Annotated in this window: 54 protein-coding genes, 1 other RNA gene and 1 pseudogene (2 of these 56 running past the window's edge); 30 read left to right on the forward strand and 26 right to left on the reverse strand. The window is 42.4% G+C overall.

Annotated elements, in window-relative coordinates:
- The 9 genes from BUC17_RS06910 to BUC17_RS14155 all read left to right on the forward strand — a co-directional run.
- On the forward strand, positions 1–545 hold the 3' portion of the coding sequence (locus BUC17_RS06910; RefSeq protein ID WP_073362870.1) for a glycoside hydrolase family 16 protein. Its footprint begins 283 nt before the window's first position; the window shows 545 of its 828 coding nt (coding positions 284–828); its start codon lies beyond the left edge, outside the window; the stop codon is at positions 543–545.
- Between the two features lie 27 nt (positions 546–572).
- On the forward strand, positions 573–4,049 hold the full coding sequence (locus BUC17_RS06915; RefSeq protein ID WP_073362871.1) for a hypothetical protein: 3,477 nt from the start codon (positions 573–575) through the stop codon (positions 4,047–4,049).
- Positions 4,046–5,299, forward strand: coding sequence for a glycosyl hydrolase family 17 protein (locus BUC17_RS06920; protein WP_073362872.1), 1,254 nt, complete (start codon positions 4,046–4,048; stop codon positions 5,297–5,299). The genes BUC17_RS06915 and BUC17_RS06920 overlap by 4 nt, the downstream gene beginning before the upstream one ends.
- 57 nt (positions 5,300–5,356) lie before the next feature.
- On the forward strand, positions 5,357–6,814 hold the full coding sequence (locus BUC17_RS06925) for a glycoside hydrolase family 30 protein (RefSeq protein WP_073362942.1): 1,458 nt from the start codon (positions 5,357–5,359) through the stop codon (positions 6,812–6,814).
- A 26-nt stretch (positions 6,815–6,840) separates the two neighbouring features.
- Entirely contained in the window at positions 6,841–9,186 is a 2,346-nt protein-coding gene (locus BUC17_RS06930; protein ID WP_073362874.1) for an MFS transporter, read from the forward strand.
- 10 nt (positions 9,187–9,196) lie between these two features.
- The gene (locus BUC17_RS06935; protein ID WP_073362875.1) at positions 9,197–10,138 is read left to right on the forward strand and encodes a glycoside hydrolase family 17 protein; all 942 of its coding nucleotides are present in this window, start codon (positions 9,197–9,199) and stop codon (positions 10,136–10,138) included.
- Positions 10,139–10,165: 27 nt separating this feature from the next.
- Positions 10,166–11,869, forward strand: coding sequence for a family 16 glycosylhydrolase (locus tag BUC17_RS13985; protein WP_143161742.1), 1,704 nt, complete (start codon positions 10,166–10,168; stop codon positions 11,867–11,869).
- A 224-nt stretch (positions 11,870–12,093) separates the two neighbouring features.
- Positions 12,094–12,678, forward strand: coding sequence for an RNA polymerase sigma factor (locus BUC17_RS06945; RefSeq protein ID WP_073362878.1), 585 nt, complete (start codon positions 12,094–12,096; stop codon positions 12,676–12,678).
- Positions 12,679–12,733: 55 nt separating this feature from the next.
- Positions 12,734–12,877 carry a hypothetical protein gene (locus BUC17_RS14155; protein ID WP_200798326.1) on the forward strand — a complete coding sequence of 48 codons (144 nt, stop codon included), beginning with the start codon at positions 12,734–12,736 and terminating at the stop codon, positions 12,875–12,877.
- Between the two features lie 23 nt (positions 12,878–12,900).
- On the opposite strand, the gene BUC17_RS06950 is transcribed toward BUC17_RS14155, so the two are convergent.
- Entirely contained in the window at positions 12,901–13,557 is a 657-nt protein-coding gene (locus tag BUC17_RS06950; RefSeq protein WP_073362880.1) for an endonuclease III domain-containing protein, read from the reverse strand.
- A gap of 55 nt (positions 13,558–13,612) precedes the next feature.
- On the opposite strand from BUC17_RS06950, the gene bcp reads away from it, so the two are divergent.
- A complete protein-coding gene (gene bcp, locus BUC17_RS06955) occupies positions 13,613–14,065 on the forward strand; it encodes a thioredoxin-dependent thiol peroxidase (RefSeq protein ID WP_073362881.1) in 453 nt (150 codons plus the stop codon).
- Positions 14,066–14,100: 35 nt separating this feature from the next.
- On the opposite strand, the gene BUC17_RS06960 is transcribed toward bcp, so the two are convergent.
- Positions 14,101–15,564: a nicotinate-nucleotide adenylyltransferase gene (locus BUC17_RS06960; RefSeq protein ID WP_073362883.1), complete on the reverse strand. Its 1,464-nt coding sequence runs from the start codon at positions 15,562–15,564 to the stop codon at positions 14,101–14,103.
- A 127-nt stretch (positions 15,565–15,691) separates the two neighbouring features.
- Between BUC17_RS06960 and BUC17_RS06965 the strand changes: the two genes are divergently transcribed.
- From BUC17_RS06965 to BUC17_RS06975, 3 genes are read left to right on the forward strand one after another with little or no spacing between them, the layout of a single operon-like run.
- Positions 15,692–16,459 (forward strand): MBL fold metallo-hydrolase, encoded by a 768-nt coding sequence (locus tag BUC17_RS06965; protein WP_073362884.1) that lies wholly within the window; start codon positions 15,692–15,694, stop codon positions 16,457–16,459.
- Between the two features lie 2 nt (positions 16,460–16,461).
- On the forward strand, positions 16,462–16,953 hold the full coding sequence (locus BUC17_RS06970; RefSeq protein ID WP_073362886.1) for a hypothetical protein: 492 nt from the start codon (positions 16,462–16,464) through the stop codon (positions 16,951–16,953).
- A gap of 15 nt (positions 16,954–16,968) precedes the next feature.
- Positions 16,969–17,448 (forward strand): hypothetical protein, encoded by a 480-nt coding sequence (locus BUC17_RS06975; protein WP_073362887.1) that lies wholly within the window; start codon positions 16,969–16,971, stop codon positions 17,446–17,448.
- On the opposite strand, the gene BUC17_RS06980 is transcribed toward BUC17_RS06975, so the two are convergent.
- From BUC17_RS06980 to BUC17_RS07020, 9 genes are all read right to left on the reverse strand, one after another.
- Positions 17,449–18,093: an alpha/beta hydrolase gene (locus tag BUC17_RS06980; RefSeq protein ID WP_073362888.1), complete on the reverse strand. Its 645-nt coding sequence runs from the start codon at positions 18,091–18,093 to the stop codon at positions 17,449–17,451.
- 24 nt (positions 18,094–18,117) lie between these two features.
- On the reverse strand, positions 18,118–20,550 hold the full coding sequence (locus BUC17_RS06985; protein WP_083544788.1) for an outer membrane beta-barrel family protein: 2,433 nt from the start codon (positions 20,548–20,550) through the stop codon (positions 18,118–18,120).
- A 42-nt stretch (positions 20,551–20,592) separates the two neighbouring features.
- Positions 20,593–20,946 (reverse strand): hypothetical protein, encoded by a 354-nt coding sequence (locus BUC17_RS06990; RefSeq protein ID WP_073362889.1) that lies wholly within the window; start codon positions 20,944–20,946, stop codon positions 20,593–20,595.
- Positions 20,947–20,948: 2 nt separating this feature from the next.
- On the reverse strand, positions 20,949–22,202 hold the full coding sequence (locus BUC17_RS06995; protein WP_073362890.1) for a dihydroorotase: 1,254 nt from the start codon (positions 22,200–22,202) through the stop codon (positions 20,949–20,951).
- A gap of 16 nt (positions 22,203–22,218) precedes the next feature.
- Complete coding sequence (locus tag BUC17_RS07000) at positions 22,219–24,153, reverse strand: BatA domain-containing protein (protein ID WP_073362891.1); 1,935 nt, start codon at positions 24,151–24,153, stop codon at positions 22,219–22,221.
- Between the two features lie 75 nt (positions 24,154–24,228).
- Complete coding sequence (locus tag BUC17_RS07005; RefSeq protein WP_073362892.1) at positions 24,229–25,575, reverse strand: DEAD/DEAH box helicase; 1,347 nt, start codon at positions 25,573–25,575, stop codon at positions 24,229–24,231.
- A 330-nt stretch (positions 25,576–25,905) separates the two neighbouring features.
- Positions 25,906–26,964 carry a nucleoid-associated protein gene (locus BUC17_RS07010; RefSeq protein ID WP_073362894.1) on the reverse strand — a complete coding sequence of 353 codons (1,059 nt, stop codon included), beginning with the start codon at positions 26,962–26,964 and terminating at the stop codon, positions 25,906–25,908.
- 61 nt (positions 26,965–27,025) lie between these two features.
- Positions 27,026–27,286, reverse strand: coding sequence for a four helix bundle protein (locus tag BUC17_RS07015; protein WP_449403959.1), 261 nt, complete (start codon positions 27,284–27,286; stop codon positions 27,026–27,028).
- 218 nt (positions 27,287–27,504) lie between these two features.
- Complete coding sequence (locus tag BUC17_RS07020) at positions 27,505–28,044, reverse strand: IS1096 element passenger TnpR family protein (protein ID WP_073362946.1); 540 nt, start codon at positions 28,042–28,044, stop codon at positions 27,505–27,507.
- Between the two features lie 157 nt (positions 28,045–28,201).
- On the opposite strand from BUC17_RS07020, the gene yaaA reads away from it, so the two are divergent.
- Complete coding sequence (gene yaaA / locus BUC17_RS07025; protein WP_073362895.1) at positions 28,202–28,963, forward strand: peroxide stress protein YaaA; 762 nt, start codon at positions 28,202–28,204, stop codon at positions 28,961–28,963.
- Positions 28,964–29,089: 126 nt separating this feature from the next.
- Here the strand turns inward: yaaA and BUC17_RS07030 are convergent, their stop codons facing one another.
- The 5 genes from BUC17_RS07030 to BUC17_RS07050 all read right to left on the reverse strand — a co-directional run bounded on the left by BUC17_RS07030 (position 29,090) and on the right by BUC17_RS07050 (position 32,000).
- Entirely contained in the window at positions 29,090–29,440 is a 351-nt protein-coding gene (locus tag BUC17_RS07030) for a hypothetical protein (protein ID WP_073362897.1), read from the reverse strand.
- Between the two features lie 209 nt (positions 29,441–29,649).
- On the reverse strand, positions 29,650–30,234 hold the full coding sequence (locus tag BUC17_RS07035; RefSeq protein WP_073362899.1) for an anthranilate synthase component II: 585 nt from the start codon (positions 30,232–30,234) through the stop codon (positions 29,650–29,652).
- Between the two features lie 74 nt (positions 30,235–30,308).
- Positions 30,309–30,872, reverse strand: coding sequence for a YceI family protein (locus tag BUC17_RS07040; protein ID WP_073362900.1), 564 nt, complete (start codon positions 30,870–30,872; stop codon positions 30,309–30,311).
- 27 nt (positions 30,873–30,899) lie between these two features.
- Positions 30,900–31,532, reverse strand: coding sequence for an NAD(P)H-dependent oxidoreductase (locus BUC17_RS07045; protein ID WP_073362902.1), 633 nt, complete (start codon positions 31,530–31,532; stop codon positions 30,900–30,902).
- A gap of 6 nt (positions 31,533–31,538) precedes the next feature.
- Complete coding sequence (locus BUC17_RS07050; protein WP_073362903.1) at positions 31,539–32,000, reverse strand: MarR family winged helix-turn-helix transcriptional regulator; 462 nt, start codon at positions 31,998–32,000, stop codon at positions 31,539–31,541.
- 176 nt (positions 32,001–32,176) lie between these two features.
- On the opposite strand from BUC17_RS07050, the gene BUC17_RS07055 reads away from it, so the two are divergent.
- The 11 genes and pseudogenes from BUC17_RS07055 (at position 32,177) to BUC17_RS07105 (ending at position 39,919) form a co-directional block, all read left to right on the forward strand.
- The gene (locus BUC17_RS07055) at positions 32,177–32,662 is read left to right on the forward strand and encodes a peptide-methionine (S)-S-oxide reductase (RefSeq protein WP_073362947.1); all 486 of its coding nucleotides are present in this window, start codon (positions 32,177–32,179) and stop codon (positions 32,660–32,662) included.
- A gap of 100 nt (positions 32,663–32,762) precedes the next feature.
- Complete coding sequence (gene trxA / locus BUC17_RS07060) at positions 32,763–33,089, forward strand: thioredoxin (RefSeq protein ID WP_070562100.1); 327 nt, start codon at positions 32,763–32,765, stop codon at positions 33,087–33,089.
- Positions 33,090–33,110: 21 nt separating this feature from the next.
- Entirely contained in the window at positions 33,111–33,557 is a 447-nt protein-coding gene (gene msrB / locus BUC17_RS07065) for a peptide-methionine (R)-S-oxide reductase MsrB (protein WP_070562098.1), read from the forward strand.
- A 63-nt stretch (positions 33,558–33,620) separates the two neighbouring features.
- The gene (msrA, locus tag BUC17_RS07070; RefSeq protein ID WP_070562096.1) at positions 33,621–34,112 is read left to right on the forward strand and encodes a peptide-methionine (S)-S-oxide reductase MsrA; all 492 of its coding nucleotides are present in this window, start codon (positions 33,621–33,623) and stop codon (positions 34,110–34,112) included.
- Positions 34,113–34,116: 4 nt separating this feature from the next.
- Positions 34,117–34,326, forward strand: coding sequence for a hypothetical protein (locus BUC17_RS07075; protein WP_070562094.1), 210 nt, complete (start codon positions 34,117–34,119; stop codon positions 34,324–34,326).
- 149 nt (positions 34,327–34,475) lie between these two features.
- Positions 34,476–34,964: pseudogene (gene msrA, locus BUC17_RS07080) on the forward strand (peptide-methionine (S)-S-oxide reductase MsrA); the annotation flags it as partial.
- A gap of 46 nt (positions 34,965–35,010) precedes the next feature.
- Entirely contained in the window at positions 35,011–36,006 is a 996-nt protein-coding gene (locus tag BUC17_RS07085) for a type I glyceraldehyde-3-phosphate dehydrogenase (protein ID WP_070562090.1), read from the forward strand.
- Positions 36,007–36,087: 81 nt separating this feature from the next.
- Positions 36,088–36,543 (forward strand): TlpA disulfide reductase family protein, encoded by a 456-nt coding sequence (locus tag BUC17_RS07090; RefSeq protein WP_070562088.1) that lies wholly within the window; start codon positions 36,088–36,090, stop codon positions 36,541–36,543.
- A gap of 44 nt (positions 36,544–36,587) precedes the next feature.
- Entirely contained in the window at positions 36,588–38,069 is a 1,482-nt protein-coding gene (gene cysS, locus BUC17_RS07095) for a cysteine--tRNA ligase (protein WP_073362905.1), read from the forward strand.
- A gap of 93 nt (positions 38,070–38,162) precedes the next feature.
- Positions 38,163–38,984: a helix-turn-helix domain-containing protein gene (locus tag BUC17_RS07100; RefSeq protein ID WP_073362906.1), complete on the forward strand. Its 822-nt coding sequence runs from the start codon at positions 38,163–38,165 to the stop codon at positions 38,982–38,984.
- 620 nt (positions 38,985–39,604) lie between these two features.
- On the forward strand, positions 39,605–39,919 hold the full coding sequence (locus BUC17_RS07105) for a rhodanese-like domain-containing protein (RefSeq protein WP_073362908.1): 315 nt from the start codon (positions 39,605–39,607) through the stop codon (positions 39,917–39,919).
- Here the strand turns inward: BUC17_RS07105 and BUC17_RS07110 are convergent.
- From BUC17_RS07110 to BUC17_RS07120, 3 genes are all read right to left on the reverse strand, one after another.
- A complete protein-coding gene (locus tag BUC17_RS07110) occupies positions 39,906–40,358 on the reverse strand; it encodes a hypothetical protein (protein WP_073362909.1) in 453 nt (150 codons plus the stop codon). The two genes, BUC17_RS07105 and BUC17_RS07110, sit on opposite strands and share 14 nt — an antisense overlap.
- Positions 40,359–40,550: 192 nt before the next feature.
- Positions 40,551–40,948: a transfer-messenger RNA gene (ssrA, locus tag BUC17_RS07115) on the reverse strand.
- A gap of 57 nt (positions 40,949–41,005) precedes the next feature.
- Complete coding sequence (locus BUC17_RS07120) at positions 41,006–42,196, reverse strand: serine hydrolase domain-containing protein (RefSeq protein ID WP_073362911.1); 1,191 nt, start codon at positions 42,194–42,196, stop codon at positions 41,006–41,008.
- Between the two features lie 205 nt (positions 42,197–42,401).
- Between BUC17_RS07120 and BUC17_RS07125 the strand changes: the two genes are divergently transcribed.
- From BUC17_RS07125 to BUC17_RS07135, 3 genes are all read left to right on the forward strand, one after another.
- Entirely contained in the window at positions 42,402–43,604 is a 1,203-nt protein-coding gene (locus BUC17_RS07125; RefSeq protein ID WP_073362912.1) for an NAD(P)-dependent oxidoreductase, read from the forward strand.
- A gap of 79 nt (positions 43,605–43,683) precedes the next feature.
- A complete protein-coding gene (locus BUC17_RS07130) occupies positions 43,684–45,783 on the forward strand; it encodes a glycoside hydrolase family 97 protein (RefSeq protein ID WP_073362914.1) in 2,100 nt (699 codons plus the stop codon).
- A gap of 209 nt (positions 45,784–45,992) precedes the next feature.
- Entirely contained in the window at positions 45,993–47,432 is a 1,440-nt protein-coding gene (locus BUC17_RS07135; protein WP_073362915.1) for an MFS transporter, read from the forward strand.
- A gap of 155 nt (positions 47,433–47,587) precedes the next feature.
- On the opposite strand, the gene creD is transcribed toward BUC17_RS07135, so the two are convergent.
- The 6 genes from creD to BUC17_RS07165 are packed head-to-tail and all read right to left on the reverse strand — an operon-like array spanning position 47,588 to position 50,938.
- Positions 47,588–48,880 (reverse strand): cell envelope integrity protein CreD, encoded by a 1,293-nt coding sequence (creD, locus tag BUC17_RS07140; RefSeq protein WP_394334045.1) that lies wholly within the window; start codon positions 48,878–48,880, stop codon positions 47,588–47,590.
- A gap of 9 nt (positions 48,881–48,889) precedes the next feature.
- The gene (locus BUC17_RS07145; RefSeq protein WP_073362917.1) at positions 48,890–49,195 is read right to left on the reverse strand and encodes a hypothetical protein; all 306 of its coding nucleotides are present in this window, start codon (positions 49,193–49,195) and stop codon (positions 48,890–48,892) included.
- Complete coding sequence (locus BUC17_RS07150) at positions 49,192–49,488, reverse strand: hypothetical protein (protein WP_073362918.1); 297 nt, start codon at positions 49,486–49,488, stop codon at positions 49,192–49,194. The genes BUC17_RS07145 and BUC17_RS07150 overlap by 4 nt, the downstream gene beginning before the upstream one ends.
- Positions 49,485–49,943 carry a hypothetical protein gene (locus BUC17_RS07155; RefSeq protein WP_073362920.1) on the reverse strand — a complete coding sequence of 153 codons (459 nt, stop codon included), beginning with the start codon at positions 49,941–49,943 and terminating at the stop codon, positions 49,485–49,487. The genes BUC17_RS07150 and BUC17_RS07155 overlap by 4 nt, the downstream gene beginning before the upstream one ends.
- Before the next feature lie 46 nt (positions 49,944–49,989).
- Positions 49,990–50,286 carry a winged helix-turn-helix domain-containing protein gene (locus tag BUC17_RS07160; RefSeq protein WP_073362921.1) on the reverse strand — a complete coding sequence of 99 codons (297 nt, stop codon included), beginning with the start codon at positions 50,284–50,286 and terminating at the stop codon, positions 49,990–49,992.
- 19 nt (positions 50,287–50,305) lie between these two features.
- Complete coding sequence (locus BUC17_RS07165; RefSeq protein ID WP_073362923.1) at positions 50,306–50,938, reverse strand: hypothetical protein; 633 nt, start codon at positions 50,936–50,938, stop codon at positions 50,306–50,308.
- A gap of 86 nt (positions 50,939–51,024) precedes the next feature.
- Here BUC17_RS07165 and BUC17_RS07170 point away from each other — a divergent pair, with 86 nt between their 5' ends.
- Entirely contained in the window at positions 51,025–52,395 is a 1,371-nt protein-coding gene (locus tag BUC17_RS07170) for a M28 family peptidase (protein WP_073362951.1), read from the forward strand.
- Positions 52,395–52,745, forward strand: a complete 351-nt coding sequence (locus BUC17_RS07175; RefSeq protein WP_073362925.1) for a DUF1801 domain-containing protein — start codon at positions 52,395–52,397, stop codon at positions 52,743–52,745. The genes BUC17_RS07170 and BUC17_RS07175 overlap by 1 nt, the downstream gene beginning before the upstream one ends.
- Before the next feature lie 203 nt (positions 52,746–52,948).
- Here BUC17_RS07175 and BUC17_RS07180 read toward each other — a convergent pair.
- Positions 52,949–57,671, reverse strand: part of the annotated coding region (locus tag BUC17_RS07180) for a T9SS type B sorting domain-containing protein (protein ID WP_073362926.1) (this coding region is incomplete at its 5' end). Its footprint extends 401 nt past the window's final position; 4,723 of its 5,124 annotated nt are in view.

Below are 57,671 nucleotides of genomic sequence, written 5' to 3' on the forward strand. Positions count from 1 at the left end.
CTTTGAAAGAAAATTATAACGGTTCCCAATACACTTCTGCTCGTATCAAAACCAAAGGCAAATTTGCACAACAATACGGTCGTTTTGAAGCGCGATTGAAAACGCCCTATGGACAAGGTTTATGGCCTGCGTTTTGGATGTTGGGCGATAATTTTGAAACTGTAGGTTGGCCCAATTGTGGTGAAATTGATATCATGGAATTGCGCGGTCAATTGCCCAGTACCATTAACGGTACGATCCACGGTCCTGGTTATTCGGGAGGTAACGCTATCTCTGGAAGCTACACCTTGTTTAACGGTCGTTTTGATACGGGCTACCACATTTTTGCCGCTGAATGGGATGCTCAAAAAATTGACTTTTTTGTAGACGGCTTCTTGTATAAACGCATTGCCAAAAGCGATGTACCCGGCGATTGGGTATTTGATCAAGCTTTCTTTATGATTTTGAACGTTGCTGTAGGTGGAAATTATGTGGGATTACCCAATAACAATACAACAGTTTTCCCACAAAAAATGACTATCGACTACGTACGTGTATACCAATAAAACCATTCGTTGACTGAACATAAAACCATGAATTTTAGTGCCCCTTTTTCTTCAAAGATAGATACGAAAAATCAAAATATTCCTGCCGATATGGAACTCGTAACGCTATACGATCAACAGTTTTTTAAAATTTCGAATGTCGATCACATGCGCCCTTTTTTCATGAGTATGGTGAGCGATGCCAATCATTGGCTGTTTATTGCTAGTAATGGCGGACTCACAGCGGGACGTAAAAATGCATCATATGCTCTGTTCCCGTATTATACTGATGACAAAATAACAGAATCCGTTGATACTACAGGAAGCAAAACTATTTTTCAAATTCAACATGAAGGGAAAATCGTTCTTTGGGAACCTTTCTCAGAGCGATTCAATGAATCCTTCACGCTTACCCGTAACCTCTACAAAAGTTTTTACGGCAATAGTATCGTTTTTGAAGAAATTCACCATGATTTTGAGCTTACCTTTCGTTACCGTTGGCACACCAGTGATGTCTATGGTTTTGTTCGCAGTGCAGAATTAATCAATCATGCCGAACAAGATTACGCCATTCAACTGTTGGACGGGATACAAAATATTATGCCCCATGGCGTAAGTGCTGATTTGCAAAATGCGACCAGTAATTTGGTCGATGCCTACAAACGTAACGAACTCGTTGCCGAAGTAGGATTAGGAATTTATGCCCTCAGTGCTATCATTGTTGACAAAGCCGAACCGAGTGAAGCCTTAAAAGCCAATGTGGTTTGGTCGTTGGGACTCAAAAATCCGAAGTACTTGGTGTCTTCACAGCAAGTGGCTCATTTTAGAAAAAAAATGCCTTTGGAAACAGAATTAGATGTCAAAGGCGAAAAAGGGGCTTACTTCGTTGTTAGCGAAAATTATTTGATTAAAGGGGAAACATTGCAATGGCATATTGTTGCCGACGTGAATTATAACCAAGCCCAAGTGATTGAGCGTATAGAAGCTTTAAAGTCACCCCTGGATTTGGAAGCTAAAGTTATGGCGGATTCCCAGCTTGGGACTCAAAAATTAATTGCACTCAATGCCACCGCCGATGGATTACAATACACGGCTGATGTGCGAAAAGATGCCCGTCATTTTTCCAATGTGCTCTTCAATATCATGCGTGGGGGTATCTTTGACCACAACTACCAAGTGGATAAGGGAGACTTTTTAAACTACCTCAATCATGCCAATCCAGTAATGGCCAACCGTCATAAAGCCGTGTTTGCCGAATGGCCTGAACAATTGGATTACCCATCCCTTCAAGAGAAAATTGCTTTGTTGCACGACGACGATCTTTCGCGGCTTGCGGTAGAATACCTTCCGCTCAAATTTAGCCGCCGTCACGGTGACCCCAGTCGTCCTTGGAATAAGTTCTCCATCAATACACGCAATGAAATTGACGGTTCAAAAATTTTGGATTACGAAGGAAACTGGCGCGATATTTTTCAAAATTGGGAATCGTTGGCCTTTGCCTTCCCTGGTTTTATTGATGGGATGATTACTAAGTTCTTAAATTCCTCTACGTTTGATGGGTATAATCCGTATCGCGTGACCAAAGGGGGTTTTGATTGGGAAACGATCGAACCCGATAATCCGTGGTCCTATATCGGCTATTGGGGTGACCATCAAATCATCTATTTACTTAAATTCTTAGAGTTTAAAGAAAAATACCAACCCAATTCCTTGCAAGAATGGTTCGACAAAGAGCAGTTTGTATACGCAGCTGTTCCTTACCGTATCAAACCCTATGAAGAAATTGTACAAAATCCCAAAGACACCATCACTTTCGATTGGGATTGGGATAAAGAAATCCACCACCGTAAAGCCAAAATCGGTGCCGATGGCGCACTGCTAACCGACAAGCAAGAGGCCATTTATCGGGTTACTTTTATTGAAAAAATTCTCGCCACAGTACTGGCCAAAATGGCCAATTTTATTCCCGAAGGCGGTATTTGGATGAATACGCAACGTCCCGAATGGAATGATGCCAACAATGCCTTAGTGGGCAATGGCGTTTCAATGGTCACGTTGTACTATATGCGACGTTTTCTATCTTTTTTCCAAGAAATTTTAGAAAAAACACCCCAAGACACGATCAAAATTTCGGGAGAAATGGTCGAGTTTTACCATACGTTACGGGAATGTTTGGAACAACGAACCCATTGGTTACAACATCCCATCAACGATGCCCAACGCAAAGAAATGGTGGATTGTTTGGGTAAAGCTGCTTCAGAGTACCGCACACAAATTTATGAAAGCGGATTTTGGGGCAAGAAACGAACCCATTCCATGGCGGGATTGAAGCGATTTGTTGCGCTGGCCTTAGAGTATTTAGAACATTCCATTCAAGCCAATCAACGTCCCGACCAATTGTATCATGCCTACAATTTGATGGAATATACCCCGCAGGGCATCACCCTCGATTATCTTCCAGAAATGTTGGAGGGACAAGTGGCTGCATTGAGTTCGGGTTATTTATCATCAGAACAGGCCATTGACACGCTCCATGCTTTGCGGAACAGTGCTCTTTACCGTCCCGATCAGGATAGTTATGTACTCTATCCCAACAAGGCCTTGCCCAAATTTTTAGAAAAAAATAATATTCCTGCCGCCGAGGTTTTGGCTTCACCCTTATTACAAAAAATGGTGGCACGCAACGATGCGCGTCTAATCAATAAAGACCTGCATGGTAACTATCATTTTAACGGTAATTTCCATAATGCCAATGATGTAGCGGCTATGCTGAAGCAACTCGAGTCCCAACCGGAATATGCTGATGTACTGGCACAAGAGGCTTCAAAGGTGTTGCAACTTTTTGAAAAAGTATTCGTGCACAAAGCCTTTACAGGTCGTTCGGGGACCTTTTACGGCTACGAAGGTTTAGGCTCCATTTACTGGCACATGGTTTCAAAGTTGGTGCTTGCGGTCGCTGAGATTTACGAAAAAGCCCAAGCTCAAAAGGAATCTCAAACCGTAATTGACCGTTTGGCCCACCATTTTCATACGATTAATGCGGGCATTGGTGTCCATAAATCTCCCTCAGTGTATGGAGCATTTCCTACCGACCCTTATTCGCATACCCCCTTCCATCGTGGAGCACAACAACCGGGAATGACAGGTCAGGTGAAAGAAGATATTTTGTCGCGAAATATCGAATTTGGATTGCATATTGAAAACGGTCAATTGCATTTTAACCCTAGTTTATTATCGCGAAAAGCATTTACTACGAAAGAACGAACTGTAGAATTGGTAAATGTTACCGGGGAGCATTACACTATAGTCCTGCCCGAGAACAGTCTAGTATTCACCTATGCGCAAGTTCCCGTAGTATATCAATTGAGCACTGCGTCACAATTATGCGTCACTTTTTCCGATCAATCCGAACAATGGATTGAAGGGACAAGTTTACCAAAGGATCTCTCAGCGAAACTGTTTTTACGAACAGGATCGATTCAAAAAATAACTGTTCCCATTGCCCCCAATCAAGTACAGGAATGAAACGAATAAGTGGTTTTTTGGGATTGCTTTTTTTGCTCTCGTGTGCCTCAAAACCTTTTGAAAATAAACGTATTGCTATGACTGCAGCTGAATTATTAGGAAATCCAAACTATCCCGCACTGTGTTACGGTGGTTATCGTACTACCACACGTGAACAAGTGCCAACAGTTGCCGAAATTAAAGAGGATTTGCGAATATTGGCCGCCATGCAAATCAAAGTCTTGCGTACCTACAACGTGCATTATGCCGAAGCCGAACATCTCTTGCAAGCGATTCGGGAACTCCAAAAAGAGCAGCCCCGTTTTGAAATGTATGTGATGTTGGGCGCTTGGATCGATTGTAAAAATGCCTGGACAGCAGCAGCCCCGATCCATCACGAAGAGAGCGAACGAAATGCCGTTGAAATTAAGGAGGCGGTGCGACTCACGCAAGCCTATCCTGAAATTGTAAAGATTATTGCAGTGGGGAACGAAGCGATGGTGCATTGGGCCTCAGCGTATTATGTTACCCCCAATATCATTTTGAAATGGGTCAATCATTTGCAAGCCCTAAAGAAGGAAGGGAAACTACCCGCTTCGTTGTGGATTACGTCTTCCGATAATTTTGCCTCCTGGGGCGGAGGGGATAGTGCCTATCATAATGCCGATTTGAATGCTTTGATTCATGCCGTCGACTATATTTCGTTGCACACCTATCCCATGCACGACACTCATTACAATCCCGTTTTTTGGGGCGTTACCGAAAAAGAACAAAGCCTGTCACTAACCACGCAAGTTGATTCACTGATGTATAAGTCGGTGCGATATGCCCAAGCGCAATACCAAGCCGTAGTGCGTTATATGCAATCAACGGGAGCTCAAAAACCCGTGCACATTGGTGAAACGGGTTGGGCAACCTACTCCAACGAACAGTACGGAGCTTCGGGTTCGCGCGCTACCGATGAGTATAAATCGGGTAAATATTATCAAGCGATTCGCGAATGGACTACCCGTGAAAAAATAGCTTGTTTTTACTTTGAGGCTTTTGACGAGCATTGGAAAGATGCCCAAAATCCTGGAGGATCAGAAAATCATTTTGGATTGTTTACCCGCGAGGGACAAGCTAAGTATGCACTGTGGCCTTTGGTTGATCAAGGGGTATTCAACGGTTTACAACGCAATGGAAATCCGATTTCAAAAACCTACCAAGGGAAGCTTTCAACGCTAATGCAAGAGGTGAAACTTCCTCAAATCCCTGAAATGCAACGCTAAATGAAGTCTTTTTATGCTACATATCACCGTTGTTTAATCTATTCCATGTACTGTTTTATGGCTACATTACTCAGTTGTTCAGGAAGTCAGAAATTAGCGTGTACCGTTTATGAAACATCGGCGCAAGGAAAGGCTTTGACCCCTGTAGATACATTTGAACCTACCACTTCACCACCGATTACTGTAGTGCTTCAACCCAAAGAACGTTTTCAAACCATTACGGGATTTGGCGGATCGTTTACCGAAGCTGCTGCCTCAGTCCTTCACGGATTGAGTCCGGCCAATCAAAAAATGGTTTTGGAGGCTTATTTTGGTGAGGAAGGAGCCCAGTATTCGTTGACGCGAACGCATATCGCTTCTTGTGATTTTTCAAGACAGAATTACACCTATGCGCCCGTAGCTGGGGATGTTAATTTGACGCAATTTTCGATTGAACCCGATCGCGCCGATTTGATTCCCATGATCAAAGCTGCACAAGCGCTTTCAAAAGAGGGCTTTAAAATTATCGCTTCCCCTTGGACTTCTCCCCCGTGGATGAAAGACAATAAAAGTTATGTTGGGGGCAAATTATTACCCGAATACCAACCGGCCTTCGCCTTGTATTTTTCAAAATATTTAGAGGCCTATCAAGCCGAAGGAATTCCGATTTGGGGGGTGACGGTGATAAATGAACCACACGGTAACGGCAATAACTGGGAAAGTACCTTGTTTTCGCCTGAAGAAATGACCCAATTTGTACAACACCATCTTGGCCCACATTTGGAGCAAAAAGGGTGGGGTAATGTCAATATTTTGGGATACGATCAAAACCGTGCAGGCTTGCCCGAATGGGTCGATGCGATGTTTCGCGATGAGGCTACGTCAAAGTATTTTGCGGGCACTGCCATTCATTGGTATGAAAGTACCTACGATTATTTTCCAAAAGCTTTGCAATATGCGCATCAGAAAGCGCCTTCAAAATATTTAATTGAAACCGAGGGCTGTATCGATTCGGAGGTTCCACATTGGAAAGACGATGCTTGGTATTGGCAAAAAGAAGCCACCGATTGGGGCTGGGATTGGGCCGCACCGCATGAAAAATATTTGCATCCGAAGTATGCACCGGTGCATCGCTATGCTACTGATATTATTGGGTGTTTGAACAACTGGGTTGACGGTTGGATTGATTGGAACATGATTCTCGATCGCCAAGGCGGCCCCAACTGGTTTAAAAACTGGTGTGTAGCGCCCATTATTGCCGATCCTCAAACCGATGAGGTGTACAAAACGCCCTTGTATTATGTGATGGCGCATTTCAGCAAATTCATGCGTCCAGGGGCTGTAAAAATTGGATGCTCGATAACTTCCAATACAGTTATGGCAACGGCAGTTCAAAATCCGGATGGTTCCATTGCTGTGGCCATTTTTAATCCCACAGCCGAAAAACACACCCTAGCCATTCATTTGAATACAAAACAAACAATGATTTCAATTGATAAAGAGGCACTACAAACGATTGTAATCAAACCAAACTAAGGCACTAATTTATAAACAAAACCACTATGTCAACGATTAATTCATCTTCATCAGGAAAAGTACCCATGGGGCAAAAAATTGCCTTTGGACTGGGTATGCTAGCCAATCAAATGTTTCCTGCTATGATTGGTATTTTTACCGTTGTGTTAATTGAAAACATAGGGTTTAGTGGTTTGTTGTTGGGTCTAACGTATTTCATTCCAAAGTTTTATGATGCCTTGTTTGACTTAGTCATGGGCTATGTGAGTGATAATACAAAGTCTAAATGGGGGAGAAGACGGCAATATGTGTTGGCGGGAGCTATAATTTTAGGGATTTCTTTTGCGCTCATGTGGCAATTGTATGCCGAAAACGGGGTAACCTATAATTTCTGGTATTTTTTGATCGTTTCATTAATTTTTTACTCTGGATTGACCATTTTTAGTATTCCCTATGTTGCCATGGGCTATGAAATGAGTGACGATTTTCATGAACGGACCAATATTATGGCCACGTCTCAACTCATAGGGCAATTGGCATGGGTGGTAGCCCCTTGGTTTTGGGTAATCATGGCCGATAAAACATTGTTTCCTTCCAGTGACGTTGCGGTGCGTACCCTCGCCGTTTATGTGGCTATAGGGTGTGCGATTTTGGCAGCAATTCCCGCCCTCTTTATTCCTAGTAAATCAACGCTGAATGAAAATTACAGTCCCATCGATTTTAAAGGTATCCTTGGAAGTTTTGGGGAAATAAAAGAAGGATTAAAGGCATCGATTGAAATTAAACCCTTTCGTAAAATTTGTATTGCAACCTTTTTAATTTTTAATGCTTTTCAAACTACAGCCGGATTTTCCTACTTCATCATTAAATATTATCTGTTTAAAGGTAATGAGAATGGGTTTGGCTTGTGGCCTACTTTATTTGGTTGTGTGGGCGCTGTAATTACAACCCTTGTGGTTATTCCGATAGTTGCTTTCATGTCAAAAAAAATGGGGAAGAAGAAAGCTTTTTTGGTTTCACAAGGAATCTCCGTAATCGGTTATATTTTACTATACCTTTTGTTTGTGCCCGGAAAACCCTATCTCTTTTTGTTTGCCTTACCTTTTTTCTCCTTTGGAATAGGGAGTTTATTTACCTTAATGATGTCCATGACCTCTGATGTAATTGATATTGACGAACTCAATACAGGCAAAAGAAGAGAAGGAACATTGGGTGCTATTTACTGGTGGATGGTAAAATTTGGGACAGCCGTAGCAGGATTGTTGAGTGGATTAATTCTTTCTTTAGTGGCCTTTCAATCCAATGCTGCTACCCAAACCGATGAAACCATGTTTTGGTTGCGTATTTTCTTTGTAGGGATTCCAATTCTAGGCACTTCAGTTGCCATTTGGGTGATGAAAGATTACGATATCGATGAGGTAAAATCACGAGCTGTTCGCGCGATTTTGGATCAACGAAAACAAAAACCAAAAAATTATTCATCGGCCTATCTTTCAGGAAAATTAGTTTCATTGCTCAAAAGCGGTTCTATCAATACCAACGTTGATCAGGAATTGAATCGTAAAAGCGAAGCCGAATTAAGAGCACTTTTTTCAGATACGTTGCATTACGGATTGCATGGATTATGTTTCAGTCCGTATCTAGAAAATCAAAAAGCGGGGGATATTCTCACGGAAGATCAAATACAAAGACGTATCGACATTATTGCCCCGTACACCCACTGGGTACGCTCTTTTTCATGTACCGACGGGAATGAGTTAATTCCTCAACTAGCCCATCAAAAGGGGTTAAAAACCATGGTTGGCGCCTGGATCAGTAACAATAGAGAACGGAACGAAATTGAAATAGAAACGTTAATCAAACTTGGAAAATCGGGTTTGGTTGATATTGCAGCCGTTGGAAATGAGGTATTGCACCGTGAAGAAATTTCAGAGCAAGAATTGATGGGGTACATCCACCGGGTGAAAGAGGCACTCCCCGATATTCCTGTGGGTTGTGTAGATGCCTATTACCAATTTTTAGATCGACCCGACTTAATTTCAAGTTGTGATGTATTGCTTGTGAACTTCTATCCTTTTTGGGAAGGGGCAAATAATGATTATGCTGTTTCCTATTTGCAAAGCATGTTAGCGATGACACAAAAAGTTGCCCAAGGAAAGAAAATTATCATCGCAGAAACCGGTTGGCCTAGTAAAGGGGAGACCGTTAGTGAGGCAATTCCCTCGGAAATCAATGCCATGAAGTACTTTTTAGTCTCTCAAAAATGGGCCAATAAACACAATATTGATGTATTCCATTTTTCTTCTTTTGATGAAATGTGGAAAGTGGAACAAGAGGGCGAAGTAGGAACTGCATGGGGTATTTGGGATAAAAATGAAAAAGTAAAATTCTAAAAACATTTTTATGTCATATAGAGAAGGACACCATTTTTCGTTAAACGAAGGGAACCACGAAGCGAACGCAATACCATCGTTTCAAGACTATAAACCTCTTGACATCAATTTCAATGACGTAGCTCCTATTAAATTGAAATCGATATGGCAGGAGACATTAGCACAAGGAATCTATGGCATTTGCTTCAGTCTTTATGCCGAAGGTCAGCGCCCCGGGGATGCTATAGATGCCGAACAAGTGAATCGACGCATTCAAATCGTAAAACCCTATGTCAAAGCGATTCGCTCTTTCTCAACTATAGAAGGCAACGAACATATTCCACGTATTGCTCATGAAAATGGGATGCAAACTTTAGTTGGGGCATGGTTGGGTTCGGATTTAGAAAAAAATGAGCGCGAGATTGCCTCCTTGATTGCTTTAGCGCATAAAGGGTGTGTGAGCATTGCTGCCGTTGGGAATGAAGTCTTGTATCGAAACGACCTTACTGAAGAACAATTGATCGCCTATATTCTTCGGGTTCGGGAAGCCTTGCCGCCTTCAATACCGGTTGGGTATGTGGATGCCTATTACGAGTTTTCGCATCGACCTGCCCTCACAGAAGTCTGTGATGTGGTATTGGCCAATTGTTATCCTTATTGGGAAGGTTGTCCCATTGAATACGCTCTTTCGCACATGCAAAGTATGTATTATGGTGCCAAAGTGGCAGGGAAAGGGAAACCTGTCATCATTACCGAAACCGGTTGGCCGAGTGCTGGAGGAGCCTTGCGCGGTGCCGTGGCTTCTGCTGAAAATGCGATTCGTTATTTTATTGAAGCACAACATTGGGCCCGTGAAGCGCAAATTCCCATGTATTACTTTTCTTCGTTTGATGAATCTTGGAAAGTAGGGGCAGAAGGCGATGTGGGGGCTTATTGGGGACTTTGGGATGCCCAGGAACAATTAAAATTTTAACCGAACCCCAAAAATATCAAAAATGCTATGAAAAGAAAATTACATTGCCTATTACTGTGGAGCCTTTTGGCTTTGGTTCAAACGGGTTACGCCCAATTGGATGTTATTTATAATGATTTGGTCTGGTCGGATGAATTTGACACCAACGGAGCTGTGAACAGTGCAAAATGGCACCATCAAACACAAATCCCTCCGGGCGGTAATTGGTACAATGGCGAGGTGCAACATTATACCAACCGACTGGATAATTCCTTTGTTTCTAATGGAAATTTACATATCGTGGCCAAGCGGGAAACTTTCACCGATCAAAATGTGACGAAGCTGTTCACCTCTGCGCGACTCAATTCAAAATTTGCCTTCACCTACGGGCGTGTAGATATTCGTGCCAAAGCACCAAACGCGCAAGGAACTTGGCCTGCCTTATGGTTGCTGGGTCGGAATATCAATGAAGACGGTGGTTTTTTTGATGCCGTATATGGCAATACGAGTTGGCCTGCCTGTGGTGAAATTGACATTATGGAGCATGGTATTTTCCCCAATCAACCGCTGAATTATATTGGAGCCGCGATTCACACTCCCTCCTCATTTGGAAATACGATCAACAAAGGGGGGATTCAAGCATCTGATATCGCCCAAAATTACCATGTGTATTCGATGAATTGGTCGCCCAATCAAATTACGTTTTTATTGGATGGCGTGGCTTATTATACCTACAATCCTGCCGTAAAAAACGCGAGTACATGGCCATTTAACGCCGAGCAGTACCTATTGTTAAATATTGCAATGGGAGGCTTTGCAGGAAGTATTCCTTCGAGTTATACACAAACGTCAATGATCATTGATTATGTTCGTGTCTACCAAAATACGGTCCCTGATACGGCAGCGCCGCTCAATTTTACTGCAACTGTAGGGGCTGTGACGAGTTCAACTATCCAATTGTTATTGAATGCAACCGACAATTCTGGAACGGTGTCCTACACGATTACTTATCCTGGGGGAACTCCTCAAACGGTGTTTGGTACGTCGGGACAACAACGTTCGGTGACAATGGCTAACCTCACCCCCAATACGCCTTATACCTTTACCATTACCGCATCGGATGCCAGTGGAAATCAAGCCGCCAACAATCCGCAGCAGGTCAATGTTTCTACTGTGCCCGTTCAAGGATGTGCAGGAACCAGCAATGAAGCGCAACAAGGAACATTTACCACGGGATATAATTATTTGTTTGAAACATTCGGCACCGATGTTCGCATCACTTTTGAACTGTTAGATACCGGACGCGTCGGCTTAGTGGCCTTGTTATGGCGTCAAAGTCCTTTTACCGAATTTCAAATGACCAATACAACGGGACAAACATTCACGTATACGTTAACGGGACAAACGCCAGGCGCAACCATCAATTATGCGGTAAAGTTTGCCTATGCTGGGGGACTTTCGGTTACCCGTTATTTTTCGTATGTGGTGGGGAGCAATTGCGCCTTAGAATTGTCGAGTCCCGACGCATTATCGTTTCAAGTATTGAATCCAGCGTCACACGAATTGCTGCTTCAAGCCTCATTACCCATCGACAAAGTGGCTATTCATGATATGATGGGGCAAGAGGTTTTAACAGCCTACACCGCTACCAATCGCATTCCAATTCAGGCGCTAGCCCCGGGATTGTATTTGGTGACCGTTTATGCAGAAGGGCAGAAGCGTACCCAAAAAGTGGTCATCACCCAACCATAGCAGCGAATTTTATAAAAAATGAATCCCAAAGTAACGTGGTTTCCGCCGCTTTATTTTGGGATTTTTTCGTGCAATATGTTAATTTATCGAAAGAAACTTGCATATTAAAAAAATATTATATTAAATTTGGCTATTACTTAACACCAAAATCTTTTGCCTATAGCGTAAAAAACTACTTTTTAGATTGACAACAGAAACAAAAAAATCACTAAAAAGGGTTCGCTATGGCTACAACTCATCTCTCCGATTCTGTCTTAGTACAGCAATACATTGCAGGCAATGAAAATGCCTTGGCAATGTTAATCAACCGGCATCAATCCAAAATCTATGGATTTATCTATTCCAAGTTACCCGATCGGGATGTAGCAGACGACATCTTTCAAGATACCTTTATCAAGGTAATTAAAACGTTGAAATCGAATGCTTACAACGAGGAAGGGAAGTTTTTACCTTGGGTTATGCGTATTGCTCACAACCTTATTGTAGACCATTTTCGAAAAAATAAGAAAATGCCTGTGGTGCGTGATACGGATGAATTTTCCATCTTTTCGGTCATCAAAGACGATTCCAAAACCATCGAAGGTTTGATGATCAGTCAGGTCATTGAAGAGGATTTACGCCGAATCATCCAAGAATTACCAGCAGACCAAAAAGAGGTACTGGTGATGCGGATTTATCAGGACCTGAGTTTCAACGAAATTGCTGAAATTACAGGGGTAAGTATCAATACCGCGCTAGGAAGAATGCGCTATGCCCTGATGAACTTGCGCAAAGTGATTGAAAAAAATAAAATTATTTTAACCAATTAACAATATTTGACGTACGGTAACGTTATAGATGAGAATAACACGCAAATTAACATCTATGGCAAAACTTTACGCTCAAAAAGCCTTTTCGGGTCCGAAACGGTTGCCCAAAAAAGAAACGGTGCAGTTTTTACTGAATTATTCAAAAGCCTTGAAAATTGTAAAAACCAGCCGAATGAACTTCGAACTGATTACCAATTAAATCCATGATCCCGATAACGTGCATTATCGGGATTTTTTTTGTGCTTCTTTGAGTACCGATTTTCGCCCGATGGTTTTCGTAATTATGTCTTTTTCCAGGTCCCATCCCCGTGCAGGCGAGTACTCCCTTCCATACCAAATAATTTGTAAATGCAAATCATTCCAAGACGCTTCGGGAAATAGTTTTTTGGCATCTCGTTCGGTTTGAACCACACTTTTCCCATTGGATAATCCCCAACGGTACATCAAACGGTGAATATGTGTATCTACTGGAAATGCCGGTACACCAAAGGCTTGACTCATCACCACACTTGCTGTTTTATGTCCCACACCCGGTAAAGCTTCGAGGGCTTCAAAACTTTGGGGCACTTCACCGTTGTATTGGTCGATTAATAGCTGGGATAAGCCGTGTATGGCTTTGGATTTCATCGGAGAAAGTCCGCAGGGTTTAATGATTTCTCGTATCGTTTCAACGGATAACTTTACCATAGCATAGGGATTATCCGCTTTCGCAAAAAGATGTGGCGTAGTTAAATTTACCCGAACATCCGTACATTGAGCGGATAGTAAAACCGCAATTAATAGCGTATAGGGATCTTTATGGTCCAAAGGAATGGGAATGGTAGGGTAAAGGTCTTTTAACGTATTTATAACAAACGTTGCGCGTTCTTTCTGAGTCATTTTTGTACTTTTAAAAGTATAAATTTACGTCAAACGCTAACAAATAAAAAATACGATGACCACTTTAAAAAAAGGCGATGCTGCCCCTTTATTTTCGGGCAAAGATCAAGATGGAAATGTACATACCTTGGCGGATTACAAGGGTAAGAAACTTGTGGTATTCTTTTACCCCAAAGCCAACACACCCGGCTGTACCGCAGAAGCGTGTGACTTGCGGGACAATTATGCCCGTTTTGAAGCCCAAAATTATGCTTTACTCGGCGTAAGTGCTGATTCGGCAAAAGCACAGGCAAGTTTTAAAAATAAGTATGAATTTCCATTTCCATTGTTGGCAGATGAAGATAAATCTGTGATTCAAGCGTTTGGGGTTTGGGGTCCCAAAAAATTTATGGGGAAAGAATACGATGGCATCCACCGCACCACTTTTGTGATCAATGAGGCAGGCGTGATTGATGACGTCATTACCGAGGTAAAAACTAAAGCCCACGCGGCACAAATTTTACCCTAACAAAAAAGCCCCGATTGATTTCGGGGCTTCTTTTTTTATGCTTCTTCCAATACGCGATTGGGGTCGTATCCAAACAAATGATGTTGTTTAATTAAATCTGCTGTCCCTTCAGGCAACATAGCTTCCCAACCCGGCGTACCGTTGGAGATCATTTTCAAGACCTCGCGGGAGAATATTTTTAAATTGCCGCGGTCATAATCGGTTACATCCACTACCTTACCATTGTACGCAAAGAACTTGTACAATTCTTTCATTCGTGGGTGAACTTTTAAGTTTTGTGACGTGATAATTTCTCCATTTTCCTCCATCGGGTAAAGGTATACTTTGAGATCACGGTAGAATAATTTACCAAAGGCTTCCAAAATCCCACCACTCAAATGGCGGTAGTATTTTTCATCAAAAATATCAATCAAATTGTTCACACCCATGGCCAATCCCATACGGGCTTTGGTGTAGCTGGAGAAGTACTCCACCACGCGATAGTACTCTTGGAAATTGGATATCATAACCGTTTGCCCTAGTTTACAGAGCAATTCGGCACGGTCCATAAAGTCGCGTTCGTCAATTTCCCCTTCCGAGCGAAGGTTAGAAAGCGTAATTTCAAAAACGACAAAGGTGTTTTCTTTTTCAACTTTGTTTTCCTGGTAGAACATTTCCAACGATTTCTCGTACATGTCCATATTTACTTTGGTCACGGGTCGGAAACTTCCGCGTATCGCTAAGATGTTTTTCTTGTATAAAACTGCAGCGGGAAGTATGTTTTTTCCATCAGGGCCAAACATTACCGCATCGGTCATGCCGTTACGAACCAATTGCAAACTGATCAATCGATTGTCAACATTGGCAAAGCGCGGGCCCGAAAAGTTGATGGTGTCGATTTCCAACTGGTCTTTGTCCAAATGATCGTAGAGGTAGCGTAACAGTTTCTTAGGGTCGTTGTATTTGTAGAACGCCCCATAAATCAAATTCACCCCCAATATACCCAACGTTTCTTGTTGCAAACGAGCATCATTTTCTTTAAAACGGATGTGAAGGGTGATTTCATTGTAATCCTCATCGGGTTCAACTTGGTATTTGATACCCACCCAACCGTGGCCTTTGAACTGTTTTGCAAAATCAATTGTCGCTACCGTATTGGCGTAACTGAAAAACATTTTATTGGGATGCTTATCCCGCTTCAAACGCTCTTCAATTAAGCGAACTTCATGATTCAACATTTTTTTCAAACGGCTCTCGGTCACATAGCGCCCATCGTCTTCGTTGCCGTAAATCGCATCGCTGAAGTCTTTATCATACGCCGACATCGCCTTGGCAATGGTACCCGACGATCCTCCCGCACGGAAAAAATGACGCACGGTTTCTTGACCAGCTCCAATTTCAGCAAAGGTTCCGTAAATATTTTCGTTCAGGTTAATCCGTAAGGCCTTATCCTTTGTTGTCGGAATCTGTGTAATGACACGATCACCTTTTAACTTGATGTTTAATTCGTTATTCGCCATAATTCTTGTATGCCTCGCAAAGTTAATAAAACGATTGCGGTATGTAAAGGGAATTAATCCTAATTTTGTATTAAATTACGCCTGATTACCGCGGGGTATTTCTCGCTTACCACAAAAATCGTGCTACATGAAAATTCATTTTCTAGGAACCGGTACTTCACAGGGTATTCCCGTCATCGGAAGTGACCATCCCGTTTGCTTAAGTCAAGACTCTCGCGACAAGCGACTACGGGTTTCTATTTGGGTGGAAGTTGAGGGGCAATCCCTCGTAGTCGATTGTGGACCCGATTTTCGGCAGCAAATGCTATCGTCAGGATGTACCCGCATTGATGGCTTGCTTTTTACCCATGAGCACGCCGATCATACTGCGGGTTTGGATGACATTCGCCCGTTTAATTTTCAATACGGTCCGATGCCTGTTTATGCCGAATCTCGCGTTATTGCCAATTTGAGGCAACGCTATGGCTATATTTTTGCAACTGAAAATCGCTATCCAGGAGCCCCCGCGGTACACGTGCATCCCATTGAGGCTGACGCGCCTTTTTCTATCGGTGGGGTTACGATTCAGCCTATACGGGTTTGGCATGGCGATTTACCAGTTTTGGGATTTCGGATAGGTGATTTCGCGTATTTGACCGACGTTAAAACCATTGAAACAGCCGAATTGGATAAGCTGAAAGGGCTGAAAGTATTGGTGGTGAATGCCTTACGGGAAGCGCCTCATGATACGCATTTCAATTTGCAGGAAGCATTAGATTTTGTAAATTTGGTACAACCAGAGCAAGCCTATTTAACGCATATTAGTCACCACATGGGCTTTCACGCAGAACGGGAAAAAACGCTCCCATCTACGGTTTTTTTGGCGTACGATAACCTAGTTTTAACACTCGAATAATCATGGCACGACAACTTTATCTTTATTTATTTATCATCGCTGCACTTTTGGCTTCGTTTACTTATGTGTATTACAGCAAGCAGGTTCAAATGCAACAAAAGAAAGCAACGGCTGACTTAAAGGCGAAAAGCGATAGTATTGCACAACTTTCGCAACAGTTGGCCAATGCCGATTCCTTTTCGTTGCAAAAAAACGAGTATGCGCAAAACTATTTTGCCAATTTTGATGTAAAAAAGTTAGAACCTTCCATCAAGGAACAGTTATTGAGTTTCAACGACAAACCGGAGGGGAATCCGTATACGGGACAAGAGAAATTAGGGGAACAAAAATTCATTATTAATTCCATGAAAGTCCTCAACCACCGCTGGATTATTGCCAATTATAGCGATGGAACGTATTGGGGTGATGTGATGATCAAATATTTTGTCGATGATAAAGGAAAAGCTACCTTCCAAACCATGGACAGCTACATTTATCCCAAAGAGGAATACTAACGTTTAATTTTCAGCATGAAAACATCTTTTTTTTCACTCCTGCTATTGTTGCTTGTCGGTGCTTGCAAACCCCAATCGGAGGAGGCAACCGCAGCGCAAGGGCAAGTCAAGGATTCTACCATTACGGGTTCAGATAAAGACGAAAACGGTTGTTTAGCTTCAGCGGGATATACGTGGTCGAAACTAAACAAAGAATGTGTCCGGATGTTCACGGGATTGCAATTAAATCCCGTAGATCAAGCCAATACGGAAGATGAAACTCTAGCGGCTTATGTTTTGTTTAGCGAAGACCGTAAGCAAGCGGAAGTCTTTTTACCCAACCAAGAATCCATGGTGCTTACGCGTGCTAGCGAGGGCAGTCCATGGGTGAAAAACGACTACCAATTGGTCGCCTGGAAAGGGTTTATCTTTAAAAAAGGGGAAACGACTTTGTATGCAGGTGATGGTGAAATCGGGCAAAAGGTGACGGGTAGTGCCGATCCAGAAGCCGAGTAATTAACGCGTAGTTTCTAGCCAGTTTCTAAAATCAAAAAAGTTTTGTGGTGACACCCCATGCCCTACAGGATACTCTTTGTAGGTAACTGAAATCCCCAAATCCTCCAATTGCGGCACTGCTTTTCGGGCCCAATCGACAGGAATTACCTGATCCACACTGCCATGAGAAGCAAAGACTTGTAAAGTGTCTAACGCTTTGCCTTCAAATCCTTCCACAGCAATGTCTCGGTTAAAATACCCACTCATCCCTACAACACGTTGTACTTTTTCGGGATACGATACCGCTACAGCATAACTCAAAATACACCCTTGACTAAATCCGATGAGGGTTACCTGTTTTGGATCAATAGGGTATTTCTGAAGAAGTTCATCAATACAATCAGCGATTCGATCCCGCGATTGACGGGCTTGTACTACATCTGAAAATTTATTTTCATCGGCGTCAAAATTTATGGCATACCATGCATAACTTCCGTACATGAGATCATACGGCGCTCGAACAGAAATCACATAATAATCGTTTGGCAGTTCAGTGGCAAACGAAAATAAATCCTGTTCGTTGCTTCCGTAGCCGTGAAGTAAAATCAAAACGGGATGACCGGATTGAATCGTTTGAGGTTCTCTAACAAGGTAGTGTAAGTTCATAGCTATTGTTTGCGCGCAAAGATACTAATTCCCAATACGATTTTTCTCGTCTTCTACTCCGGTATTGCGGTTTTGTGCTCTTTTCACTTGGTCATTTCCAAAATTATACGTGAGGTTAAAACGAAGCTGGCGGCTGTCACTTCCCCCACGGCCGTTGATGATAACGTTGGCAAACTCGGTTCGACCCGACCACGGTGAGGTAAATAATACGTCGGAAACGGCCACACGTACATTTAATTTATCTTTCAAAAACTTTTTTTGCAACGCAATGTCAAGGGATCCCAAGCTTGCTGTACGATAGGTTCCACCCCATACCGAAGGCGAATTAAACCATCCTGAAATTTCCAAATTGATTTTTTTAGGAAGCGTAATATTATTTTGCCCATAAATGTTCAAAGTTTCCTGCGTTAAGCCCACAAAAGAGGGATCCGTGGGAATGTAGCGGCTGCGAAAGGCATTGACACTCATATACACATTCCACCAATTGTTGACCTTAAATGGGTACGAAATTCCCAAGTTTATCGTTTCCTGATTGGCCACATTTTTGGTAGTCATGCGACTTTTATTCAGTCCCACTGCTTCGGTTACTTGTGCAAAGAAATCAGAGACATAACTGTAGCTCAACGAAGTGTTCAGTTTGTATTTGTAAGTGTGGGAAGCTTTAACATTATGCACGTATTGGGGTTGCAAAAAAGGATTCCCTTTGCTAACCGATAATTCATCAATTTGATATTCAAACGGATTTAAAGCGTTGTAACTAGGGCGTTCGATACGGCGACTGTACGTAAGTGCCCACGAATTGCTTTCGTTTTGCGCAAACGTGATTCCTCCACTGGGGAAAAAATCGGTATATTTTCGTTTTACCCGCGCATCGTTGTTTTGCTGTAAACTGCTCAATTCACCATCGGAATGTGTGTTTTCAACGCGGAGTCCCAATTGAAAATTGAACTTCTTCACCATACGGTTATAATTCACATACACCGCATTTACATTTTCTTTATAGGTAAAGCGATTACTCAAAGTGGTATTGAAAACGGGTTGTCCTGCGGGATAATTAAAAACATCAAAGGTGTTTTCTGTGGATACTAACGAAGTCTTCATTCCCAGTCCCAATTTTCCTTTACCCAATCGCTGTTCATAATCGGATTTAAATGCGGCAATATCAATGATAACAGGAGTGTATTGGCTGTTGATGATGGCACTTAATACGGTTATTTCGGTGGGGTCCAAATAAAAGTTGGGTAAAAAAGTATCGCGATCTGAGTTGTACCGCCCAACATCCAAATCGGTGGTTAACGAAACCCCTGTGGTATCTTGAAATCGGTAATTTACGTTGGCATACAAGTTATAATTTTTGTTATGCGCCTTGTTTTGCGCTACCAAAACGCTATCGATAACATTGGAAGTTTGCGGGCGAATAGGAGTTCGAGATCGGCCATCTCCATAGGCATTATTAAAGTTCCCCGTGAGAACAAGGCCAAATGAATGACGACGATTGTGGGTGTAATCAAGTCCCATTTTCACGTTGTTGGCATTGGTCATGTAATCCGTTTTCGTATCGGAATTAAAAATCCGACCGTTTTGTTGGCGTTCAAACTCCATAAAGTTGTAACTCTTTCCAAATCGGTTGCTATAGTTGAGGTAGGTGTTAAATTTTTTACTGCGGTTGTTTAAAGATATCGAATTCACCGACGTACCAAAGCGCCCAATATTGTACCCCGAAGTGACCGTACCGTTCGTCCCAAAGTTTTTATTTTTTTTCAATTTGATATTGACAATACCTGCATTTCCGGCAGCATCGTATTTGGAAGACGGTTGGGTAATGATCTCAATCGATTCAATATCTGTGGATTGGATCGTTTTTAAAAAATTGGTCATATCGGCGCCACTCAAAAACGATTGTTTTCCATCGATGTAAAAAAGAACACCACTTTTGCCTTCAACCACAACATTATCGTTGTTGTCGACTACAACACCCGGTGCTTTGCGCAACAATTCAAAACCAGTATTCCCTGTTGCATTAATCGTATTTTCGACATTGAAAACCGTTTTATCGGCCAAGACTTGAACCAGTGGTTTTTCTTTTTTGATGACGACTTCGTTCAACTGAACAGCGCTTTCTTTCAGACGGATGGGTTCCAAAATTAATTCGCTTTCCGTGATAAGCAGTCCTTTGAGAATTTGGTCTTCAAACCCTACAGAGGAGACCTTTAAAGTATATGTTCCAGGACGCAATCGCGAAATGGTAAAGGCGCCTTCGGCATCGGTTAAAACGGCTTTGACTAGTTTGTTGTCGGTATCAAATAGAGCGACAGAGGCGGCATAAAGGGCTGTTTCTTTCTCCGAACGAACTCTTCCTTTGACATTTCCGGTTTGCGCTTGAGCACGAAAACCATAACTAAAAAGACTGAAGAGGACAAAAAGAAATGGGGTAATCGTAAAGGGTTTTGCTTTCATGAGGTTTCTGATTACCTCATTTGTCCTAAAAACGTCAGATTGTTACAACCGTTTCAACCATTTTTGAAAAAAAGATCCCAACAAAGGAATGGGACGGGTATACCCCATAACTGCTGTGAACATGCCGTAAAAGGTAAGGATACTTATAAAAATCCAAAAGGGAAAAGCGATGTTGAAACTCGTTTCAGGGGGTAATTGTGAACGGTTGAAATAACTACTCATCGTGAGTCCAATCAACAGAAATGTTGCTGTGAGTCCCAACCCTTGGCGCAAATGAAACGAAGTATAGGGATTTTTTTTGTCGGCATTGATGGATAATGCGATAAGCGGGCCAATGATGAGCACATAACTCAAGATAGCCATTGATTTGCCTTCTTTGATGGTTGTTGTGTCCATAATTAATTGATTATAAGATGTTTTTCACGGGCGATACCCAGTACTTTTCCACGGGTGGGTTGACCGAGTAAAGCAGCATTTTTGGAGGTTGAGCGAATTTGATCTGCGGTAAACGTTCCCGTTTCTGCTGTGGTAAATAGCGTAAGATTCACAGCAGCACCTGGCGCAATTACCGCCGGAGGTAGTCCAAAAATCGCTCGACCCGCAGTCAGTTTTTCTATAATCAAATCCATCGGAAGAACAGCTGCGAGCGCACCCCACGCCGATTCTAATCCGATTGACCCATCAAGGGCTAAGTCAAATTCTACTTTTTTACCTTCAATAGCTACCGGATGATGGTCTGTCGTGATACAGTCGATGGTATTATCGCGTAGCCCTTCCCACAACGCTTCTCGATCCTGTGCCGTGCGTAGGGGAGGGGAAAGTTTATAGCGGGTGTCAAACGATTCCAAAACGGCATCGGTAAGAACTAAATGCGCGACAGCCACACTACAAGTAACATTTAATCCCCGTGCTTTAGCCTCACGAACAAGTGCCACCGATTTGGCCGTCGAAAGGGTAGGGATATGTATAGCACCGCCGGTATATTCCAATAAAAATAAATTGCGGGCCACCTGTAATTCTTCTGCCAAACCTGGAATTCCCTTAAGTCCGAGTCGTGTTGCAGTACTACCTTCATTAACCACCCCATTTCCGCGGAGGTTTTCGTCTTCACTATAGGCAAGCACCCGACCCTTGAAATCCTGTACATATTGAAGTGCAATCTTGAACAGATTGGCATTTTTCATACTTTTTTTATAATCTCCAAAAGCTATGGCTCCCGCTTGTTGCATATCGTACAGTTCGGCCAATGCTTGTCCAGCACTACCCATTGTGAGTGCCCCAATCGGGTGAATGGCAGTTGCCTGTCCCAAGGCTTTTTGATGCAACAAATGAATAACGGCGGCATTGTCGGCTACAGGGAGCGTGTGCGGTTGTACCATGATTTCAGTAAATCCTGAGCTAGCTGCAGTGTGCAAACCATTGGCGATGGTTTCAGCGGCTTCATATCCGGGTTCACCCAAAACGACCGAGGTGTCAAACCAACCCGGCGATACAAAGGCATTGGGCAGTTCGATGACCTGAGCGTCTTGCGGGAGCGCCAGATTTTCGCCTACAGCCTGAATCAAACCTTCTTCAAGGTGAATATCGACACATTGGTTGTGGTGCGCCCCTTTGGGGTCTACAATTGTTACCGATTTAAGTACCGTAGTCATAGTTGTTGTGTGTTGTTTATCGCATTATTTTTTGAATGGCAATTTCGATTAGCAAGAAAAGTAAGGCTAAAAGAATACACCATTTCCATATCACAGTATCGCTTCGATCCGCTTGTAAGGTATCAAACAATTGGTCGGTAGCTGTTATTTCCTCCCATTCCGCCATCCAATTGGAGGGCACCGCTTGTAGGTCGCTTTCTGTTCGAGGGTAGTTGAAACTCAATTGATCGACAGCTTCTTTTTTGCGTAAAAGCGTGTAATTGCCTGCTTGTTGCGGTTGGGTCGAAAAAGTAAGTTTCACCTGATTGTAAAGTCTTTGCTGTTCGGGAATGACTTCGGTTTCCCCTTTTTGTAAGGATACAATTTCATCGGCACCGAGCGAAACCGCAGCAATGTAGGGGCGACTGCTTCCAATGGTAGAGGCTTTGACTCCTGTATTTTGACTATTGAAGGCCATGTTGTATAGCGTGGGCACAATCAAGTACGGTGAGTTTTTAAAGTTACCCCATTCCTGACGAAGGGGCGCAGCAAAACAATAAATCGTTCCCCCCCCACGGGTTACGGCACTCAAAAAAGGCCGCTGATCATTGCATTCCAAAACGGTTGGAAAAGAGGTTTGTACCGAGTAGCCCGCTTTGGAGGTTGGGTATTGAAAATTCTCCGTTTTCTTTTCAAAAACTCCCGCATACAAGGGGTGATTAAAATTGATTTTGGTCACCAATCGATCGGTCACTTTCCAATCTTGATACACATATCCGCCACCGAGGGCATTGAGTAAGGCGTTGTACGAACTAACATTGGTCTCGGGGGCAGGAATAAGAATCAGATTTCCACCCTGTGCAACAAAAGCTTTTAAGGTAGTTTGCAGTGATGCAGGTAAAGTTGCAATTTCGTTGAGAACAATGGCGTCTTGTTTTTCTAGAAGCGCATAGGGTAAGGTCGCTAGGGTTGTGGCCGTGAATTCAAATTCGTCTGGGGTATAAATTTTAGTTAGAAAAGCTGCGGGCGCCGTTTCGCTAATACTCATGACCCTACTTTTTTCGGGTTTTGAGAGTGAAAAATAATAGGTGTTATCGTACTCCAAACTGTTGTCGTTGAGCGAGACATACCCGTTAAACTCGGTTTTTGGAAGCGTAAATTTCAGGGTTTGACGTGGTTCATTGAAGGTAACTAAAGTTTTGGCTACCAATTTTTTACCGTCGTACAAGGCCACCGGTATCGCTTCGGAAGTGGCTCCATACGAGCGCACTGCCACTTCGATTTCATAAAATTGATCGAGTGTTTGATCGAGGTAGACACTGTCAATGGCGATGTTTTGCGTTTTTTCAGCTTGTACCGGAATGTAATACCCTTTTTCGTCATTGTTCAAAACTCCCAAGGCTTCGGCACGGGTACCCACACCGTCGGAGATTACTACGATATCTTTGCGAAAAGCAGAACGGTGGGCGCGAACTTGGGCAATCAATCGTTCCGGTTCAAAAGGTGTAGCGCTGTAGGAAAGGTTTTGCAGTTCTCGTTGAATCGACTTGATATCGGTATTCCAAAAACTCTCAGTGTTGGTGAGGAGCGAAAAGTTGGCACTCTCAGGGGCTTCCGCCAAAATGTCTTGCACGGCACGTTTGAGCAATTCCCCTTTTTTGCCTTTGGCTTGCATGGAAAACGAATTGTCTAAAATAATGTAGAGTTCGTTTTTTGCATTTTTTGCTTCTTTGGCTTCCCAAAAAGGTTGCGCAAAGGCAAGGATTAAAAAAGTAAGCAGTAATAGGCGGGTGGCAAGAAGTAAGTATTTTTTGAGGGTCGAACTTTTTCGGGTTTGTACAACTAATTCTTTGAGGAATCGAACGTTAGTAAAGTATTGCGTTTTAAATCGCCGCAATTGAAACAAATGCACCAAAATCGGGAGCACCAAAAGGGAGAGAAAATAGAGAACTTCCGGGTGTTTAAATTGCATTGTCGGACTTACGTTTGTGGTTTCAAAAATAACAAAAATAACCGATGTAAGAAGCCTTTAACGGGAATTTAGCGCTTATCCTTTTTTGCGTTTTTCATTCCTTTTACGCTCAACAGCTCGGTTGCGTGGGGCTGTTTTTCGCGGTTTACGTTTGCCGGGTCCTCCTAAATTTACTTTCTTGTTTTTATCTTTTTTCTCTTGAAAAGCAGTGCCTCCTTCGAGTTTGGGTCGTTTGAGAAGAAACTTGATTTTCTTTTTGTCTTTTTCAAATTCCAACAGTCGGTTGACCACTTCAATTTCCTCGGGAAAGGGAAGAAGTGTGAGTTCTTTTTCCATGAGCATTTCTGCTTCAAGTTGGATTTCCTCTTCACGCGGACTGATGAAACTAATCGCAATACCCGATTTGTCGGCCCGTCCCGTTCGTCCGATACGGTGGATGTATTGTTCGGGACTTTCGGTCATTTCAAAATTGATGACGTGGGTAATGTCGGATATGTCCAATCCCCGCGCCATTACATCGGTAGTGACCAACCCACGAAGCTCGCCTTTTTGAAAAGAAGCCATGGTGTTCAGTCGGTAGTTTTGCGATTTATTGGAATGGATAAAGCCCAATTGTTCAGGGAAATCGGGTTCCAACGCTTGCGCAATCAAGTCAACGGACTTTTTGTTGTTGGCAAAAATTAGTATGCGTTCCATCGAAGGGTCGCTGTGCAACAACTGTTTGAGCAGATTTAGTTTGGTCAAAAAGTTGGGCACTCGGTAAACATATTGTTCAATTTTTTCTAAGGGGGTTCCCGAGGGGGCCAAACTAACTTCTTCGGGGAAATCAAAATACTCGTCCAACATGGCATCTACTTCATCGGTCATGGTCGCTGAAAAGAGAATGTTTTGGCGTTTTTGACGCATCATCGAAAGGATGGCTGTTACTTGAGCACGGAAACCTAAGTTTAGAATTTCATCAAATTCATCGATAATGAGTTTTTGTAACGTATCAAATCGCACTACATTGTCTAGGGCCAAATCCATAATACGTCCCGGAGTACCTATCAAAATATCTACGCCCTCATAAACAGCTTTCTTTTGGGTGTTGATGTTTACGCCTCCATAAACGCCAAGCGTGCGAATGGACATGTACTGGGTAAGTTGGGTCACCACCTCGGTAATTTGTACCACAAGTTCGCGGGTAGGAACAAGGATCACGACACGAGGGGTTTCAGAAGCCATAAATTTCCACGGTTTCAAAACAGGTAGGAGGTAGGCCAATGTTTTTCCCGTCCCGGTTTGCGCAATTCCGATGACATCCCTTCCCGAACTAATCACCGGAAACGCTCGTTGCTGTATGGGAGTAGGTTGGGTAAGTCCCATTTCGTCAATCGCTTTTTGGAGCGCTTTGGGCAATTGCAACGTTTCGAAAGTGGTCATGGTAGATGAATTTCGGGCAAAGGTATGAAAAAGAAGGCAGTCGTCAGTCAACAGTTGTCAGTCATCAGTCATCAGTCATCAGTTGTCAGTCAACAGTCAACAGTCAACAGTCGTCAGTCGTCAGTCGTCAGTCAACAGTCGTCAGTCAACAGTCGTCAGTCAACAGTCAACAGTCAACAGTCATCAGTCGTAAGTCATTAGTCGTCAGTCAACAGTCGTCAGTCGTAAGTCACTAGTCACTAATTCCTATTCACTAATCACTAACCCCTCAAGAACAAAAAAGCCCAACAAATCATCGATCTATTGGGCATAATATTGAAAAAAAATGGATTAACTTTTTTGTTCTTTGTTGAAATATACCAAGTAGTAATACATTTGGCGTTCTTCGTCCCAGCCTTTTTCTACAAACTTTTCGGCACTGTCGGGGTTGACAAAATCCAATTTGATTTGGATGTTAGTGTCCAAATTGATCACATTTTTTATCGAACGTCTTGCGTCAGAAACCGCGGCATTGGCAATCGGAAAGGAAGTCACGTCTTCAATGCTATACTTCTCTCCACGATCGGCTTTGAAACTCTTGAATTCGGGAATTAAATCGGGGTTTTCAATGACCTCATTCAAGAACTTGGTCTCCTCAAATGTATCGTTTTTGGCAAAGTGATTGACAGCACGATTCATGAACAGCACCTCTTCTTTTTTATCCTCGGCAGGGAAAACCACTTCTTTGGCGAACTCTTGACAAAACTTCAAATATTTTTTTGTCATGTAATTTTCATCTTGAAAGGCATCGACCGATAAAAAGTGTTCCAGCCAGTACCGCGCGTCATAGCGGTTGCTATCCACCGTGAGGATTTTGTATCCCTCCTCTTTTTTATAGTTAAAAATTAAGCAACCCTTGTCCAATTTATTGAGATTAATCCCTTCCTGAAGGATCATTTCCAAATTACTACCGCGTTCTTCAAATTGTAAGAAATCAGTCCGTAATTCGCTTTTAAACACCCCTAGAGCATCCACAGTTTGATTGTCGATGGAAATGTTGGTCAAATAAGTCACATACACTTCCCCATTCTTGATGTGTGGATGATTCGACTGTTCAAAAAGGTGCCGCGTAATTTTTTTGGACACTTCATGCACACTGCTAGGGTTGGTAAACACTTCGGTGGCTAAATTGAACATTTCGTTGTATTCCAAATCGACATCATGCGCAAACTGGAAGTAATTCTCCTCTTTTTCCCGAAAAGGGCGAAAAAAGAACTCTTTGAGCAAAGGCACAATTTCATCGGTTAAACTGTAGGTAGACTCCGATAAGAATATATTTTCATTTCGACTTTTGTTGCCTACACGGTGAATAGATAAGGAGTCGATTTGGGTGTTAAATAGATTGAGCATAGTTATTAGCTTCTGAGATGCTGAGCCACTAGGCTTCTGAGACTGGTGAACACAGCATTAATTATACATTTATTTTTTTGGTGAACGATACCAACATTACTTCAATTTCTGTACTGAAATTCCAAAGTCGTTGGAACTGTTGTTGATTGATATATTCAATATTTTTTGCAATTTCGAGTTGGGTTTGAAATTCGAAAAGCGAACCCATAGCAATTCGTAAAAAACGAATAAAATCTTTATTACTATTTCGAGCCTTACCTTCAGCAATGTTACACGGAATTGATAGTGCCGACCTTCGCATTTGATCGGTTAAGCAATACAGCTACGTTTTAGGAAATTCAAGGGTAATCTCATAAGTTGTTGTCACTAAATTCATGGCTTTTTGCCAAACAATTAAATTTCGATACGTGTTCATGGCTCATATTTTTGCCAAGATACAACAACTTAAGGTGAACTTTCCGAATGTAACCATTTGTGATCGGTTAAGCTTTATTGTCGGAAAAACAGCTCAGTTACTCAGAAACTCAGCGGCTCAGTAGCTTAATTCCAATTTTCCTCAAACCCATAATCCTCAAAATGATCATCACCCCCAAACATGTCCATGTCCTCCTCATCCAATTCGTCCTCAAAATCATTATACGATTCATAATCCCCATCGGCTTCAAATTGCTTTTCCAAGGCCTCTGCAGGCATTTCTCCGTGTGAAAACAGCAATTCAGGATAAGTAGCACCAGGCACAGGCTCTTCTATCGCAGCCAATTCGACCAAAAACGTCCACATGCTGATAAAGTCATAAACATAAATGATTTTGGTCTGTTCCTCGTGCAGGAGGTCTTGCAACTGGAAGTCGGCCATCGTTCGCATTTCGCCGGGAGTGTCACCGGTATCAAACATTGGAATCTCGTCCTCTTGGTTCCACGTATCGTCGCAGGTATAAAACGAGGCAACCTCTGTCCCATCAAAACCAAAAGCGTTGACTAAAGCATTGTGTAAATCCTCAAGAGTTGCATTGTCTTCGATAGCGATATCGCGAAAAATATCGTCTTCAGCGTCCAAGATAGCTCGGAATTTATAGATCATCATACGGGTATTTTTTTGAGCGTTCAAAGATAAATTTAATTTTAGAAAATGGGTTCCAAAAAGGGCAATTGTTGATAAGATTTTGAGTGCAAAGGAAAGGGCATTGTTGGACGTCCGCGGGAAAGTCCTTATTTTTGGAAGGCTAAAAAATACAGCTATGAAAATGGTAATTTCACCGGCTAAATCGCTCGATTTTGAGCGGCCGGTTCCTTTTACGCAACATACAACTTTTGATTTTGCGAAAGAATCTGCGGTGATTGACAAGGTTTTAAAGAAACTCAAACCGCAAGATTTGCAATCGCTTATGGAGATTTCTCCCGCCTTGGCCACTTTAAATTGGGAACGGAATCAAGGACGTGACGTCAACGCGATGACAGCCTCCAATGCACGTCAGGCGCTGTACGCTTTTGATGGCGACGTTTACATAGGATTGGATGCGTATACGTTGACAGAAGCGCAAGTGCACCAAGCACAAGAGCAACTCCGGATTTTATCGGGTTTATATGGACTTTTAAAACCCCTCGATTTGATGCAGCCTTACCGCTTGGAGATGGGAACAAAATTGCCTGTGGGAAGCGCAAAGGACCTCTATGCCTTTTGGAAACCCAAATTAACTAAAGCCCTAAATGCTTCGATGGAGGAAGGGGAGTTGCTGCTTAATTTGGCCAGTACGGAATATTTTTCTGCCTTGGACGCTAAGCAGTTAAAAGCTCAAATTATTACACCCGAATTCAAAGATTATAAGGACGGTAAGTTGAAAATGATTAGTTTCTTTGCCAAAAAAGCCCGTGGGTTAATGGTGCGTTATGTTCTAGATACTCAGGCTCAAACCCTAGAAGCCTTGCAGGGCTTTCATTATGAGGGTTATGCTTACGACCCGTCGCTGAGTACAGACAAGAAATTGGTCTTTACCCGTTAAAATATAAAAACCTCCGGGGACTACGCGGAGGTTTTCTGATTTAGAGTGCAAAAAAACGGTATGACTTACGTGTTTTTTTATAAAACAAGTCACCGAGATTTTACCCTACCTAATTTTTTGTTTTTTTTACAAATACAAGTATTCCTCGTAATCACGACGGTTTTCTTGGGCCGCTTTTTTGTGATCGCGTGCCAATTGTTTCATCGCATCAACCCCTTTACGTGCACATTGTTTGATCTCTCTGAGGTGATAGGCGAGTTGTTCCAATCGTGTACGTTCTTGCGCATCGAGTTTATTCGCCAAATCCAAAAGCAAGGCTTCCCATTCTTTTTCTTGTTTTTGGTGTGCTTCAAATTCGCTATTTAGCTCCTCCAACAATTCTGCAATCTCCCGAGAAATATCGGTGTGTAGGGCCTCCGTCTTGCGTTGGAGTTCTTGAATTTCTTTTTTACGCTTTTGGTTGTCTAATAGTCCCATAACTGAATGATTTTGTATAATCCCTTGATTATTAAATAAATGTATAAAACCTGAGCGAAATGTAAAAATAATGTTAATAACTTCCTACACGAAACGACATTCGCTTGAGGATTTACAGTTCAAAAACGTGCTTTTTTTGGGTATAAGAAAAATCTATATTGAATTTTTAAAGAATTGTAATTCAATAATTAAAGTGTATTTTACTAAAGTTATAATTTAAAATAATATCGCGCCAGCCAATGTTGTAAAATTGTTTTTCCCATGGGCGTTAAAATGCTCTCCGGATGGTATTGAACTCCGTAAACAGGCAAGTCCGTATGCCGAATAGACATAGGGTGACCCTCAGGGGTTTGCGCGGTTACTATCAAAGTTTCGGGAAGTGAAGCCGGGTCGATAATCCACGAATGATAACGTCCAACGGTGAGTTGCTGCGGAAGATTTTGGTAGAGTACATCCGTTGGATCGGAGATGTCAATAACAGTTGCAACGCCATGGTGTACAGTGTTTAAATTCTGTAGTTTGGCCCCGAATACTTCACCAATAGCTTGCATACCAAGACAGATGCCTAAAATGGCTTTTTCGCGGGCATAACGGGCAATTACCGCGTTTAAAATTCCTGCTTCATGGGGTAGTCCAGGACCGGGAGAAAGTACAATATGATCAAAGGCCGCGACTTCCTCGAGTGTGATTTCATCGTTGCGATACACCACAACAGGAGCTCCAAGAGCTTCGATGTAATGCCGTAAATTGTAAGTAAAACTGTCGTAGTTGTCTAGGAGTAATATGGGCTTCATGGCTTCAAAGATAGGGAGAAAAATAAAAAAGCCCCAGCAGGAACTGAGGCTTAAAATTCGTATTTGATTTGGAATTAGAACTGGATAGTTACCGTTAAATCAAATTCGTCGTTGATGGTTTTGTCACCCAAGTTGTCAAAGAAACTACCTGAACCGTATTTGATACCGTATTTTGTACGGTCGATTTTAAAGCTTGTAGTGGCGGTTGAACCGTTTACTTTCAATTCAAAAGTTACAGGAGCTGTTACATCTTTAATGGTCAAGTCAGCTGTCACCACATAAGTGCCGTTTCCTTTGTCAACCAATTTTTTGAAAACCAATTTTGACGTAGGGTATTTCTCTGTTCCGAAGAAGTCGTCAGCTTTCAAGTGACCATTTAATTTACCTTGGTATTCTCCTTGTAAATCAGTAGTATTGATAGAATTCATGTCTACTACAAATGAACCTCCTGTTAATTTTTTTCCTTTGAAAATTAAGGTACCTCCTTTGAAGTCTACGACGCCATTGTGTTGGCCGGTAACTTTTTTACCAACCCATTCGATTTTACTTTTTGCAACATCGATTTTTTTGTTTTGCGCTGATGCGATGGTAGCGGTGGCTACGAATAAAGCTACTGCAATTGTTCTCAATTTTTTCATGATTGTAAATATTAAATTAGTGTTGAATTAAAGGGTTTCAAATAATTGGGATTCGCTTTTACGAACTTTTGGGGCGTGCTGTGTAGCATCGTCATGGTGACGGTATCCAATGGCACAAACCACAGCTGCGTTGAGGTTGCGTTCGTTTAAGCCTAAGATTTGGTTGTACTGTTGTGCATCAAAACCTTCCATTGGGGTTGTGTCAATTTTGAGCTCAGCCGCCGCATTCATCAAATTACTTAAGGCAATATACGTTTGTTTGGCTGTCCAAACGTTGCGCGCTTCTTCAGGAATAGCATTGATGGTGTTTTTCATGAAATCCATGTATCCTTGTACATCGCTCAAGGCAATACCACGGGTTTGTACCATATTCTCAAAATACGCATCGATTTGCTCGTTTCCAAGGTTTAATTCATTGGCAAACACTACCAAATGCGAGGCATCTACAATTTGAGATTGTCCCCATGAGGCAGGTTGCAATTGGGCACGAAGCTCCGGATTTTCTACAAAAATTACTTTGTACGGTTGTAAACCATACGAAGAAGCAGATAAGTTGATCGCATCTTTCAAGGTGGCAATGTCGGCGTCACTCACTTTGCGCGTTGCATCGTATTTTTTGGTGGCATAACGCCAACGGGCATTTTGATTAAATTCACTCATAGCAAATTACATTTTAAGGGTTCTAAATTTTTCTAATAAATCGTTGAGTTGGATGATTTCCTCCTGGTTCAAGTTTTGGGCAAAAAGTTGCTCGTGTGCCAACACTATCGGTTCCAATTCTTCAAGCAAGGCCAACCCTTTGTCAGTGATTAACACCTCCATTTTTCGGCGGTTGTTGGGACAAACATTACGCGTTACCAAACCTTTTAAAAGCAATTTATCAATCAAACGCGTGGTATTGCTGTTTTTGGTAATCATGCGCTCTTGAATCACACACATGTTCGCCGGATTCCCTTTTTGTCCCCTTAAAATGCGCAAGACATTGTATTGCTCACCCGAGAGTTCGAAAGGCTTTAGCGTTTCATAAAATTTTTCAGCGACCACATTTTGGGTATACATCAAATTTAAGATGACCCGTTTGGCATCATCCAAAGAAACATTCGATTTTATAATCTCTTCAATCTTCATAATTGTAATTACAAAATTTGTAGGTACAAATGTATGATTATTTTAAATACTTGTATATACAAATATGTGTTATTTTTTTGTTAATCTTTTAAGATGGGATTTTGGCACAGGAGGTAAAATGCACTATTTTTGAAAAAAAAGACGCTAGCTCAGATAATAATTTGTTAATAAGAAATATGAAAAAAATAGGTTTTGGTGGAGGCTGTCATTGGTGTACAGAAGCCATATTTCAGGCTTTAAATGGCGTTGAGTCTGTGGAGCAGGGCTGGATCTCCTCATTGAACCCCTATGATACATTTTCAGAAGCCGTTATTGTCCATTTTAATGAAGGCATCACACTGGATGTGTTAATTGAAGTGCATCTGCTGACGCATAGTAGCGCAAGCGCACACAGTATGCGTTACAAGTATCGTTCGGAAGTGTATTATATTGATCCCAATGATAAAGACACTATCGAAATAATAATCAATAAACTGTCAAAGGAAAATGACACCAAATATATTACACAGACACTGCCCTTGGCAGACTTCAGATTGAATTCGGAGCGTTTCCTCAATTATTATAAAAAAGACAAACAGAAACCTTTCTGCCAAACCAATATAAATCCTAAACTAGCTGCAATACGCAAAACATTCGGTCATCATATTCGAAATGATTTTTAAGATGGGAAGAATTGCCAAAATATCGGGTGATAACGGTAAGAGAAAGGGTATTGCCGTATATTAACTTTGTGGAGTTAGATAACAATTAAAGTTTTTAGTTATGAGAAAAATAGAAAGTAAACAGGAATTTGAAGAAACAATTCAAAAAGAAGCAAGCGTAGTTGTAGATTTTTACGCCGACTGGTGTGGTCCTTGCCAGACGCTATTACCCACATTGGATGACCTGTCCAAAGACTTTGAGGGGAAGGTCAAAATAGTTAAAGTTAATGTTGATAATCAACAGGAACTTGCCCAGCGTTTTGGTGTGCGTAGCATCCCCACATTGATCTTTTTCAAGAACCAAAAAGCTGTGGAGACCATAGTAGGTCTTCGAACCAAGGATGAACTTCAAAAGAAGATATCCGCGTTGGAAATAGGAAATAAATAGTAACATTCAAAATAAATAGTTATGTTAAACTGGAATGATATCATCAAGTTCGTAAACAAAGGTAATCCTGTTCCGACTCGCAGGGTGGAAAAAACAGACGAGGAATGGAAAGAACTGTTAAGCCCCGATTCGTATTTTGTTACCAGGGGGAAGGGTACTGAGCGAGCACATAGTTCGGATATGTGCGGCTTATTTGAACCGGGTAAATATGAATGTATCAGTTGTGGAACACCTTTGTTTGATGCAACTGAAAAATTTAACAGCACTTCTGGCTGGCCTTCTTTCACTCAGCCCATAGCTGTTGAAAATATTGCCTACCATAAGGATGGTGGTTATGGTATGATAAGAGTGGAAACGACCTGCAATGTCTGTGATGCGCATTTGGGCCATGTTTTTCCGGATGGTCCTGCACCAAGTGGTCTTAGATACTGTATCAATGCCGTGGCGCTTAAGAAAGTAGAGGGCTGAGATCTCTCAAGCATTTCAGATCAAAAATTTTAAAGAACTTAAATAAAATAAAAGCTATAAGTAATGGAAAATTTGAAAAAAGCATATTTGGCGGGTGGATGTTTCTGGGGCATGGAAGATCTTTTCAGAGCACGTCCTGGCGTAATTAATACCGAAGTCGGGTACTTAGGGGGACAGAACGATAATCCCACCTACGAGTATCATCCCGGCCATGCAGAGGGTGTTGAAATTACCTATGATCCAAGCAAGACAACTTATAGGGAGTTATTGGATTATTTTTTCAGGGTACATGATCCCAGCACGGTAGATAGGCAGGGCAATGACAGGGGCAAAAGTTACCGCTCGGCACTATTCATTCAGAACGATGAAGAAGGAAATGATGCCGTGGAAATGATCAAATTAGTTGATGATTCGCAACGCTGGCCTGGAAAGGTAGTAACGACATTGGAGCCGTTCACAAAATTTTGGCCTGCCGAAGACTACCATCAAGATTATCTGGTCAAAAATCCGAATGGCTACACCTGCCACTTTGAGCGCTTTGGAACTTTTTTGTAAAGCAATGAACAAAGTAACGGCAGAAATTTACCAGCTGCATCCCGATCGGTATATATTGGTCTCTGGACAGGAGGAAGGCGCACCTACATGCCCTTATGAAAATGTCCAACAATGGGTTGGCTATGATACCTTAACCAAAGAATATATTCGGTTTACAAAGTCGGTATACAAAAAGCTTGTTGAAGAAATGGAAAATAAAAAAATAAAGATATGAATATAGTAGTTTTCTTATCGACCGCACTCGGCTTCTTCGCCATGACAGGTTGTAGCAACAGTATGAGTAACAAAGCCGAGCATAATAAGGGCTTGGAAGAAAAAGTAAGCATTACTGAAATGACAGGCAATAGCGATAGCACGGACGTTATCTATTTTGCCGGAGGATGTTTCTGGGGAACAGAGCATTTTTTTAAACAGGTAGATGGTGTTATCGCTACCGAAGTAGGCTTTGCCAATGGCCGTACCGACAATCCGACATATGAGGATGTAGTACAGAAAAATACGGGCTACGCTGAAACCGTAAAGGTTACATACGATGCTGAAAAATTGGATTTGAATCTGTTACTTGATTTGTATTTCCTTGCTATTGATCCTACGAGCGTAAATAAACAGGGTAATGATATCGGTGATCAGTACCGTACGGGCATTTATTACACCTCAGGCCAGCAGTTACCACTTATAAACCAACGGATAAATAAAGAGGCGGCAAAACATATCAGAGCTATAGCAGTTGAAGTAACCCCCATAAAGAAATATTATAAAGCCGAGGATTACCATCAAGACTACCTGGATAAGAATCCGGGAGGATACTGCCATATTAATCCGGCACTTTTTAAAGTGGCGAAGGAAGCTAATAAGGCAACCAATAAATGATAATATCATCAAAAAACTATAAAAAATCATGAAAAAAGTAGCAATCAACGGATTTGGTCGCATAGGAAGGGCAGCATTAAAACTGATTTTTGAAACCGATGACCTTGAAGTCGTCGCCATAAACGATTTGATGTCGGTAGAAAATGCAGCATATCTGCTTAAATACGACAGTAACTATGGTAAGTATGCTAAAGATGTTAAATTTGAAGGAGACAGCTTATTTGTGGGGGATAAAGAAATCAAGTATTCCAGTCTACGCAACATTTTAGAGTTACCATGGAAAGCACTCAATGTAGACGTTGTTATTGAAAGTACCGGCATATTTACCAACAGTGCCGATGCTGAAGGGCATATTCTGGCTGGTGCTAAAGCAGCTGTAATTTCAGGTCCTACAAAAGACACTCCAACAGTTGTTTATGGCGTAAATACTACAGATGATAAGACATTGGTCTTTTCTTGTGCAAGTTGTACGACCAATAACATCAGCCCTGTAATAGAAATTTTGGGAAGAAGGTTAGGTATAAAAAAAGCAATTCTTAATACCATACATGGATATACTGCTTCACAAAGCCTTGTCGATGCGCCTTCGAAAAAAGAGCCACGCATGGGTAGAGCGGCCGGCTTGAATCTGGCACCGGCTGCTACGGGAGCAGCCATAGCGACTACTAAAGTATTACCTCAGTACGCCGGAAAGTTCGACGGCGTTGCCATTAGAGTTCCCGTCCCTGTTGGCTCCATTTCGGATATTACTTTTATTGCTGAGAGACCTACCACGGTTGAGGAAATCAATCAGATTCTGTCAGAAGAAGCGACCACAGAACGGTATAAAAAAGTGATCGCTGTAACAAATGAACCCCTTGTATCAACTGATATCATAGGAAGTGCTTTCGCTTCTACCGTAGATTTAGAAATGACAAGGGTTGTTGATGGAGACCTAGTGAAAATAATGGCTTGGTATGACAATGAATGGGGATTTACCAATCAGATGATCAGACAGATTCAATCAATATGGCAACCTGAATAAACTGATTTAAGCGCACATGCTTACGTCGATTAACTGCATTCCCCTTCTGAAAAGGATAGGGGAATTTTGATATTTATTGTTATGGAAATTTTGAACAACCAAATCCAACCCTGGCATTTGGAAAGTATCGGACAGAAAGATCTTCCACATTACGATAGCTTCAAAGGAAAACCCTTATTGATCTTGTTTTTCTATTTAGGCTGTCCGGGATGTGTAGGAAGAGCTATCCCATTTGCCAATAAAATGGCGTATGAACACGGGGACAAGATGAACGTATTAGGGATTCATAGCAATTTTGAAGGTCCCGAATATACCAATGATGAAATTATTGAAAATTTAAAGTCATTGCATGTTAGGTTTCCGGTTTTTAGGGATGCCGGTATGGCCACCACTTTTCACGATTACCAAGCCGGGGGGACACCTCACTGGGTTTTGGTAGATAAAAACGGTAAGGTAGTCCGTTCCATATTTGGTTCGGATCCCAATCGAGCATTATTATGGTTAGATTACGCAATTATTGAAGAGTTGGAAAAGTGAATTAGAATTTACCTTCAAAACATTGCAACTTTTGAATATTCAATATGACTATATATAAAGATCATCCACTGAAAATATATAACTCACTTTCGAACGAAAAAGAAATATTCACACCGATTCAAGATGGTCACGTTGGGATGTATGTCTGCGGTCCGACGGTGTACAGTAATGTACATCTTGGTAATGTAAGGACATTCCTCTCGTTCGATATCATCTATCGCTATCTTCTGCATTTAGGCTATAAAGTCCGTTATGTGCGTAATATCACTGATGTAGGACACCTGGTTGATGATGCAGATAGCGGTGAAGATAAAATTGCAAAAAGAGCGCGTTTGGAACAACTTGAACCAATGGAAATTGTTCAACGCTATACCGTTGATTTCCATGATATCTTCCAAAAATTCAACCTTTTGCCGCCAAGCATTGAACCAACGGCGACCGGTCACATGATTGAGCAAATCAATGTCATACAGAACATCATAGATAAGGGCTATGCCTACGAATCGAATGGATCGGTATATTTCGACGTGGCAAAGTATAGTGAGGATTACGATTATGGTGTGCTCAGCCATCGGGACCTGATACACACGCTTGATAACTCCAGACCACTTGACGGCCAGTCTGACAAACGGAATGAACAGGATTTTGCGCTATGGAAGCGTGCTGATCCACACCATATAATGCGCTGGCCTTCGCCGTGGAGCGATGGTTTTCCGGGATGGCATACGGAGTGCACCACAATGAGCACAAAATACCTTGGGCAAAGATTTGACATCCACGGTGGAGGTATGGATCTGAAATTTCCACATCATGAATGTGAAATAGCTCAGGGAGAAGCCTCCACGGGCCATGCACCGGTTAACTACTGGCTGCATGCCAATATGTTAACGCTGAATGGAAAGAAAATGTCCAAATCTAGTGGAAATAATATTCTGCCAGATGAGATTTTGGCTGGCGACAATCCTGTTCTTAGCAAAGCGTTTTCAGCTTCGGTGACGCGTTTTTTTATGTTACAAACGCATTATCGAAGTATTATGGATTTTTCGAATGAGGCGATCCTGGCTGCTGAAAAAGGATACGACCGCCTGATGAAAGCGATAAATAGCTTATCGAAGCTTGAGCCTGGAAATAGATCGACACTCGACATCGCTGGTTGGGAAGCCAAATGTTATGAGGCGTTGGATGACGATTTTAATACGCCGATACTTATCTCACACCTTTTTGAAGGCGTTACGTATATTAATCAACTGAAAGACAAGACTGCCATACTTTCAGCAACCGATCTGGAACATTTCAATAAAGGTATTTCAACCTTTGTTTTTGACGTACTAGGATTGGAAATGAGATCGGGTGTGTATGACAGCTACGCTGAAAAACTCGACGGGACAATCAAATTACTAATTGAAATTAGGAATAAGGTGCGAGCAGATAGAAACTTTACTTTGTCAGATCAGATACGCAACCGACTCGCTGAGTTAGCTATCAAATTGAATGATTCAAAGGAAGAAACAACTTTTAACTATTGATCTGATTTAAAGATTCGCTTTAAATTAAATTGTGTTTTGAGATTATATGTATTTTTGATAATAATATAGAAGTACTTTAAATTGAATATTAATATGATCTATCAAGGAAAGCAGAACGAATACTTTGAGTTGGAGTATGTAGATTGTGACAATTTCAGAAGCTTTAGGCCGATTGTATCTGGGGCTCTGCAGCTACTGTGGTTTCAATCTGACGGAAACAAATTGATCATCGATGGCATTCACCAAACTTTTAATAACAACCAGATTGTTAGTCTCTCTCAATACCATCATGTGCAATATGAGCAGATTAACGCTATGAAAATGCTTCGGTTCAATTCAGAATTCTATTGCATAATTAACCATGATAGCGAAGTCGGCTGTAAAGGTGTATTGTATTATACACCTGCAAAAATACCGGTTGTTTCGGTTCAGGAGCCGCAATTTGCGATAATGAATGATGCCTGGAACCTAACCGATATGGAATTAGAAATGAAAGACGAATTGCAGCTTGAAATGCTGCAAATTGTCCTCAAGCGCATCCTGATACTGTGCACAAGAATATACAAAATGCAAGGTACCTTGTCTTTCATCGAGGATAGTCAGCATAATTTAATAAGGGAATTCAATTTTCTGGTTGAACAAAACTTTAAGGAGCAGCATAGCGTCTCTTACTATGCAGGTTTATTACACAAATCACCAAAGACCATTACCAATACCTTTAAGAAGATTGATGAAAAATCACCACTTCAGCTTATCCATGACCGTATTCTGTTAGAGGCTAAAAACTTGCTGCATTATACAAAACGGGATATTTCTGAAATAGCGTACGAACTCGGATTTGAAAACGTGCAGGTATTCAGCCGATTTTTCAAGAGACTCTCAGGTATTTCTCCTACCGAATTTCGACTCAAATAAAAGAAGAGAATTTAGGCGGATTAGGCTTAAAAACATAGCAATTAAAAACGTAGACCTCTTTAAGGGCAGATCTTGAACAGTAGGGTAAATCGATCTTAATAGGTTTCGATTTAATTATTGTGCGACCTGATTGACTGAGTTTTTAATGTCTTGAAAAAAACTCTAACTCAGTAAGGCTGTCATTATGGATATAAAACAGCACCATAGCTTTATGCTCAGTGTTCCTGGTACATGGATAGGTCAAACTACCAGCCTTTGCTTAAGCCATATATCTAAAGCATTCTGTATCTCTCTGTTTGGGTACATATTCTATATACACCTTGCCATGTCTTATACTAAAGCAGGGCTCATACTATTGGGATTACGGTAATGCGCAATTGTAGGAGCACACAAATGAGCAACCTCCGCAATAACTTTGTAAGTCGAAATAAAGGGTAAAGAGCCAATGTACTCTACCCTTTATTTTTTATATTTGCAATATTGATTTACAAGGTAATCAAATGAAAAAGAATGTAATAAGCACCATTACTAAATCGTTACCGATAGAGTTTTCCTCTCTTGTAAACTACTCTTTATTAGTCACTTTGTGCTATATTAATCTTTTTAAAACAAAAAAGATCATGCAACATTTGTCTCAAGAAGCGTGGGCAGCGCAATTAGCTGCAGATGAAAATGCCGTAATTTTAGATGTTCGAACCGAAGAAGAATGGGAAGACGGAATTATTCCGGGTGCACTATTGAACGATATATATAAAGGACAAGGATTTATTTACCGTTTGGAAGAATTGGATAAATCCAAAAATTATTACGTGTACTGTAAGGCAGGTGGGCGAAGTGCCCAGGCCTGCCAAATTATGAAGCAATTGGGGTTTGAACACACCTACAACTTGGAAGGTGGTTTTATGAATTGGCAAGGCGAAGTTACTCAGCCATAACCTTGTTTTTTCGTTTAGCATTCACTGTTTTGTGGTGAATAGAGGCATAGAATTCCTTAATGCATTTGCGGTGGAATTGTGTGGCCTTTACTTCATGTATTGCTTTGTTTTTTTCCAAAATCACCAATCGGTAGGAATGGAATTTATGTACTAATGAGTACGATGTCATAATACTCCCTATAGCTAAGGTTGACCAAAAAAGCATTGCGTCGTTGATCATGTATAAAAAATAAGCCACAGCTAAGAATAATATACCTGCAGCAAACAAAAGTAAATTTACAGAGAAAATACGCTTTTTAAACAGATTAACGGTTGAGATAGATTCTAAATCAATCGATTCTTGTTGGGTTCCATTGATTAAAATTACTTGGTTAGGAGTAATCAAACCAAATTTTTTGCTAAAATGGACAAACTGATTGTTGTTTTTTAAGGTAGTCATGGCTCTCGTATTTAAAACCATTTACGAAAGCTTGTGTTGTTTGGATTTTAATTTTTAACTATTATCTGTGTGTTTTTTTTTATGTTTATGATAAATAAAATTTATTCTTTTTGTAGTGCGCACCTTTTCATAGGGATTAAAAACCGAAAATATATTTAAAGAATAAGCCTGCATGAATTTGCAGGCTTTTTTTTGTGGAGACGCCGAGAATCGAACTCGGGTCCAAACAAGCAATCGAATAGCTTTCTACACGTTTAGTTCTTGATTGGATTTTCGTCAAAGAGCAAGGCCAAGAACAGCCACTCTTTGCTTAGCTTAATCAGTGTCAGAAAGGATTTAAAGCATTACCTTTCCTAGGTTTACTTTTACGGTTCACCTTAACCAACCGCCATAAACCAAGGCTTTTGAGGTGAATCTAGCTTCTCGTCCTTGACGAGACTAGGCAAATCGTACTAAACTTCGGATTAAGCAGCTAAAGCGTAATTATTTTCGCCGTTTATAAGTGTGTACCTTTGGATTAGCGAGCAAAAAGTACAATGCTCGACGTGCTTACTATTTAATTCCACTCGCTGTCAAAACCAGTCGTCCCCTGGAATTTTCCCTAATAAGGAGGGCAAATGTAGGTAAAATCAATGAAATCAAAAAACTTATTCCCCATTGGAAACCGTGTCACCCAAAGCAAAGGGATAATCCCCAAATAAGGCGGAAAGGTTTTTTAATTGATAGGTTTTTTTGGTGTATTTATTCGATAAGGCAATGATTACCGTATTTTCATGGCGCAAAGTGATATAACTCGATGTGTTACCGTGCCACCAACCGTTGTGATAATACAATTTTTTACCGTTTTTCCACTCGCGCAATCGGATACCCAATCCGTAATTTTTCTCGCCTTTGGATTCATAACTGTAGCCTTTGTACACTTGATTCAACAAGTCTTTGCTGAGAAAGTCGGGCGAATTTCGGGCCAAATCAAATTTTAATAAATCCCTTGGCGTTGAATAAATATTTTTATCACCGTACACTGCATCCAAAAAGTCAAAACCGTATTTCACGTAATTGTACTTATAAGAAGGAGTCGCTTTATCTTTGGGACTATCTTCATCAAAAACATAGGTATTGGTCATGCCTAATGGATCAAAAATAATTTCCTTCATGGCATCGCAGTATTTTTTACCGGTCACTTTTTCGATGACCAACGCTAACATGGCGTAATTGGTGTTGTTGTAGCTAAAATGTGTGTCCGTTTTGGTTTCCAACGGGATTTTCTTGGTCATAATGACATTTAATAAATCCTGGTTAGTCAACGTTTTTTTGCGGCCCCAAATTTTTGCATCATCACAGAAGTAATTGTATTTCTTCATCCCACTGCGGTGATTCAAAAGGGTGCGAACCGTCACTTCAGTGTATGGAAATCCGGGAAAAAGCGTGGTTAGTTTTTGATCCAATTCCAATTTTTTTGCATCAATCAATTTTAAAATGGCAGAAGCCGTCAATACTTTTGAAACCGAAGCAATGTGGAGTGGGGTGTTTTCTGAATTGAGAAGATTATGTTCTTTGTCGGCATAGCCTTCATAGCGTTCATAGATGATTTCCCCATTTTTAGCCACTAAAAAACAAATGTTTTCAAAGTTGTTGTTGAAGAACTTTTTAATGTATTTTTCAATTTCATTCTTCTTGGCATTCTTATACGATTCTTCCAATTTAGGTAATGAATCTTGGGGAGGAAGCATGGCGTATTCAGGGCCATTATACTCTTTTTTCTGTCCGCCCGATTTGTGGCAACCCACAAACATGAGTGCGGTAATGAGCGTTATATAGAAGTAATTATTTCGGGTCATGGGTTAGTCGTAAAAAAACAAATATAGAAAGTCAGTTCCCTATTTTTTTACCCAAAAAATTGAAAAAATAACAAAATTATTAACAGCGTATCCCAAGCATCTGACCCTGAGGTGACAACCGTGTGGTGAATTTCGACCAAAAGTTTTGAAATCGATTTCGTTACCCGTACTTTTGGGCGCATTCAATTTAAAATAGGCAATAGCTATGGTATTTGGTATCGTAAAAGAACGTAAGTCTCCTCCCGATCGTCGCGTGGTTTTTACCCCCGAAGAATTGGTCCGATTGCAACAAGCCCATCCCGAGGTTCGTATCAAAGTGGAATCTTCCGACATCCGCGTGTTTCCCGACGAAGCTTACCGCACGTTGGGACTCGAAGTGACCACCGATATGCAGGACTGCGAGGTACTTTTCGGCGTAAAAGAAATTCCCGTGGACGCCTTATTGCCCGGGAAAAAGTATTTCTTTTTTTCGCATACGATCAAAAAACAACCCTACAACCGTGCTTTGTTGCAAGCTATTTTAGCCAAAAAAATCGAACTCTATGACCACGAAACGATTGTGGATGCCCAAAACAAACGGCTCATCGGATTTGGACGTTATGCGGGTATCGTGGGCGCCTACAACGGGTTTAGAGGATTTGGCATCAAATACGAATTGTTCACCCTTCCCAAAGCCGAAACACTACAAAGCAAAGACGATCTTATTGCACGGTTGAAGCGTATCCTTTTGCCCAATATCAAAATTGTACTGACTGGTAAAGGAAAAGTCGGAATGGGCGCCAAAGAAATTCTGGACGGAATGAAAATGAAATCGGTTTCCGTCGAAGATTTCTTGACCAAAACCTACACCGAACCCGTGTATACACATATCGATGTGATGGATTATAATGTACGTTTAGACGGACAAAACCTGGGTAAAAGTGACTTTTATGCCCATCCCGAAGCCTACACTTCCCATTTTGAGCGGTTTACCAAAGTCGCCGATGTATTTATGGCAGGTCATTTTCACGCCAACGGTTCCCCCGATATACTCACCCAAGCCATGCTGCAAGCCCCCGATTGCAAACTCAAAGTGGTTGCTGATATTTCGTGTGATGTAAACGGACCCATTGCGTGTACTACCCGCGCGACAACCATCGCCGACCCGTTTATGGGCTATTTGCCTAGAGAACATCGCGAAGTGCCCTACACGCATCCCGGCGCCATTATGGTGATGTCGGTGGATAACCTGCCTTGTGAATTGCCTAAAGATGCCAGCGAAGGATTTGGGGAAATGTTTATGGAACACGTGGTTCCCGCCTTTTTTAACGGCGATAAAGACGGAATTCTTCAACGCGCCAAGATGACCGAAAACGGACAGTTGACACCGCGATTTGCTTACCTGCAAGACTATGTAGACGGCCATTAAAAAATACAATCCTGAGTTTTCACTCGGGATTTTTTATTTCCCTCGGTTATGGTATCTTTAGCCTTTTAAATGCATTCGTATGAAACGTTTCTTTGGATGGCTTGGCTTTTTCGTCCTAGCCGCAACTTCTGCGCAAACCGTAACCGCTCCTGGAGGCAATCTGTCGCTAACTTTTCAATTAACCGACAAAGGACAACCGGCCTATAGTGTTCGGTTTAAAACCCAAGATGTCGTACTTCCCTCTACCTTAGGGATGCGCATCAAGGATTTACCTGCCTTGACCGAAGGCTTTGAAGTCCTGAAAACCGAGTCCAACGTTGTCAACGAACCTTGGACACCCGTTTTGGGAGAAACCGCCGAAATTCCCAACCACTACACCCAACTCACGGTCGCCCTTCGCCAAGCGGCTACAGGTCGTTTGCTCACCCTTATTTTTAAGGTATACGACGAAGGTGTCGCATTCCGCTACGAATTTCCCAAACAGCCCCAACTCAATTATTTTATCATAGAAGACGAGTTGACGCAATTTAATTTGAATGGCAATCATAAAACATTCTGGATTCCCGGCGACTACGACAGTCAAGAATATGCTTATAACGAAACCTTTTTTGCCGATATCGATGGGGCAAAAATCGATATGAACAACGGCATTGGATTAAAAACCATCCGCAGCAACCAACGCGTACAGTCGCCCTTGATGATGAAAACAGCTCAAGGTCTTTACCTCAATATTTTTGAAGCCGCTGTGGTCAATTACCCAGTGATGCATTTGGAGGTGCAGCCCAAAACCTACCGTTTAACGTCGCATCTCGTACCCAATGCCTTGGGCGACAAAGCCTATTTGCAAACCCCAGCCGTAACGCCTTGGCGCACGATTTTTGTTCACGATGATGCCCGAAAAATTGTATCCTCACGCATGATTCTCAGTTTGAATGAACCCTGTAAAATCAGCGATGTCTCGTATATCAAACCCATGAAGTATGTGGGCGTTTGGTGGGAAATGCATGTAGGAAAATCAACCTGGGATTACGCCGGGTCACAAAATGCACAAAACGCCGCCGATGGATCCCTAAAACCCTCAGGACGCCATGGGGCTACGACCGAAAATGTAAAACGCTATATCGACTTTGCCGCCCAACACGGATTTGATGGCGTTTTGGTCGAAGGTTGGAATACCGGCTGGGAAGATTGGTTTGGCAATTGGAAAGAGGATGTGTTTGATTTTGTGACGCCCTATCCCGATTTTGACCTCAAAGCGGTAAATGCTTATGCCCAAGCCAAGGGCGTCAAAATGATTATGCATCATGAAACCTCGGGTTCGGTAGCCAATTACGAGCGCCACCTTGACCGTGCGTTTCAGTTGATGAAAGATTACGGATACCCCGCTGTAAAATCGGGCTATGTGGGACGCATTATTCCACGGGGCGAGTTTCACGACGGCCAAACCATGGTCAACCACTATAATTTTGTGGCCCGACGCGCGGCCGATTTCAAACTCATGATCAATTCGCACGAGAGTTCACGCCCCACGGGCTATCATCGAACATACCCCAACTACATCGCGGCTGAAGCGGCACGTGGCAACGAATTCAACGCTTGGAGTGTGGGGAATCCGCCCATGCACGAAACGATTTTGCCTTTTACCCGTTTGTTGGGGGGACCAATGGATTATACGCCTGGGATTTTTGAAATCAAAATGAGTTACTACGATAAATCCAAATCAGAGCAAGTCCACACCACGCTTGCCAAGCAACTCGCCTTGTATGTTACCTTGTATTCTCCGTTGCAAATGGCTGCCGATTTGCCCGAAAACTACGAGCGCCACCTCGATGCGTTTCAGTTTATCAAAGACGTGGCTGTCGATTGGCAGGACTCGAAGTATTTGGAGGCCGAGCCAGGCGATTATCTCACCGTAGCGCGTAAAGAGAAAAAGGGAGAACGCTGGTTTTTGGGGGCGATTACCGACGAAAACGCGCGTACAACGACCCTCAAATTGGATTTCTTAACCCCCGGTAAAAAATACAAAGCCATCCTCTACCAAGATGCCAAAGAGGCCGACTGGAAAACCAATCCAAAAGCGTATGAAATCAAAACGATGACGGTAACCGCCAAGTCCAAATTAACCTTGCGCTTGGCACCCGGCGGGGGTACTGCTGTGAGTTTTGAACCTCTTCCGTAAGATTCAGGAGCTTTTTCCGGCTATTCACTGCAAGCCGCGCTCGTTCCGGCTTTTTGACGACCAAAGTCCTTGAGCTCCTAAAGTCGCTACGGCCGTTGGGTCAAAATTAGCCCTCACCACGCGCGGGCTTTCCGTTGCTATCCGGGCTAGGGGAGTTGCTTTTCATAATAATTCAATATCTTTAAAACCTAAACCAAAAAACAAACCTTATGCGTAGTCCTTCTACTCAAACCAATTGGGCGCAGTTTGTGCCCCTCGCTAGTGTCTTCTTTTTCTGGGGATTCGTGGCGGCGAGTAACGATATTCTAATTCCTGTTTTCAAGAATGCTTTTACGCTCGAAAATTGGCAAAGTCAGCTGGTCTCGGTTGCCTTTTACATTGCTTATACCGTAGGATCGGTTGTTTACCTCTTGATTTCGTATGTTACCGGAGGGGATGTAATCAACCGCATTGGGTACAAAAACGCGTTAGCCTTGGGGTTAACCATCTCGGCGCTCGGCACCTTATTGTTTTATCCTGCCGCCAATACGAAGTCGTTTCCTTTAATGCTTACGGGCTTGTTTGTGGTGGCTTTCGGATTTTCTTTGCAGCAAACCGTTGCCAATCCGTTGGCCATTGCCTTGGGACCGTTACATACGGGGTCGCAGCGGTTAACCTTGGCCGGGGGAATCAACAATTTGGGGACGACTATCGGACCCTTATTGGTGAGTTTTGCCATATTTGGGGCGCCTTCAGCCCAAAAAGCAGCCATGGACATTGAAAGTGTAAAGATTCCCTATTTGGTATTGGGCGCTGCCTTTTTGGTGGTCGCGTTGTTGTTAAAATTATCAAGTATTCCCGATCGACCCGCCGCTGTCGTGGAAGAAGAAATTACAGTGAGTAACACAGTTCGTAATTCGGCCTTGCACTATCCGCAATTGGTGCTCGGGATGATTGCAATATTTGTGTATGTAGGTGTTGAAGTCTCCACGGCGAGTAATTTGCCCGCTTATATGGAAAAGGATTTGGGCTTTAAAACACAAGATATTGCCCCCTATATTTCGTTGTACTGGGCGAGTTTAATGATTGGCCGTTGGACGGGGGCCGTAGAGGCTTTTACGGAGAATATGAATCTGCGTCAGGTGTTGCGTTTTATAGCGCCCTATTTGGCTTTTGGGGTCTTTTTAGGGGTCAACCGATTGATGAATCACGATTTAACACCCTTCTATATTTACGGTGCTGTAATTGTTGTTTTAATTGTAGCCGATATCGCAAGTAAAGGAAATCCGGCGCGGATGTTGTTTATTTTCTCTGTGCTTGGGATTACCGCTTTGGCTATTGGAATGGCTACCCGCGGCATGGTTTCGGTGTACGCCTTTACTTCGGTGGGATTGTTTTGCAGTACCTTGTGGCCTTGTATTTTTACCCTAGCTATCAGCGGACTGGGCAAACATACCTCGCAAGGCAGTAGCTTTTTGATCATGATGATTATGGGCGGTGGCTTGGTGAGTTTGTTGCAAGGGTATATGGCCGATGTAGTTTCTATTCATGCCAGTTATATCGTAGGGGTTGGATGTTTTGCCTACTTAGCGTTCTATGCTTGGCAAGTGACCCGTATTTTGAAAAAGCAAGGCATTGCCTTTGACACCACGGTGAGCAGCGGTCATTAATAGGTATTCATTATACAACATAAAACTCCGAAGGAACTGGGTTCTTTCGGAGTTTTGTCGTTTCTACACTAGCCCTGATAGGAGCAAGCTACCCCGCCGTACGAAGGGAGGCGTGTAGCGCGGATAGCAGGACTACGGTGGTGGTTAGCAGGGGGTTACTTGCTCCAATCGATTTTTCGCGAGAAGAACATGACGGCTGCGAGGATGGCAAATAGACCGACACTTCCTACCAACAGGGCGTAATCTTCGAGTTGAATGATCACAAAAAGGAAGGCGTAAATGAGCGATAAGGCACCCCCGATGAGTAAGGGGAATTTTCGGTTTTGTAGAATCGAGTAGGCGTAGAGCGTTATCATACTCACGATGGCGGTGCCGGCAATGGCGTAGGCTAGGGTGAAACTGCTGTGTTCGGTGATCGAGATGAGCAAGGCATAAAAGAGGACCAATGCAATGCCAATCATGCTGTATTGAAAGATGTGGATGTTGATTTTACTGAGTGTTTGAATAAGGAAAAAGACCAAAAAGGTGAGACCGATGACCAGGAATCCGTATTTAGAAGCCCGTTCGTTTTGTTGGTATTCGTCGACAGGTGTGATGAGATCGACTTTGTAGGCGTATTTGCTTAAGTCGGGCAAGGGACCAAATTGTTGTTGGTTGAACGGACGGTTGAAGTGTTGCACCTGCCACGTAGCTTGAAATCCGTTGGGGCTAGCGTTTTGAGTGCTGGGCAAAAAGTATCCCGAGAAACTGGGTGAATGCCAGTCGCTGTGGAGGGTAGCCTTTGTGGATTTGCCTACGGGAACAAAGCTGATGGCGTGACTTCCGTTGTAATTCAATTCCATTTTGAAGGTTTTTCCTGCGAGTTGCGTTGCTGGAAAACGTCCGCTTTCGAGCGTTGCGATAGTGTCGTTGGGTTTGCTGCTTGCCACGGGTTCAAAGGCAATTTTTTGTCCGTTGACGTTCACTTTGACTTCACTGTTGATGCTGTTGATGTTGGTAGTTTGGAAGACGATTTGTGTTTCTTCCCAATGGATGTTCTCGGCGGGAATGGAAAGCGCCGAAAAATCGGGGGTGGCAAACTGTCCTTCAAAGGTGATGGCAGCCGAAAAGACATTAGCTTTGTAAATACTCCGTTTGAGGGTACGCGCCATTTTTACCTCGCTAGCGGTAGTGAGCTTATCGGGAAAAAAGTAAGCCGTTTGCAGTTGTTTTGTGGTGTTGTCGTAGTACGGTACTTTGAGCATGGGGCCGTAGCAAAAGACTTCGCCTCCCCATTTGGAGGTGGTTTCGGTAATCACTTCTTGTTTTCGTTGGCTGCGTTCGGTGATGAGGTCTTGCACAAAGAAAAGCGGGATGAGAAGTACGAGCGTAAGGAATCCGACCATCATCATTTTGGCGGTATTCGATTGAAAAAAGGTTTTCATTTCGTGATCTTGCTGTTCCATAATTGACATGTTTTATAAAGAATTAATAATGATTTTTAGGTAGACAAAAGCGATGGGAATATTGGCCAATACGAGGAGTATTTTAACGCCGTAATAGTCCCTGTGGTTGTGTAAACGCGCGCATTGGTAGAGCAAGTTGCCAAGCACGATAAGGTTGGTTGCGAGGGCCAACAGCACATAGTAAAAGCCGGCCAAGAGCACATATTCATGTCTTGTGGTTAAAAAAGCCAACAGTAAAAGCGTTCCGATTACAAAGGAAGCGATGGCAATTTGCGTGGAGCGCTGTCCGGTAGCGCTTTGGTATTGTTTTCGAGTCATCGGGCGTGTGTTTGAATGAGCGTGTAAAGCAAGAGGTAACAGGCTACTACAGGGATATTGAGCACTAACACGCCAAAATCTTTAAGATGCTGTATACGATTTTCGGGGGCGTATACTGCCTCGTGAATAAGAGCGATGAAGGCCATACCATGAATAAGTAGGGCAAAAAGCGTGTAAAAAAATCCGAGGAAGACCACCACTTCATGACGGGTGATTACATAGGCATAACAAAGGAGGGTTTCGCCACAAAAGGTGACTAAGGCGATTTTTTGGTATAGGTTATAGGCTTTCATGGCTGAATGTTGAACGTTTTTCGAAAGTCGGCAATAGGATAGGGAAGGAGTGGGAGAAAGTTGAGGTCATAAAACCGATGCGCTTGTTTTCCTCTGCGGAAGGATTGGTAAAAGTGCCCCCATTGAAACGGGTAAAACACTACTCCTGTACCAACCACTAAATAAACAAAGGGACTTCGTTTTCCATTGCCTAGTAGGTAAAATTGCATGGTGATTTCATCGCATACGGTTCCACCTGTTTGGGTAAGTACATGATAAATATCGTGCTCTTCGAGGGTGGGTTGTATTTCAAAATGATGCCGACATAAGAAACAACCTAGATGAAATCCTAGACTTTCTTCGGGCATGCGTAAAAGTTCTTGTAGCGTGAGATTCCACGCTTCCTTTCGTTTAAAAATCCACTGGTAGGGGATTCGTACGGTGCGGTACATCCATTCAATAAATAATTCTCTCATAATAAAAGTACTTTGAATTACAAAGTATAAGTATAAAAAAATAGGGTTACGACTTTTGTATTAATTTTTCCAGGGCTTCGATATGGTTCTTGAAGGCAGTTTTTCCCGCCGTTGTGGCCAAATAGCGGGTATTAGGTTTTTTACCGATAAATTGTTTTTCTACTTGGATGTAGGCTTCAGTTTCTAAAGCTTTGATATGCGAAGCTAGGTTGCCATCGGTCACGCCGAGCAGTTCTTTCAACGTGGTAAAGTCCACACGATCATTCACCATGAGAACCGACATGATACCCAGTCGAATGCGATGGTCAAAGGCTTTGTTGATATTTTCAAGTAGGGATTTCACAGCTGCGGTAAAATTACGATTAATTTCGGTCGTATTTCACATACATCATGGCCCCGTAGAGGACGTGGCAAACGCCAAATCCAAGAGCCCAAAAGAGCAAATCGGAATCCTTGAAATACGCCGCCATCAGTCCCAACACGATTTGCGTAAGGCCCAGATACCGCACATCTCGGAAGGTGAATTTTGATGCATTGACACAGCCCATGCCGTAAAACAAAAGCATTATGGGAGCAATCAATTCGTAATACCCTTTAAAGAGAAGAATAAGTACTAGGAGCCCACCGGTTACCAAAGGAATACTGAAATTAATGAGGAGTCGTCGGGACGATGCATTCCAGAGCGTTTCTCCCATTTTTTTAGCTTTTTTTGCACTTAGCACTATTCCCGTAACGATTGAAGCCAATACAATTACGGTGGCTAATCCCATCAATTGTAACGACAATGCATCCAGAGGGAAGCCGATTACGCCGCGAGATTCCGAATAATCCTCTACTTCATAAGCCTGCAATAGGTGATCCGCATACCCGGCACCGGCTAAAGCATACAATCCCGCCAACACTCCCGATAAACCACTCAACGATAAAGTCTGTGAGGATTTGGACATCATTTCTTTGATCTCCTTTAAGTCTTTTAAATAATCATTCGTCTCCATAAAAGTACTTTGAGTTACAAAGTAAATGTATATTTATTTTTTAGACAAACTTTTTTTGGTTTATTTTTGAGAAAAATACAATGCTCATGAAATACGGACTTTCCCTGACTCTTTTACTCGCTTTTCAATCGTTGTTTGCGCAATCGGATGCGCAGATGCTCGACCGAATTCACCGTTCAGCGCTCACGCAAGGGCAGTGTTATCCTTGGTTGGAGCATTTGTCCAATTCGATTGGTGCGCGCTTATCAGGTTCGGATGGAGCTGCCAAAGGAGTGGCGTATACCAAAGCACAATTGGAGCAGTTGGGGCTTGATCGCGTCTATTTGCAGGAGGTGATGGTACCCAAATGGGAGCGAGGGGAGAAGGAAGTTGCCTATGTCCAATTTGGAAAAGAGCGTTTAGACTTATCCATTTGTGCCTTAGGGATGTCGGTGGCTACCCCCAAGAACGGTTTAGAAGCCGAGATTATTGAAGTTAAATCGCTGGACGAATTGAAAGCTTTGGGAGCAGAGAACGTTCGCGGGAAACTCGTTTTTTTCAACCGTCCCATGGATCCTGAGCATGTTGAAACCTTCCGCGCTTATGGGGGTTGTGTGGATCAACGTTCTTCTGGGGCTCGTGAAGCAGGTAAGTTGGGTGCCGTTGGCGTATTGGTACGTTCAATGAATTTACGTATTGACGATCTTCCCCATACGGGAATGACCAATTATGGGGATACGCCCGAGTCACAGCGTATTCCAGCGGCCGCAGTGAGTACTTTAGATGCAAATGCCTTGAGCGAAGTCTTAAAATCCCATCCTAATGCTAAAATTTATTTTCGACAAACTTGCCGCTATTTAGGGGAAGTGCTCTCCTATAATGTAGTTGGGGAGATTAAAGGAACAACTTTTCCGGATAAAATTATTTTGGTGGGTGGGCATTTGGACTCGTGGGACTTGGGCGATGGTTCGCATGATGATGGTGCTGGCTGTGTACAAAGTATGGAAGTATTGGCACTGTTTAAGCGACTTGGATACCGTCCGAAGCACACTATTCGAGCGGTTTTATTTATGAATGAAGAAAATGGGGTAAAAGGAGGGCTGCAATATGAAGCCGAATCCAAACGGTTGGGCGAGCAACATATTTTTGCTTTGGAGAGTGATGCTGGAGGATTTGCGCCTCGCGGGTTTTCGTTTGAAATTGATGCTGCCAATATGGAGCAAGTGCAACAATGGAAACCTTTGTTTGAACCGTACCTCTTACATTTATTTCGTCAAGGGCATTCAGGAGTTGATATCGGTCCCCTGCAATCCCCAAAGATTGTCAAAGCGGGACTGCAACCCGATTCGCAACGCTATTTTGACCACCATCATGCGGCCAACGATACCTTTGATGCCGTGAACAAACGGGAGTTGGAATTAGGAGCTGCTGCGATGGCTTCTTTGGTGTATTTGTTTGATCAATACGGCATTCGCTAATGCAACCCGCTCATGATTATGTGATGCGTCAACCCGAACCTTTTCGGGCCCTTTTGATGCATTGTATGGCGACCATTGAAGCGGTTGTTCCTGCAGTAGAATTGCGTTATCGCTATGCTATTCCTTTTTACTATTACCATGATAAACCGTTTTGTTATCTCAATGCAAGACACAAAAAAGGCTATGTTGATCTCGGATTTTATAGAGGTTATCAACTGAGAACACATCAAGAGATTTTGGTAAGTACCGATCGTACGATGGTTAAATCACTTCAATTTACAACCATTGAATCTCTAAATCAAACGGTATTAGAAGCGCTTCTTTTAGAGGCTAAGGCATTGTATGAATAGGTCGTGTATCTTTGGAACACCTTTTACTTTTATAAATAGAATATAGGTTTTATGCTTTGCATTACTTTTATTTTCTCGTTACATTTTATTCTGGATTTTAGCGTTTAGCTGCAACATCCTTGGTTATCCCTGTCGATAAATAATGGCATAAAAAAAAGGAGATTCAAATCGAATCTCCTTTTTGTTTTAGGGTGTAAAGTGACTTATTTTACTTCACGATTTACATAGACCCATCCTGTTTTGGTTGGTACACCATCACGCTCAATGACGTAATAGTAGGTACCATCAGGAAGTTCATTATCATTATCCGACTGACCACTCCATTGGTTGGTATAGTTGGAACGCGAGTACACTTTTGTACCGTAACGGTTGTAAATACTTAATTGTTTTACATTCAATCCGGTTAGGTCAAAGCTGTCATTCAAACCATCCCCGTTAGGTGAAATACCTCTTGGGATAGCACAAGTGACTTCATTGGCGGTAAACGATTGCGTAGTTGTACAAGTGGATGTTCCGTTTCCTACGGTTACGGTTACCGTATAGGTTCCAGAAGCTGTTACATTTAAGGTAGCACCTGTTCCTACAGTAGCTCCTGAAGCATTGGTCCATGTATAGGTAGCACTTCCAAAATTACCAGAAACAACTTCCAACACATAAACGCTGCCTTCACATCCACCTTCAATTGTAAAGGATGGAGCAGGAGTAATGGTGATGTCAAAACTTTCTTGGTCAGTACAACTTCCATTTTGAGCAAAAACATAAAGCGTAGTACTCGCATTAACTACAGCACCAGCATTCAACTGTGTACCTGTTCCATTTTGACCGGTAAAGTAGTTTCCTACGGTCAAGGCTGGAAGAGTATACGAATCACAAGCAAACACGTCGTTGATCGGTAATACATCAGGCGTTGCTACAACAGTAACTGTAATTGAAGCAGTGGTAGCACATTGTCCAGCATCGGGTGTAAACGTTGATGTAAATGAACCCGCAGTTGTAGTGGTTATCGTTGCCGGATTCCAAGTTCCGTTCACTCCATTCGTAGATTGAGTGGGTAGCGTAATTGAGGCACTTCCAGAACATACGGGTGCAATAGCGGCAAAAGTTGGCACTGTGGGCGCGGTGATGGTAACCGTCAACGTTGTACTTACAGCACACTGCCCTGCATTGGGTGTAAAGGTAACTGTTTGAGAACCGACAGCCGATGTGTCAATCGCAGCTGACCATGTTCCAGAAATTCCATTATCGGAGGTAGTTGGTAACGTTGGTGCGGAACTATTTTGACACAAAGGAGCAATAGCCGTAAATGTAGGAACAATCGAAGGTGCTATAATCGAAACTTGGAGTGTCGTTGGCACTGCACATTGCGCTGCATTGGGTGTAAAGGTATAGGTAAATGTACCGACCACACTAGTATCAATGGTAGCTGGATTCCAAGTACCAGTGATTCCATTAGCATCTGCGGCAGGAAGTGTCCCAGGGGTTAAACCTTGACATATTGGTGCAATGGGTTCAAATGAAGGAATTACAGAAGGCGCATTGATTACTACATCCAACGTGGTGCCATTAGCACATTGCCCAGGATTTGGTGTAAAGGTGTAGGTAAATGTCCCCACCACAGCTGTACTGATTGTTGCAGGGTTCCAAGTACCAGCAATTCCGTTCAAGGATGTTGTGGGTAACGTTGGAGCAGCTAAATCTTGACAAATCGCAGGGATTGGGTCAAAAGTTGGTGTTGTAGCTGGTGGAGTAATCGTCACCTGAATGGTTACAGGGGTCGAACAGTTACCTGATGATGGTGTAAACACATAATCAAATGTACCTGCAACCGTAGTGTCAATAGTTGCTGGATTCCAAGTTCCCGCCACATTGTTAGTTGAAGTGGCTGGTAAAGTTGGTGCTGTTTGTCCTTGACATGCGGTAATCGGATCAAAAGTAGGTGTAATCGGTGTTGAGATTAAGATGGACACCGTAACTGGATTTCCACATTGCCCTGCATTGGGTGTAAAGACATAGTCTGTACTTCCCAGTGTTGAAGTATCAATAGTGGCAGGATTCCAAGTTCCTTCAATATTGTTTAATGAAGTTGTTGGAAGTACCGGTGCTGTTGCTCCTTGACAGATGCTATTAATAGGTGCAAAGGTAGGGTCAACAGGCTGCGTAATCGTAATCGTGAAACTACGCTCGCTAGTACAGTTAGGTGTAGTTCCTGAAGCCGCATATACATACATGGTTTGTGAGGCCGAAATGACATCACCGGCATTGTATGCTGTTCCTGTTCCACCAGGTTCAGAGAAATAATTACCTACCGTAAGTGTGGGTAAGGTATAATCACCACACTGCGTTACGTTTGCAATGAAAGGAATTACAGGTGTGGGTTGAATGGTAATAGTAGTTGTAGTAGTAAAAGGATCACAACCTCCCGATGCCGGAACGGTGTAGGATACGGTATAGGTACCAGGTGTACTTGCTCCGGGGATTATATTACCATTGATAGCATTAATATTTAGACCCGCTGGTGAAGCTGAGAAATTTCCACCAGGTGTACCTGTAATTGTTGCAACAACAGGGTCAAAAGTAGAATTACAATAGGCAGGTGCTGGATACGAAATCGTAGCATCAGCAGGTGCGGTGATAATTACTGTTCTTGAAGTTGTAATAAAAGGAATAGTATTACAAGTACCTCCAATAGTTGTAGCCGTTGTAGCTGTTACCACATAGGCTCCTGGAGCACTAGCCGATAAATCGATGGTACCTGTTACAGGATCAATTACTAATCCCGTTGGAGTAGCAGTGTAGGTTCCAGCTGTAGCGCCTGGCGCTAAAACAGGAGTTGGATCTGCATCGTTTTGACAATAGAATGTTGAACTATAATTGAAAATATTAATTGGGAAACAAGCCGTAGTACCTCCATTCGTATTCGTTTGTGTAAACGTCACCGTTCCAGGCTGATTGGAGAAGTTAGTAATCATAATTACATACACCTCACACAATTGTGCATTTGGAATACACATAATCTCTTGAGGTGCTGCTGAATAACTACAAGCGTGTAAGTTTCCATTACAACCTTGAGCGGGTGTAAGCGCAGGTAACTGACCTGCCAATGGATTTGCAGGTACTCCGATACAAGCTGAATTTAAATCAGTAAAGGGTCCCCATGCCACATAATCCACATCACGTCCAACACCATTGTTATCTACTTGAGTAATCAAATAGCTTAATGGTCCTGCTTGATTTACTTGTAAGAAGAAGAAAGCAGGGTTTGGAGATGTAAATAAACATCCAATCTGTCCTAAACTTGGTACATTGGTTGAGTTAGCATACGTAATAGTTTGACCCGTACAGAAAGCAGGTGCTTCAGTACATGGTAACGTACCAATACACAAGTCAAAAGTGACATATTGAGGGTTGGCAGAGGCCGAATAAATACGAATGTAATAGGTAGTTCCTGGCACTAAATCATCAGCACTATTACAGTTTAACTGAGTTAAGTTACCGCAATTATCTCCGGTGAAGATAGCATAGTCCAAATCTGTTCCTGCTGGAAGTACGTTGTTAAAAGAAACAATGTGAGTCGGAGCCGTTGCTGTAAAAGTATACCATACGTCATCGTTGGCGACTCCAGGAGGACAGTTGACAGCTGGCGCAGAGGCAGTAGCTCCAATTAATGTACCAGGCGTTGTTTGAACACAGTTTAAGTTTTGATTTACAACTGCAAAAGAAGCTGCACTACACTCATCGTTTACGGGTAAAGTTCCGAAAGTAAACGGTTGAGACCATGTACTGGTTTCACCTTGTGCATTACAAATCGAACGTACGTAGAACGTGTAAGCAGTTCCTGCAGGTAAGTTGGTAAGGGTGTAAGGATTACTTGTTGTTAAAATACCTATAGAAGTCCCTGATGGAGGTAAGCCACCAAGTGGAACAATGAAAATTTCCCATTGTGTAGCAGTTCCTTGTTCTGTCCAAGCCAATTGCACAGAGTTTTGAGTGGCTTGTTGAATATTCAAACTCACAGGTCTTGGACATGCAGGGGCTTGTTCACAAGTTACATTCGCTACCCATCCTGGCGCATTTACAGAACCATCACTGCGGAAACGGAATGTTAAACAACCACCTACAGTTGAAGCTGTAAATGGACCTGGTAAATTTGCACCGGTTAAGTTACCCCAGTACGAACCAGGTAATCCTCCTGGGACATTTCCTGCTCCATTAGCACTTGCAATTTGAGGAGCGTTGATATCTGGTCCGTCAAATACATATAACCCATCCCAGGTAGCCTCGGTATTGAATTCAGTAAAGGTTACTGTAACTACTTGGTTAGAACCAGTAGGTGGACAAATTATAACTGTGTTATCTGTTCCGTTAGCATAGTTTGCATTCGCACCTCCAAGGTCGGTAAAGATACCACCACATTGCGGAGGGGCAATTTGTGTTGTGATCGTTCTTGGGCCAACCCAGTTACTTAAGTCGCCACTAGGACAAACCGCTTGTACGTACAAGTCATAACAAGTATCAGGTGTTAATCCTGTAAATATATGAGGATTGGTAGTCGTTACCGTAAATCCTGTGGTAGTAGTAGTTGGAACTGGAGAACCACATGGAAGGGCTATCACATTCCAAGTTGTTGCGGTATTTGGGTTTGTCCATGCTAAAGTAGCGCTGTTTGAAGTAACGGCCGATGCTACTAAAGTATTGGGATTTGGACAGATTGGCGGTGGCGCACATACTACGTTGGCTAACCATCCTACATCATTTACTGACCCATCACTACGGAATCGGAACGTCAGACATCCACTAGGATCAGTAGAAGTAAACGAAGGTAAATTCGCTCCTGTCAATGTTCCCCAAAACGAACCGGGTAAACCACCCGGTACATTACCAGCTCCATTCGTACTCGCAATTTGAGGTGAATTTATGGTTGGTCCA

The sequence above is a fragment of the Flavobacterium fontis genome (genome assembly GCF_900129405.1).
GTDB lineage: Bacteria > Bacteroidota > Bacteroidia > Flavobacteriales > Flavobacteriaceae > Flavobacterium > Flavobacterium fontis.

Bases quoted from the DNA above. Each gene is read 5' to 3' on its own strand.
- BUC17_RS06915 (WP_073362871.1), top strand. From the start codon at position 573: ATGAATTTTAGTGCCCCTTTTTCTTCAAAGATAGATACGAAAAATCAA.
- BUC17_RS06920 (WP_073362872.1), top strand. From the start codon at position 4,046: ATGAAACGAATAAGTGGTTTTTTGGGATTGCTTTTTTTGCTCTCGTGT.
- BUC17_RS06925 (WP_073362942.1), top strand. From the start codon at position 5,357: ATGGCTACATTACTCAGTTGTTCAGGAAGTCAGAAATTAGCGTGTACC.
- BUC17_RS06930 (WP_073362874.1), top strand. From the start codon at position 6,841: ATGTCAACGATTAATTCATCTTCATCAGGAAAAGTACCCATGGGGCAA.
- BUC17_RS06935 (WP_073362875.1), top strand. From the start codon at position 9,197: ATGTCATATAGAGAAGGACACCATTTTTCGTTAAACGAAGGGAACCAC.
- BUC17_RS13985 (WP_143161742.1), top strand. From the start codon at position 10,166: ATGAAAAGAAAATTACATTGCCTATTACTGTGGAGCCTTTTGGCTTTG.
- BUC17_RS06945 (WP_073362878.1), top strand. From the start codon at position 12,094: ATGGCTACAACTCATCTCTCCGATTCTGTCTTAGTACAGCAATACATT.
- BUC17_RS14155 (WP_200798326.1), top strand. From the start codon at position 12,734: ATGGCAAAACTTTACGCTCAAAAAGCCTTTTCGGGTCCGAAACGGTTG.
- BUC17_RS06950 (WP_073362880.1), bottom strand. From the start codon at position 13,557: ATGACTCAGAAAGAACGCGCAACGTTTGTTATAAATACGTTAAAAGAC.
- bcp (WP_073362881.1), top strand. From the start codon at position 13,613: ATGACCACTTTAAAAAAAGGCGATGCTGCCCCTTTATTTTCGGGCAAA.
- BUC17_RS06960 (WP_073362883.1), bottom strand. From the start codon at position 15,564: ATGGCGAATAACGAATTAAACATCAAGTTAAAAGGTGATCGTGTCATT.
- BUC17_RS06965 (WP_073362884.1), top strand. From the start codon at position 15,692: ATGAAAATTCATTTTCTAGGAACCGGTACTTCACAGGGTATTCCCGTC.
- BUC17_RS06970 (WP_073362886.1), top strand. From the start codon at position 16,462: ATGGCACGACAACTTTATCTTTATTTATTTATCATCGCTGCACTTTTG.
- BUC17_RS06975 (WP_073362887.1), top strand. From the start codon at position 16,969: ATGAAAACATCTTTTTTTTCACTCCTGCTATTGTTGCTTGTCGGTGCT.
- BUC17_RS06980 (WP_073362888.1), bottom strand. From the start codon at position 18,093: ATGAACTTACACTACCTTGTTAGAGAACCTCAAACGATTCAATCCGGT.
- BUC17_RS06985 (WP_083544788.1), bottom strand. From the start codon at position 20,550: ATGAAAGCAAAACCCTTTACGATTACCCCATTTCTTTTTGTCCTCTTC.
- BUC17_RS06990 (WP_073362889.1), bottom strand. From the start codon at position 20,946: ATGGACACAACAACCATCAAAGAAGGCAAATCAATGGCTATCTTGAGT.
- BUC17_RS06995 (WP_073362890.1), bottom strand. From the start codon at position 22,202: ATGACTACGGTACTTAAATCGGTAACAATTGTAGACCCCAAAGGGGCG.
- BUC17_RS07000 (WP_073362891.1), bottom strand. From the start codon at position 24,153: ATGCAATTTAAACACCCGGAAGTTCTCTATTTTCTCTCCCTTTTGGTG.
- BUC17_RS07005 (WP_073362892.1), bottom strand. From the start codon at position 25,575: ATGACCACTTTCGAAACGTTGCAATTGCCCAAAGCGCTCCAAAAAGCG.
- BUC17_RS07010 (WP_073362894.1), bottom strand. From the start codon at position 26,964: ATGCTCAATCTATTTAACACCCAAATCGACTCCTTATCTATTCACCGT.
- BUC17_RS07020 (WP_073362946.1), bottom strand. From the start codon at position 28,044: ATGATCTATAAATTCCGAGCTATCTTGGACGCTGAAGACGATATTTTT.
- yaaA (WP_073362895.1), top strand. From the start codon at position 28,202: ATGAAAATGGTAATTTCACCGGCTAAATCGCTCGATTTTGAGCGGCCG.
- BUC17_RS07030 (WP_073362897.1), bottom strand. From the start codon at position 29,440: ATGGGACTATTAGACAACCAAAAGCGTAAAAAAGAAATTCAAGAACTC.
- BUC17_RS07035 (WP_073362899.1), bottom strand. From the start codon at position 30,234: ATGAAGCCCATATTACTCCTAGACAACTACGACAGTTTTACTTACAAT.
- BUC17_RS07040 (WP_073362900.1), bottom strand. From the start codon at position 30,872: ATGAAAAAATTGAGAACAATTGCAGTAGCTTTATTCGTAGCCACCGCT.
- BUC17_RS07045 (WP_073362902.1), bottom strand. From the start codon at position 31,532: ATGAGTGAATTTAATCAAAATGCCCGTTGGCGTTATGCCACCAAAAAA.
- BUC17_RS07050 (WP_073362903.1), bottom strand. From the start codon at position 32,000: ATGAAGATTGAAGAGATTATAAAATCGAATGTTTCTTTGGATGATGCC.
- BUC17_RS07055 (WP_073362947.1), top strand. From the start codon at position 32,177: ATGAAAAAAATAGGTTTTGGTGGAGGCTGTCATTGGTGTACAGAAGCC.
- trxA (WP_070562100.1), top strand. From the start codon at position 32,763: ATGAGAAAAATAGAAAGTAAACAGGAATTTGAAGAAACAATTCAAAAA.
- msrB (WP_070562098.1), top strand. From the start codon at position 33,111: ATGTTAAACTGGAATGATATCATCAAGTTCGTAAACAAAGGTAATCCT.
- msrA (WP_070562096.1), top strand. From the start codon at position 33,621: ATGGAAAATTTGAAAAAAGCATATTTGGCGGGTGGATGTTTCTGGGGC.
- BUC17_RS07075 (WP_070562094.1), top strand. From the start codon at position 34,117: ATGAACAAAGTAACGGCAGAAATTTACCAGCTGCATCCCGATCGGTAT.
- BUC17_RS07085 (WP_070562090.1), top strand. From the start codon at position 35,011: ATGAAAAAAGTAGCAATCAACGGATTTGGTCGCATAGGAAGGGCAGCA.
- BUC17_RS07090 (WP_070562088.1), top strand. From the start codon at position 36,088: ATGGAAATTTTGAACAACCAAATCCAACCCTGGCATTTGGAAAGTATC.
- cysS (WP_073362905.1), top strand. From the start codon at position 36,588: ATGACTATATATAAAGATCATCCACTGAAAATATATAACTCACTTTCG.
- BUC17_RS07100 (WP_073362906.1), top strand. From the start codon at position 38,163: ATGATCTATCAAGGAAAGCAGAACGAATACTTTGAGTTGGAGTATGTA.
- BUC17_RS07105 (WP_073362908.1), top strand. From the start codon at position 39,605: ATGCAACATTTGTCTCAAGAAGCGTGGGCAGCGCAATTAGCTGCAGAT.
- BUC17_RS07110 (WP_073362909.1), bottom strand. From the start codon at position 40,358: ATGACTACCTTAAAAAACAACAATCAGTTTGTCCATTTTAGCAAAAAA.
- BUC17_RS07120 (WP_073362911.1), bottom strand. From the start codon at position 42,196: ATGACCCGAAATAATTACTTCTATATAACGCTCATTACCGCACTCATG.
- BUC17_RS07125 (WP_073362912.1), top strand. From the start codon at position 42,402: ATGGTATTTGGTATCGTAAAAGAACGTAAGTCTCCTCCCGATCGTCGC.
- BUC17_RS07130 (WP_073362914.1), top strand. From the start codon at position 43,684: ATGAAACGTTTCTTTGGATGGCTTGGCTTTTTCGTCCTAGCCGCAACT.
- BUC17_RS07135 (WP_073362915.1), top strand. From the start codon at position 45,993: ATGCGTAGTCCTTCTACTCAAACCAATTGGGCGCAGTTTGTGCCCCTC.
- BUC17_RS07145 (WP_073362917.1), bottom strand. From the start codon at position 49,195: ATGACTCGAAAACAATACCAAAGCGCTACCGGACAGCGCTCCACGCAA.
- BUC17_RS07150 (WP_073362918.1), bottom strand. From the start codon at position 49,488: ATGAAAGCCTATAACCTATACCAAAAAATCGCCTTAGTCACCTTTTGT.
- BUC17_RS07155 (WP_073362920.1), bottom strand. From the start codon at position 49,943: ATGAGAGAATTATTTATTGAATGGATGTACCGCACCGTACGAATCCCC.
- BUC17_RS07165 (WP_073362923.1), bottom strand. From the start codon at position 50,938: ATGGAGACGAATGATTATTTAAAAGACTTAAAGGAGATCAAAGAAATG.
- BUC17_RS07170 (WP_073362951.1), top strand. From the start codon at position 51,025: ATGAAATACGGACTTTCCCTGACTCTTTTACTCGCTTTTCAATCGTTG.
- BUC17_RS07175 (WP_073362925.1), top strand. From the start codon at position 52,395: ATGCAACCCGCTCATGATTATGTGATGCGTCAACCCGAACCTTTTCGG.